Below are 57,671 nucleotides of genomic sequence, written 5' to 3' on the forward strand. Positions count from 1 at the left end.
TCTTTTTTTGTTTATATATTATTTTTTTTAGTTTAAATAAAACTCATATTTATTAAGAAGTTGGATTTCTTTAATCAAATCTCCAGTCAGGTCTACTGAATGTTTCATAGACTGTACTTCAATATGAGAATCATCTTCAATATTTTTAATAAAGAATTTCAGTTTTTGATTTCCTTTATTCCTATCAAGAACTGTTCTGAAAAAATCCAGATCTTCCGGTCTTACATCCATCACATCCATCACCAAAGATATACTCTTGGCAAATCGCTCAAATGCTTCCTGAAGCTCTATCACATCATTTACATTAACGAAGACTCTGCCGTCTTTCACCTGAGCAAATTTTATTTTGAAGATAACAAACCTCTGAACTTCCAGCTTTTCCTTCAGCCTCATATAATCACGATCTCCCAATCTGAATGAATATGACCCAGAATAATCTTCAAGCGTTACAAAGGCAACTTTCTCACCACTTCTGAAACCGTCTTTTACCACATATTCCGTAATCAAACCTGCAACGGTATATTCTTTTCCGCCACCTCCATTTTCTCTTTCTTTCTGCAAAGTTTTCCAGTCTTTTTTCTTTTCTTCAAAAAGCTCCTCCTGTTTATTTGCAAAAGCCTGTTCTTTATATGCATCAACTTCATCGAGATTCAAAAAATGAAAAACTCCTTTCGGCTCAGCTTTTTTTGTAACCTCTTCTATAATTTCTTCCTCTTCACCGGCAACAATGTCATCAGAAACAATTTCTACAAGATCTGCAACCTCATCAATAGAGTCTTTTTCGAGAATCGGAGCTTCGTCTGCTACTGTTTTTCCCTCATCATCTTTTTCTAAAACTGACTTTTGAGAAAGCCGTCCCTGCATAAACTGATATTGGTATTTAAATTCATCCAAAGGATGTGCAGAAAGGTAAAATCCAATGGTTTCTTTTTCTTTGTTAAGCTTATGCATGTTTGGCCATTCCGGACAGGGTGCCAATTTCGGCTGCTCAATCTGAACTTCTTCAGCAAAATCTGCAAAAAGAGAGTGTTCCATCTCATTTTTACTTTCCTGAAAGCTTTGTCCGTACCTAATCAGTCTTTCTATATTTGTTCTTCCAGCCATATCAATATCAAAATACTGACCTCTGTGGAAAGAACTCAATTCATCAAAACCTCCAGCCAAAACCAAACTTTCCGCTACTCTTTTATTCATTTGCGAAGGCAGAATTCTTTCAAAAAAATCATAAATATTTTTAAATCTTCCGTTCGCTCTTTCTCGTGTAATTCCTTCACTCGGACCTTCTCCAATACCTTTAATTGCTCCCAGACCAAAACGAATCTGCCCTTTCTCATTTACAGAGAATTTATATTGAGATTCATTCACATCAGGACCCAAAACATCAACTCCCATACTTTTACAATCTTCCATAAACATGGTAATAGCTTCTGTATTGTTGATGTTATTACTCATTACACTCGCCATATATTCAGCAGGATAATTGGCTTTTAAATAAGCCGTTTGATACGCGATAAATGCATAACACGTTGAGTGGGATTTATTGAAGGCATATTCTGCAAAGGCTTTCCAGTCGTTCCAGATTTTTTCTAATCTTTCCTCATTCAGGTTGTTTTTTCTACCTCCTTCAATGAATTTAGGGTACATTTTATTCAGAACATCGATTTGCTTTTTACCCATTGCTTTTCTCAGAGTATCGGCTTCACCTTTGGTAAAGTTGGCCAATTTCTGAGACAAAAGCATTACCTGTTCCTGGTAAACCGTAATTCCGTATGTTTCTTTTAAATATTCTTCAGTCTCCGGTAAGTCATAAACAATATCTTCAATCCCGTGTTTTCTGTTGATAAAGTTTGGAATATATTTAATCGGACCCGGACGGTACAGGGCATTCATGGCAATAAGATCGGCAAAAACTGTTGGCTTAAGCTCTCTCATGTATTTTTGCATCCCCGGACTTTCATACTGGAAAATACCAACTGTTCTTCCTTCTTTAAATAACTGATAGGTTTTCGTATCGTCAAGCGGAATAAGATCCGGATCAATATCCAAACCATATCTTGCCTTTACAAGCTTCAATGCATCCTTAATGATGGTCAAAGTTCTCAGCCCCAGGAAGTCCATTTTCAATAGACCTGCACTTTCCGCCACCGAGTTGTCAAACTGAGACACCAAAATATCGGCATCTTTTGCCGCAATCGTTACCGGAACCAGATTACTTACATCTTCAGGAGTAATAATCACCCCACAGGCATGAATACCTGTATTTCTGATACAGCCTTCCATCTTTTTTGCACTCGCAAGCACATCATGACGGTTATCACCCGGAGTGTTAAGAACATATCTCATTTCATCAACAAGCATCTGTTCTTCCGGTTTTAGTTTATCATATTTAGATAAAGCTTTTGCAATGTTCATCCCCGGGCTTGGCGGAATTAGTTTCGCGATATTATTGGTATCAGGAATCGGAACGTCCAAAACTCTTCCCGCATCTTTAATCGCCGATTTCCCTCCCAGAACCGAGTAGGTAATAATCTGTGCTACCTGATTTTTACCGTATTTTTCAACTACCCATTTGATAATTTTATCACGTCCTTCATCATCAAAATCGATATCAATATCGGGCATGGAAATCCTTTCAGGATTCAAAAAACGCTCAAAAAGCAAATCATATTTAATAGGATCTACGTTCGTAATTCCCGTGCAATAAGCTACGGCAGAACCTGCGGCAGAACCACGGCCGGGACCAACCCAAACGCCCATTTTCCTTGCTTCGTTACAAAAATCCTGTACAATCAGGAAATAACCGGGATAACCAGTGTTGGCGACAACTTCCAGTTCAAAATCTAAACGTTCTTTAATTTCGTCTGTGATTCCGGTTTCTACATATCTTTTTTTCGCTCCTTCATAGGTTAAATGGGTCAAATAGGCCATCTCCCCACGTTTCCCTCCGTCAATATCGTCTTCAGCATGAATAAACTCTTCAGGAATATCGAATTTAGGAAGTAAAACGTCTCTTTTTAAGGTATACGGTTTAAATTTTGCAGTGAATTCTTCATAGGTATCAAAAGCATCAGGATACGCCAAAAAAGCTTCTTTTATTTCGTCAGAATTTTTGATGTAATATTCTCCTGTAGCTAACCCTCTTCTCTTTCCAAAGCCTTTTCCAACAGGAGTTGTCAGCTTTTCTCCATCTTTGATACAGCTTACAATATCCTGAATATTAGAATCGTCTTTATTAGAATAAAAAGTTTCGTTCTGTGCTAAAATTTTAACATTATATTTATCTGCAAAATGCAGTAAGACATCATTCAAATGCTCTTCTTCAGGCAGTTTATGATTTTGAATCTGAACATAGAAATCATCTTCAAAGGTATCTTTCCACCATTTGAAAAGCTCCTCCCCTTTTTGTTCACCGGTATTTAAAATAGCATCGGGAATATCTCCCAGAATTCCTGAAGTCAGCGCTATCAAACCTTCTTTATATTCAGCTATCAATTCACGACTGATCCTTGGAACTCCAAAATAGAACCCTTTAAGGAAACCTATACTTGAAAGTTTTGCTAAATTTTTATAGCCTTCAAAATCTTTCGCCAACAAAACAACCTGCGTTCTTCTATCGGGATCATCTTTTGTAAATTGTTTCTGCTCGTAACGTTCTGAAATATAAAATTCGCAGCCCACAACGGGAATTAACGGTTCTGAAACTGGTTCTGCTTCATTAAATTCTTCTCCGTTTTCTTCTGCTTCCTGTTTTTTTGCTAAATATTCTTTATGCTTTTTTACTCTGTCACCATTCGTTCCTTCCACTGCTGAAACGAACTTAAAAGCGCCCATCATGTTCCCAAGATCTACCATTCCGACAGCAGGGAAATTTTCATCAGTAGCTTTTTTGATCAGATCATTGATGCTTGAAGTAGCCGTAAGTGTAGAAAAAACACTGTGATTATCAAAATTGAAATATTTCCCTAAATCAATTTCATCAATACTTCCAAAATCCTGCTGCTTTTTCTTGTTATGAAAATCTGCAACCTGCCTTCTGATAACGATATTAAAAGGCTTGATCGGATCTGGATAAAGACTCTTGAAATAAGCCAGCTGGTCTTCTGAGATCTTTAGTGTTTCAGCAGGAACCACCCCTATTCTTATCATTTCGAAGAAGGCACTGGCCGTAGCATTTACGTCAGCTGCTGCATTATGGGCTTCATCAAATTTATTCCCATAAAGCTTTTCATACAATTCTTCCAATTTCGGAGATTTGTATCGGCCCCCTCGTCCTCCGCCAAGCTGACAGAAGTCGGTCCCCAAAATCATCGTATCTGCTTTGGGTTTTTCCTGTAGATTATCATTCAGGTTTTTCCTGTAAAATTCTGCCCCTACAATATTGTAGTCGAACTCTACATTATGTCCGGAAACAACTCTTGTTCTTTCAAGGACTTTAGAAAACTCTTCAAGAATCTCCTGAAGGTCTCGTCCTTCTTCATTTGCAATTTTCGTTGTAATCCCGTGAATTCTTGCCGCGTTAAAGGGAATATCATACCCTTCAGGCTTTATTATATAATCCTGGTTTTCAATCAACTTCCCGTCATCGTCGTGCAACTGCCATGCGATCTGAACCATTCTTGGCCAGTTATCCGAATCTGAAAGCGGAGCGTTGAAATTTTTTGGTAAACCGGTTGTTTCTGTGTCAAAAATTAAATACATATAATTTTCTAACTTTTTTATAAAAAAGAGAATGTAAAGTTACTTCATTTTTTCTAAATATTGCTTTATAGCAGCCATATAAACAATCAATAATATTTACAAAACACAACAAAATAAGAGATTTTCAAAAAATCTTTTTAACAAATTAAAACATAAATTAAAATTACCTTAAAAAATTAGACTTATTTATTAAAACTTATTAATTATTAAAATTTTAGCATAATTTTGATTCACTATAGTTTTAACAATTTACTACCCAAAATGAAGAAACAACTACTTTTACTCAGTACTTTAGCCATAACGCTAATAAATGCACAAAACAATGAAGAATTAAATAGATTATTTGAACGTCAGAGAATAGACAACAACGAAAAGTTCGATGCCTATGTATCTAAAAGATATGGTTCTAATAAAGCCCCTGAAGTTTTAAAAGAAATTGAACTGCAAAGAACTAATCTTGCAGGCTTTTTACCAGACAATAAGCCTTATTTTTTTCAGGCTCACGATATGGATCAGATTAAAAATTCCAATTCTGATTTTTTGCAGGGAGGAAATATTACTGGCTTAACGGGATCTTTTAACGGAGACGGTATTAAGTTTACTATTTTTGATGGTAGTACTGCTTCCGGCGTAGCAAGAGTATTTGCAAACCACGTCTTCTTTAACAATCTTCCTAACAGAATTACCAATAAAGAAAGCAGCAGTGTCAATTATGGTGACCACGCAACAGCTGTTTCCAGTTTTATAGGTGCGAAAGATTATCCATATACAGTAACATTTACGAATGGGACAACAAGACAGGTTAATTTCAAAGGAATTGCACCCAACTCTACAATAGATGCTTATGCTTTTGGAACATCTGTTTTGGATGGTGAAACTGTACAAAGTACCGTTTTTCAAAAAATCGTAAAGGCACAGCCTAATGTTTCCAACCATTCTTATGGAAGTAATCAGGGATGGGCAGACCCTCAATTGGTTAACAATGAACCTGCATGGGTATGGAATGGTACTTTTGCCAGTCCAAACACCTCTTTTGATGCTCAGGGAACATATCTCACAAACGACCGTGATTATGACCAGATTGTATACAACAATCCTTCTTATATCATTGTAAAATCGGCAGGAAACTCATTTGGTGAAGGACCTAGTGCCGACACTAGTACTTATAAAAAATATTACAAAGATAACTCAGGGAATTTTGTAGAATTTGCTGCAACTGATACTCTACCTCCTAATAATTGCGCACAGGGATATGACTGTATAGGGATTGGTTCTCTTGGGAAAAATATTATTGTGGTAGGAGCCGCAGATAGAATAACGACTAACGATGGAAGATATACAGCTTCCTCGGATGTTATCCATTCCGTTTACAGCAGTGCTGGCCCAAGAGATGACGGAGGTATCAAACCGGATATTACAGCTGTGGGGACAAGTGTTGCCAGTGCATGGACTGATAATACCAGTACAGGAGGAAGTAAAATCAACATAGGGGATGGAACCTCTTATTCTGCTCCTGTAGTAACGGGTATTATTGGACTTTGGACACAGGTTAATAAGCAGCTATTTGGAGGCAGTTTATTAAATGCTGCATCAGCAAAAACCTTAATGGTGCATTCAGCGAAAGAAGCAGGCAACATAGGTCCTGATCCTCAATTTGGATGGGGCTTTATTGACGCCAAAAAAGGAGCTGAACTTCTTGTAGGAAAATCCAACAACAGTATTATTTTTAATGATGAAGTATTAAATAGCGGAGTTGCTAATGTAAAGACAGTTAAGGCGTCCGGGTCTGAACCGTTAAAAGTAACAATATCCTGGATTGATCCTGAATTCACAAACTTTACTAATCAATGGAGCAATATTTACAATAACAGAAGTTCTAAATTGATTAATGATCTGGATCTAAAGATTACTGATACTACTACAAACACTATTTATTATCCATGGAAACTAGATGCCAACAATCCAATGACTCCAGCTACAAAAGGAGATAATACGGTAGACAACGTAGAACAGGTAATAGTAGATGCTCCTGTTGCAGGAAGAACTTATAAAATAGAGATCACCAATAAAGGCATACTGAAAAATAATACAGGCGGAAATGCCCCTCAAAATTATTCTGTCATCGTAACAGGATTTACTGAGTTATTAGGAACTAAAGACATTACCAATCCTCTTAATAATCTCGCGATTTCCCCTACCATTACAAAGGATTTTACAAACATTTTAAAAGCACCTAAAAAGTCTACTTTCAATGTTTACGACCTTACAGGTAAAAAACTACAAAGCGGTACCATCAATAATGAGAAGGAACCAGTAGATTTATCTACTTACACAAAAGGAATTTACATCATTGAAGTAAAAACAGACAAAGATGTTATTTCCAAAAAAGTGATCAAGGAATAACCTATATAAACAAAGATTTTACACAAAATACTAACAGTTGTTAGTATTTTGTTTTTTTATGTATATTTGCTTCCTATGGAAAATGCACTTCACGAAAAAGTTTCTCAAGATATACTACTCAAGGCGTATAATCATATGATGCTGGCCAAAGCAATGGCTGATATTTACGAAGAAAACAGAAATGTATGTAAATATGTTCACAGTACTTCAAGGGGTCACGAAGCCATCCAGCTTGCAACAGCTTATCAGCTTAAGAAAGAAGACTGGGTTTCTCCTTATTATAGAGATGAAAGCATCCTTTTAGGTATAGGTTTTGAACCTTACCAATTAATGCTTCAATTATTAGCTAAAGCTGATGATCCTTTTTCAGGAGGAAGATCATACTACTCCCACCCTTCCAGCAGAGACGAAAACAAACCAAAAATTGTTCACCAGAGTTCTGCAACCGGAATGCAGACTATTCCTACTACAGGAGTAGCACAGGGAATCAAATATATTCAGGATTTTAATCTTCAGGAATTTGAAAACAATCCTGTAGTTGTATGCAGCCTTGGAGACAATTCTGTTACTGAAGGTGAGGTAAGTGAAGCTTTACAATTTGCTGCTTTGCATCAGCTTCCTATTATTTTCCTTGTACAGGATAATGAGTGGGGAATTTCCGTAACAAAAGATGAAGCAAGAACTTGTGATGCTTATGATTTTGTAGCTGGATTCACTGGTTTGAGCAGAATGAGAGTAGACGGAACTGATTTCGTGGAAAGTTTCGAGGCCATGAAAAAAGCCGTGGATTTTGTAAGAACAGAAAGAAAACCTTTGGTTGTCTGTGCAAAAACTGTACTGATCGGACACCATACTTCCGGAGTAAGAAGAGAATTCTATAGAGACGAAGAAGATTTAACAAAACATAGAGCTAAAGATCCGGGAGAAATCCTTAGAAAACATTTACTGGAAACAGGTACTGATGAAGATCTTTTAAAGCAAATCACGAAAAAGGCCCGTCTTGAAGCAGAAGAAGCTTTTGAAAAAGCTAAAAACGCTGAAGATCCGAAGCCTGAAACTGTAATGCAGCACGTTTTTGCTCCTACTCCTATTACAGAGGAAACAGGAACACGCGAGCCTGCCAACGGAGAAAAAATTGTAATGGTAGATGCTGCCATCCATGCGATACAGGAATTGATGTGGAAACACCCTGAAGCTCTTCTTTACGGACAAGATGTAGGAGAAAGAATTGGTGGAGTTTTCCGCGAAACGGTAACGTTAGGAAAAAAATTCGGAAGCAAGAGAGTATTCAATACCGCGATTCAGGAAGCGTATATTATTGGATCTACAGCCGGGATGAGTGCTGTAGGATTAAAACCAATCGTTGAAGTTCAATTTGCAGATTATATTTACCCGGGAATCAACCAGTTAATTACGGAGATATCAAAATCAAGTTATTTAAGTGGCGGAAAATTCCCTGTAAGCAACATCATCCGTGTTCCAATCGGAGCATACGGTGGTGGCGGTCCTTACCACAGTGGAAGTGTTGAAAGTATTTTAGCCAACATCAAAGGAATCAAAATAGCCTATCCAAGTAATGCAGCAGATTTTAAAGGTTTATTAAAAGCAGCGTATTACGATCCAAACCCAGTAGTGATGCTGGAGCACAAAGGATTATACTGGAGCAAAGTTCCGGGAACTGAAGATGCTAAAACAATAGAACCGGCTGAAGACTATGTTCTTCCGTTTGGAAAAGGTAAAGTAATCATCGAAGCTGACAAGGATGAAACTGAGAAAGGAAGAACCTTATTAGTTGTTACCTACGGAATGGGAGTTTACTGGGCTAAAGAAGCGGCCAAGAATTTCAATGGAAGAGTTGAAGTAATTGATTTAAGAACATTAATTCCTCTTGACGAAGAACTTGTTTTCGAAAGAGTGAAAGCTCATGGAAAATGTATCGTTCTTACAGAAGAACAGCTTAACAACTCTTTTGCAGAAGCTTTTGCACACCGTATTTCCAAAAACTGCTTCAAATATCTGGATGCCCCTGTAGAAACAATGGGATCACTTGATGTTCCTGCAGTTCCTATTAATCTGGTACTGGAAAAAGAAATGCTTCCAAATGCTGAAAAACTCAGCAATAAGATTGAAGAAATGCTGAAATATTAATTTTATATAAAATTAAAACCTCTAAAAATTTTTAGAGGTTTTTTTATGCAATTTTTTCATTACTTTTATTTAAGATTATCAATCTCAATTCTAGCCCATTATAAACCAAGAAAACCCAACGATCCATTATCTGAAAGGCATTACAAAATAAAATCAATTACAGTTTGGTATTTATTTTGTCTATACACGCAAAACACACCCATCTTTATGATCACAACCAAATACGTCAATTATAAACAGGTTCTCAATCTGGCCGGTGTACATCTTATCCTAATCTCTATCTGGTGTACATTAATTGCTGTTTTCTTTTATTTCTTCAACTGGCACTGGATGACGATTCCATGGGTTCCTGTTGCACTGATTGGTACAGCAGAAGCATTCCTTGTAGGTTTTAAAAACAACCAGGCCTATGACAGACTTTGGGAAGCCAGAAAAATATGGGGCGGAATTGTGAACTCAAGCCGTTCGTTTGCTTCCATGGTGTATGCTTTCGATACCAAAAATGAAGAAATTGGGGTGTTTGATCTTGAAGACCGTAAAAGAAGAATTGTTTACCGTCACATTGCGTGGTTGTATACTTTCCGCGAACAACTTCTTGTTCCTACAGAATGGGAGCATATCAGTACGGAAAATAATAAATTCGGAAATATCAACCTGAGAAGAAACAGATTGATCAAAGCAGGATTTCCGGATTACGGAAGAGCCCCTATTTTCCTGCACAAATATCTTTCGGAAGAAGAATATGATCTTAAAAATGATTATAAAAACTTTGCTACTTATCTTATTGCCCAACAGGCAAAAGACATCAATGAGCTCAAAAATATGAATGTCATCACAGATTTTAATCAAACTCAACTGCAGAACAGTTTGAATGAATTCTATAATTTTCAGGGACAGGCAGAAAGAATCAAAAAATTCCCTTCGCCAAGACAATTTGCCAGTACGGCTTTTGTTTTTAATATCCTTTTTATTATGCTTCTCCCATTAGGATTAGTGAATGAGTTTGCAAAACTGGGTGACTGGGGAATCTGGACCTCTATTCCGTTCTGTATCATTATCGGATGGATCTATATCATCATGGAACTGGTAGGAGATTATTCTGAAAACCCCTTTGCGGGATTGATGTTTGATGTCCCTATGCTTTCTATCTGCAGAACTATTGAAATTGACTTACTTCAGATGAGCGGAGAAACAGACCTTCCGGATCCTATTGTTTCTAAAAACGGAGTTTTGGTATAGTTTTCAATACATTGAAAGATTAAAAAGACACCCTAAAACTGAATGTCTGAACTCCTGGAAAAAATTAAAAATATTCGATAAAATATATTTTAAAATTTCATTGTTTTTCATAATTTAGAGGCATTGAAAGTATACGTTAAATCACTGAATTCTGGTTCGATTTAACGTATATTCTTATCAACTAATTATTTATCCCTCCTTTTTTAAACAATGAGATCCAAGCAAGTACTGCAGGTTTTGACAATGCTATGTCTTATCCTATTCTGCCCTAAAGTAAAATCACAGGCGGCTTTCAACAAGGAATTACCAAAAGAATTTGAAGACAAATTCACCAAGGAAATCAATGACAGCATTCCATCCTTGGGTTCTTTCATTGTTACCCAAAACGGCAGGCTTCTGTATGAACACTATTTTCACGGAGCCAATAAAGATACCACCTTCAGTGTAAAATCTGTTACCAAAAGTATCGTATCTGTTCTGGCAGGCATTGCAAAAGATAAAAATATACTTCCCAATCTCAATACTCCGGTTTTAAAAATCCTTCCGGAATACAATATTTCAAGAAGCAGATTCAAAAACATTTCCAATATCGAAGGGAAAGTTCTTCATGATTCTATCAGAAACACGTTAACACTAAAAAATCTGTTGACAATGCAGGGAGGTTTCGACTGGGTTGAAAATTCAAAAATTTCGACAGCCATGTCTTTCTCCGGTGATCCGGTAAGATTTGTTCTGGATTTACCTTTTGAAGAATATCCCGGAACTGTATTCAACTATAACAGTGGTGAAAGCCATCTTTTCGGGGCTGCCTTATCAAAAATAGTAAAAACCAGCTTGAAACAATTTGCCAATGAAAATCTGTTTAGACCTTTAAAAATGAATATCACCAGATGGGATACGGATTCAATGGATAGAAATTTTGCAGGCTCAGAGCTTTTTATGAAACCGGATGATATGCTGAAATTTGGAACAATGATCCTTAACAACGGAAAACTTAGCGGCAAACAGATTGTATCTCAAAAATGGATTCAGGAATCAACTTCTGAACAGGTAAAGCTGGATTCATGGGATGTAATGCCCAATGCAAACGGATACGGCTATTATTGGTGGCGAAGAAAAACCAATGGACATCAGGCTTTTGTAGCAACGGGCTACGGAGGTCAGCTGATCTGTGTCATTCCTGATCTGAAAATGGTGATTGTAACAACATGTTTCTTAAATGAAAGCAATAAAGGAAGAGCAGATATTAAAAGACTACATTATTTCATCGATAAAATCACCAAAGGAGATCAATAAGAACTAACAAAACCAATAACCAACCGAACAATACAATAAATATGAAATTCTATTTAGCCCTTATCCTACTCTTCTTTGTCAGCTTATCTTCTGCTCAATCTAACGAAAACAGTAAAAAAGTAAGAGAAAAACAGCTGAAAGCCCAAAATCAAAAAGAGAATCTCGATTTTAAAAGAGTGGAAGAAGAACTTAAAGTACCGGGTAAAGATTCAGGTCCTTTTACGTATGGTGTTTTTCCTTATCCAATTTATGACAGCATTCAGAAAGACGGTTTTAAAGGAGTGGGAACACTGGGTAATTTTTTCGGCTTAAAACTACAGGGTAAAAGGATTGTGTATACAAGCTTTGTAGAAAACAAATGGGGAACTTTAAATTCTCATAAAGTTAAGAATAAAGACAGAGTATTTTTCACCATTCTTGTTCTCACAGATTTTATTGATGATAAAGAATATACTTCAAGTAAAATGAATATCGTTTCAAGAAATTTCCCTGATGTAATCGGACAAGGATTTGTAAAGACTTCCAATAACAGAATTGACTTCTCAGCCTTTACTACCCTTGAAAAGGAAGATTTTGCCATTGTCAACATGAAACTTTACCATCTGAAATATGGAAACGTGATCCTGATTGCTCCACAGAAAGATGGAAGTCTGCGAAGCTTGCAGATCAACAATACAACAGATTTAACGTCTGAAACGTTGAAACCATATGTTGAGCAGCTTATACAACAACCGGAAACCGTTACTTTTTTTATTAACGAAAAAACAATCTGAGCCTACAGCTTAATGTCTACAATACGATCGCCGTCGTATTTTTCACTTCGGAAATCATAAATGAACTGTGCGTACTTGCAATGTGCTGAAGCGTTGTAAGTTTCGTCAGCATAAAATTGCGATAGTCTTCAATATCCTTCACTCCTATTTTAAGGATATAATCATAATCTCCGCTTACATGAAAGCATTCTGTAACTTCCTGAAGGTCCATTACCTCTTTTTCAAACTGCAGTACAAATTCTTTTTTATGCTGGCTTAATTTTACGTGACACAGAACGATAAAATTTTTCTTAACTTTACTCTTGTCCAGCAAGGCTACATATTTTGAAATAATTCCGGCATTTTCAAGCTTTTTTACACGCTCGTAGATTGCCGTAACAGACAATCCAAGTTTGCCAGACAGTTCTTTGGTTGTTTGTTTACAGTCTTCCTGTAAAAAAAGTAATAGTTTCTTATCCGTTTCGTCAAGTTCCATAGATATTTTTTTGGTAAAAGTTTAACAATCCCGAAGATACTAAATAATTTTTCTAAATAAACAATATTTTACAGTTTTATATTCTATAAATTCAAATTTATATTGTAATTATTAGGAAATTAATGCAAATTGGGACAATAAAATAAAAACAATACTTATGGAAAACTTTAACGCAGCCAATGAGATCCAGGATCTTCAGTATTTTGGTGAATTCGGAGGAGTGAATCCTTCTATCTCTGACAGCTCTACCTATACATTTCTTTCTGCAAAGACCATGTTTGATACTTTCGAAGGAAATGCTGAAGGATGCTATCTGTATTCCAGACACTCATCCCCGATGAATCTTTATCTGGCACAGGCTCTTGCCAAGATGGAAAACACGGAATCCGCCAACGTTACAGCATCCGGAATGGGAGCTATTACTTCTGTTTTGATGCAGGTATGCAAAAGTGGAGACCATATTATTTCAAGCAGAACCATCTACGGAGGAACGTATGCTTTTCTTAAAAATTTCCTTCCTCAGTTTAATGTAGCAACCACTTTTGTTGATATCAACAATTTTGAATCTATAGAGAAAGCAATCACTCCCAATACTAAAGTTATTTACTGTGAAAGTGTGAGCAATCCGCTTCTTGAAGTAGCAGACCTTAGAAAACTTTCCGAAATCTGTAAAAAACACAATCTGAAACTGATTGTAGACAATACCTTCTCCCCTCTTTCTATCTCTCCAACATTATTTGGGGCAGATGTTGTGATTCACAGTCTGACGAAATTCATCAACGGAAGCAGTGATACTGTAGGGGGTGTATATTGTGCAACACAATCATTCATCGATGATACCAAAAATGTAAATTCCGGGGCTTGTATGCTTCTTGGCCCAACTATGGACAGCCTAAGATCTTCAAGTATCTTAAAAAACCTGAGAACATTACATATCAGAATAAAACAACATAGCCACAACGCAATGTATCTTGCCGAAAGATTTGAAAAAGACGGCTTAAAAGTATCTTATCCGGGATTACCTTCTCATAAAAATCATGAATTAATGAAAAGCATGCTTCATGAAGAGTACGGATACGGAGGACTATTGACGCTGGATGCCGGAACCACAGAAAAAGCCAATGAACTGATGGAAATGATGCAGGCAGAAAACCTGGGTTATCTTGCCGTAAGCTTAGGGTTCTACAAAACCTTATTCTCATGCTCAGGTAGATCTACCTCATCTGAAATTCCAGAGGAGGAACGTGCTTCCATAGGTATTTCCGACGGATTGATCAGATTCTCTATCGGCCTTGACCACGACATTAAAAGAACTTATCATAAAATGAAAGAATGTATGCTGAAAGTAGGAGTTCTTAACCACCATGAAAACATTTCTATCATCTAAATTTATTGTAAAAAGGCTGTTTCAAATGAAACAGCCTTTTTTTATTCTTGTTTAAATCACAGACATCTTGTTTAGATTCCTTCGGAATGACAAACGCTGTGTATATTTTTTTACTTTTTAATAATAGAAATTCAATAGGAATGGGCTTTAGCCGAAACTTAAAATTATTTCTTATGATAATGATGGGGAAAAGCATCTTCCGGTTTCATTCTGAAAACATTCAGTAGGATCCAGGATTTTAAGAACCCGTACCCGTAAGAAAACATTTGAATATAAGTGGAAATAACTGCCATACCGGCAATACTGATATTTTTCGTCAGCAGCAAGGCATGAAATAGCACCAAAAAGGTGTATAATCCATAAAAAGCAAGGATTATCCCTCTTCCCATGATAAAATACTCCAGAAAGCCCATTATATACCCCAACATAAACAAAGTTGGAAAAGCAAAAGAGATTTTCACATAATTAGGATGTCTCTGATTAAGAATAGGTCTTGCACAGCCAAACTGATACACCTGTTTGGAGAATTTACCGAAATCTACCCTGCGTTTATGATATACCGCAATATCATCAAAAAAGGCGGTAGTAAAACCATTTTCCCAAAGAGTCATAGACAGATCCGGATCTTCCCCTATTCTCATTTCTGAAAATCCGCCAACCTTTTCAAAAACAGCCTTTTTCACCCCCATATTGAAACTTCTGGGTTGGAATTTGGAAACAGCTTTCTTACTTCCCCTGATTCCTCCGGTTGTAAAAACAGAAGTCATAGAATAAGAAATAGCTTTCTGCATCAGATTAAAACCTTTATGCGCCTTATCTGCCCCCCCAAATGCGTCACAAGGAATGGTCTGAATATCTTTTTTGATATGTTCAATATAATCTGCTTCAACAATGACATCACTGTCTACAAATACCAGCCATTCGTTCGCTGCTCTTGCCGCTCCATAATTTCTTGTTAATCCAGGTCCTGAATTATCTTTTCTGAAATATTTAATATCCAGAATTACTTCAAAATTCTTGATGGTAGGCTTCAGATCGATCAGAGAACCATCATCTACGATAATCATCTCGAACTCCCTGTCTGTCTGTTGGGTAAGAGAAGTCAGCAGCTCAAAAAGTTCATCTTTTCGGTTGTAAATGGCAACGACAATGGAAATAGTAGGCTTCAAATTGAAAATTTTTCAAAATTACTTATTCGCAGCACAACCTACAAACAGTTTAACAGCTTATTCAGAGAAATTAATTCAAATAGGATCTTACTCGTCTCCATGAATAGAATATAAAGGTGAAATTCTGAGCCAACACATTTGACATTTTAAACAAAATGAACACAAGGAATCCCTCCTAATTTTGCTATAGAAATTTAAAACAAAAAAAATGGAACCAATTATCAGCGCATTACAGCAACCTATTCAATCAGGCTTTAATGCCTATTCAACCGCTCAGGAAGTTATTAAAGGAGTTGATCTTACCGGAAAAACTGTCGTCATTACGGGCGGTTATGCAGGAATCGGGCTTGAAACCACAAAAGCACTTATTTCAGCCGGAGCACATGTCATTATTCCCGCAAGAGATATTGAAAAAGCTGGAAAAAATCTTTCAGGAATTGAAAATTTTGAACTTGAAAAAATGGATCTTATGGATCCTGCATCCATTGATGCCTTTGCAGAAAAATTTGTCTCGTCAGGAAGAAGTCTGGATCTTCTTATTAATAATGCAGGTATTATGTGGGTTCCCCTTCGCAGAGACAGCCGGGGTTTTGAATCCCAGCTGGCAACTAACTACCTTGGGCAGTTTCACCTTACATCAAAATTATGGCCGGCTCTGAAAAAATCACAGGCAGCGAGAGTCATCAACGTTTCTTCTTATGGACATCAGATGTCTCCGTTTAATTTTGAAGATCCAAATTTTGAGAAAAGAGACTACGATACTCTTTCAGGGTATGGACAATCAAAAACAGCCTGTAATTTATTTGCTGTAGAATTGGATGAAAGAGGAAAAGAATTCAATATCAGAGCGTATTCTCTTCATCCGGGTTCTGTGTATGGCACTGATCTCGGCAGAGAAGAACCTATTGAACTTTTTAAACAGCTTGGAACGCATGATGAAAACGGAAACATCAAACCGGAGGTTGAAGCACAACTAAAAACACTTCAGCAAGGGGCTGCAACTACAATCTGGTGCTCTGTAAGTCCTCAGCTTAATGAAATAGGAGGTGTTTATTGTGAAAACTGTGATATTGCGGAGACAGACAAAGGTCAAATTGAGCATCGGTTTGATGAGCCGGCTACCATCCGTGGGGTACAGCCCTATTCTATCGATAAAAAAAATGCAGAACGGTTGTGGAAGCTAAGTGAAGAGATGCTGGGGTTCCGTTTTGATACGAAATAGGTGTTTTTTAAATACATTTGTAATGAAAAACTTTTGACAATGGATTTCCAGATACAATACCTCACACCGGATATCAAGCTTTCCAGTTATGACGACAAACTGTTCAAAACGGAAACGGTTTTTGAATACCATATGCTGGTTTGGTTTATATCCGGAGAAACGAAAATTATTCAGGCAGACAAAACTTATGTTTTTAAAGCGGGAGATATTTTCCTCATCCCGAGAAATCATCTTGCCACGATCATCAATTATCCAAAAGATGGGCTTCCTCATAAAGCGGTGGTCATGCATCTTACGACCGAACGTCTGAAACAATTTTATGCTTCTATTGATCTTACACAGAAAGTAACTCCGCGGAAATCCTGTATTCACAGCTTTAGCAGTCATCCACTTCTGAACAGCTGTCTTGCATCTCTTATTCCTTATTTTGAAGTTGAAGGACCTTTTCCTGAAAATATTGCTCATTTAAAGATTACTGAGGCCATCAGTATTATAAGAGAAATTGATCAGAATATAGATGCTATACTGGCAGATTTTGATGAACCGGGAAAAGTAGATCTGATTAATTTCATGGAAAAGAATTATATGTTCAATATGCCTTTGGAACGGTTCGGATATCTTACCGGAAGAAGTTTATCAACTTTCAACCGGGATTTCAGAAGGATTTTCCTAACGACACCACAGCGCTGGCTCACTCAAAAGCGTCTTGAACTTGCTTATTATCATTTATCCGAAAAGAATAAAAAGCCGTCCGATGTTTTTCTGGAAGTGGGTTTTGAAGACTTGTCGCATTTTTCACATGCTTTTAAAAAACAATATGGTTTTGCCCCTTCCCTGGCACGATAAAATAAAATAGGCTGTATCACAATGAATACAGCCTATTTTTATTTTGATATAAAACTGAAGTCTGCTATATAAACAAACCTGATTTAAAATAGATATACATTACCACAGAAATAAAAAACGCGATCACTGAACAGCTGAAAAGAAGCAGTTTGAACAGCGTTTTAAAATAATAAAGTTCAAGTACATGCAGAACAAAAAACATTAAAAACGAAATGCTTACTCCTATTAAAGAAGCTACCACTAAAGTTTGTGTATAGTTTTGTTCCGGTAAAGGATCTTTAAAAACAATAAAAAAAGAAAATGCAGCCAATACTAAAGCTATTGCACTTACTTTTTCTGTGAAGTATTTTGATTTTTTTGATTCCTTCTTTTGAGGCTTTTCATCATAGTTCAAGCTCTTTCTGTCAGAATTTGAGCGTGATGATGAGCCAGAGCCGAAATTTAACAGCCCGGATATACAAAAAAGAGTGTCTAGCACTTCAAAAAAATCTCCAATCATATTATATTTTCTTAGTTCTATTACTCTTTAATAATTTTCGCTGATTTTGTTTTTCCGTCAGTTAAGATATAAACACCTTTAGACAAAGAAGATATATCTACATTTTGCAGTTTACCAGCTTTTAAATTGATATTTTGAATCTTTCTACCCGAAGTATCCATCAATAATAACAATTCATTTGTAAGAGATTGTAGGCTGAATTCATTTTTTGCAGGATTGGGATAAATAATCATCTCTTTATTTTTCATCAATTCCTTAGTAGAAAGGATGCTATTCATCATTATTTTACGAATTCTATTATTACCTGCATCTGCAATATATAAGTTTCCCTGATTGTCAATAGCTATTCCATTTGGACTATAAAACTTTGCGTTTCCCACATTCCCGTCTTCAAAACCTACTATACTTCCTGATAAAGTAGAAACCTGGTTTCCTGAGATTTTGCGAATTCTGTTATTCATTGTATCAGTGATAAATAGATCAAAAGATTTATTTGAAACCAATTTAAGTGGATTATAAAACTTAGCATTCGCCAATGTTCCATCTGCAAATCCATAGTTACTTCCCGAAATAGTAGAAACCTGTCCTGACGATATTTTGCGTATTTTATTATTCCAATTATCTACTACATATAGATCCTGCCCCACTACTTCTATGTCTGTAGGATAATCAAACCTGCTTGATAATGCATTGCCATCTATATATCCAGCTGCTCCATCACCTGCAATTGTTGTAACCTGGCCTCCTGTTATTCGCCTTATTCTGTTATTATTTTGATCAGCAACATATACAATTCCTTCCTTGTCGATTGCTAATCCAACGGGGTTTTTGAATTGTGCTGTTGCGTTGTTGCCATCAGCAAAACCGGCAATACCGCTCCCTGCAAAAGTAGAAACATCACCTGATGGACTTACTTTTCTGATTCTGTTATTATAAAAATCAGATGCATAAATATTCCCAAAATTATCTATAACAAGATCACCAATACCATTAAATTTAACATTGTTTGGGCTTCCGTCTGCAAACCCTTGTGTACCATCTCCAGCTAAAGTAGATACATCTCCTGATGGAGTTATTTTACGAAGTCGGTAATTTCCTGTATCAGCAACATAAACATTCCCTGTATCGTCTACTGCAACACCGGCAGGACGGTTAAACATTGCAGAATTTACATTTCCGTCCGCATATCCTTCCGTCCCATTTCCCGCTAATGTCGAAACGGTGATTACTTGCGAAAAAATTTGAGAATACAGTATGACTAATGCAATAACTGCGTATACTTTTTTCATGTATCAGTTTTAAAATTTGTGATTAAAATATAATAAATAGCCTAAAAAAATATCATAGATAATGATATTTAAAGGAGAATTGATATAAAAAGGCCTTCCTGATTCGAAAGGCCTGTATCTAATTTTTATTTATCTTCCAGTTTGTGTATCTTCTTCGTTCCTTCATACATCTCGTACTGTAAAAATCTCGTTTCCAGCTTTCCGTTGAAAAGTTTGATCTTTCTTGAAGGACGTAATCCGATTTTCTTCACTGCTTCCAGATCAGAAGAGATCAGCCATGCTAATGTATTCGGATAATGGGTTTTAAAGGTATCTCCGATTTTTTTATAGAAATCATCATCATTGATGGAAATTCTCTCATCGTATGGCGGATTGAATACCATCAATAAAGGGAAAAGTTCTTTTTTAGAATCAAAGAAATCCTGTTTTTTAATTTCGATAACATCTTCCATTTCAGCTGCTTCTACATTTATTCTTGCAGCATTCAGCATTCTTGAATCGATATCATATCCTACGATCTTTCCATCAAACTGTCTTACTCTGTTGATTCTGAATTCTTTAATTTTTGAAAACAAATCTGCATCATAATTTTTCCAGTTCTGGAATCCGAATCTCTTTCTGAAGATCTGAGCCGGGAGATCCATAGCGATCATCGCTGCTTCAATTAACAATGTACCGGAACCACACATCGGGTCAAGGAAATTTCCTTTTCCATCCCAACCTGCCAGCTGAAGCATTCCGCTTGCTAACACTTCATTGATCGGTGCTTCTCCCTGCTCTTTTCTGTATCCTCTTTTGAACAGAGCGTCTCCGGAAGAGTCCATTGAGATCATCACCAATTCTCTGTCGATATGAAGGTGAAATTTGATATCCGGTTCTCTGGTCTCCACATTCGGACGTCTTTTGAATTTGTCCTGGAAATAATCCACGATGGCATCCTTCATTTTTAACGTGACAAACTGAGAATGTTTGAATGTTTCAGAGTTCACTGTTGCATCAATAGAGAAAGACTGGTTAACGTCCATAAAGTTCTCCCATTCAAATTTGAACAATCTGTCATAGAACTGATGTTGATTAAAAGCCTTGAACTCGTGAATTGGCACTAAGATTTTCAATGCTGTTCTTGCAGAATAATTGATTTTATAAAGAAAACCAAGATCACCCTCACAATTTACTGCTCTGTTTTTAATTTCAACGTTTTTTCCACCCAGTTTTTTGATTTCTTCGGCAAGAATAGGCTCCAATCCGAAGAATGTCTTTATCTGTATTTTTATATTTTCTGTATCCATAAGTATGAATTAAAAGTTTTAAAGTTTTTAAAATCAAAAGATTAGCCATGTAACTTATTGTCCAATTGAATTTCTCAATCTCTTAATGTTGTAAAATACTTTGCTTTTAACCGCACAAATTTAGTTATTTTTGCATTATGGAATGGTTTGAATCTTGGTTTGATACCCCTTATTATCATTTGCTTTATAGCAACAGAGACTATACTGAAGCTGAAAACTTCATCACAAAGCTTACTGCGGACCTTCAGCTTCCGCCTCAGTCGAAAATCATAGATCTTGCCTGCGGAAAGGGAAGACACTCTGTTTTCCTCAACAAATTGGGGTATGATGTTTTGGGACTGGATCTTTCAAGACAAAGTATTGAATCTGATAAACAGTATGAAAATCAAACGTTGATTTTTGATGTTCATGATATGAGAAATCCAATTGATGCGGATCCTATGGATGCTGTATTCAACTTATTTACAAGTTTTGGATATTTCGACAATGAAAATGATGACAAAAAAGTATTCCAATCTGTTTACAATGTGCTAAAACCTGGAGGATATTTTGTACTGGATTACCTGAACGAGGAGTATGTAAGAAATATGTTAGTTCCTGAAACCGTTGTTACCCGTGGTGATATTGATTTTAAGATCCTGAAAAAGATTGAAGGGAGACATATCATCAAAGATATCAGGTTTGAAGCAGAGGGTAAGCCGCTTCATTTCTTTGAAAAAGTAAAACTTCACCCATTAGAAGCCATTCATGCGTATGCTTCCGAATGTGGTTTTGAAAGAATAAAAATCTGGGGAGATTATCAGCTGAATGAATTTAAGAAAGAAAATTCTCCACGATGCATCAATTTATTTAAGAAAAAATAATGACAACAGTACTTTTACTGATTTTAAGTGTAGTAACAGGAGTATTTCTGGGAAAACACTTTGGTAAAAAAGAAAAACTAGCCAAAAACCTATTGATATTAAGTGCCGGGTTTTTGATTACCATCTGTCTCAATGAAGTTTTTCCGCAGGTTTATACCTCTGCAGGAAGCAACAGCCTTGGGATATTTGTGATTGGAGGAGTTCTTCTGCAGATGATTCTGGAAGCCCTTACCAAAGGTTTTGAACACGGACATTTTCACCATCATAGTGAGCACAATATTCTTCCTGCTGCCTTAATGGTAGGATTATTCATCCATGCTTTTATTGAAGGGATTCCTCTTGCCAATGAAACACATGAGATGTCGCCTTATCTTTGGGGAATTGTATTTCACAATCTTCCTATTTCATTTATTCTGGGGGCATTTTTATTCAATAGAAAAGGAGAATCAAAGAGTTCTTCATCATATCCTTCTATCCTCATTGTAGCCTTATTTGCTTTGGCTTCTCCAATGGGAATGCTGTTAGGAAATTATTTCAATCCTGATCTACAGCCTTATTTTCTGGCTATTGTAGGGGGAATTTTCCTTCACATCTCATCCGTGATTATTTTTGAAAGCAATAAGAATCACAATATCGACTGGACGAAGATTGGCCTGGTTGTTTTAGGAGTTTCACTGGCATTGATGATGCATGTTTTCCATCAACATCCTGCTGCTCATTCTCATTAAAAATAAAGATAAAATAAAAAAGCTCCGAAGAAATCCGGAGCTTTTTTGTTGTTGTATAGCTTAATGTTTAAGCTTAGAATTTCCATCCTACCGTAAGGAAGAAATTGTTTCTGTTACTTTTTACATCACTTACTGCGTAAGAATCACTTTCGAAGATCTTATTTGCAGAATAGTAAGATGAATCAAAATTATCACCCATATATCCTCTCATAAAAGGATTGGCATATTTAGAAGAGATATTCTGATAAGACGCATCTACATAGAAAGATCTGAAATCATATCCGATACCGAATGAAAGTGTATTTCTGTCACTTAATATCAGGTTGCTGTAAGACTGATCCCCTACACTTCCCGCATCATTAAATCTGCTGATGGTAAGCGCATCAAAAGGACTAGACTGATAAGAATAACCTCCTCTCAATCTGAACTGCTGTACTCTGTACTCAGCTCCTACTCTTACTTCTGAAAGATTTTTGTAGTTATCCTTAAAGAAGCTATTCAACTCTCTTTCTGCACCGCCGTATACTTTATAGTCAGGTTTTGTAAGTCCAAGGGTATAATCTACGTTCAATGAGAAGTTTTTACTGGCTACAAATGCAGCACTCACAGTTGCTTTAAGCGGTGAAGTAAACTTTCTGTTTTCAGCCCCCATATCGTCTCCATAAGTAGGATCGTTGTAGAAATAGTAGTTTCTGTCTATCGTCCAGAATGTAGGCGTTTCAAGAGACGCTCCCACTCTGAAATTAGGACTTAGCTTTCCGATTACCCCTAATGAAGCAGAAAATCCTGAAGATCTTTCTGAATAAGGAGTATCCTGCTTACTGAATCCTTCTGTAGAATTGTTGGTAAGATTTCTGTAAAACAAGTTGTCATATTGATCAATTGAAGCATTGAAAAAATTGAAACCTGCTCCCAGATATAAATTATGATTATAATTTGCTCCTACCCCAAAACTCATTTTTGACAAATTACCGTATCTTTCATACATGTGTCCTGCCAATGCAGCATCTTTCGTTATATCAGCTTTATCAAAAGCGTACACAATATTATTATTTCCTGGCGACTGAATTACATTATCAAGTTGTTGATTGGAAAAATTAATACCAATATTAATAAACTTCCATCCAGTTTCTGTCATCAGCGGGAAAGCAATTATTCCTCCTGCATTTCCAAGATCACCTTTCGTTTTACTATAGTCTATAGTAGATCCCGCCCAAGAGCTGCTGTTTTTATTTCCTAAAATAGATAAAGTTCCTGAAACCTCTCCTGAAATAGCTACCCCTAAACCTGCCGGGTTGGTAAGCAAAGAGTTTGCATCACCACCTAGCGCACCATTAGATCCAGCCATTGCATTAAACTTAGCCGATCCCACCATAGGAGTACTTGAGTAAACATCCACAGTATTTCTTATTACAGAAACATCCTGAGCCTGCGCATAAAATGCAGCAGAAATACTCATTAATACTAAAGATTTTTTTAACATTATTTTTTAAATAGTTTATTAGTTTGAAAATTATCTGAAGCCACCTCTGCCTCCGCCGCCGGATCTCATTCCGCCTCCGCCGCCTGAAGAACCGCCTCTGAAGCCGCCTCCACTGGAACCGCCGCTAGATCTGAAACCTCCTGAATCATTGGATCTGAAGCCTCCATTATTATTGTTGTTATATCTTGGCTGTGGTTGCTGATAATTGTAATTAGGTCTTGTTTGTGGTGCAGAATTACGGAATCCACCGTTTCCATTGCTATTTCTGAAACCTCCGGAATTACCGTTTCTGAAGCCTCCTGAGTTACTATCTCTGAAGCCTCCATTGCTGTTTCTGAAACCACCACTTGAGTTCGAATCTCTGAAACCGCCATTATTGGTGTTTCTGAATCCGCCGTTTCCATTACTATTTCTGAAACCTGAATTATTTGTATTCGTTCTGTATACAGCGTTCGCTACCCCAGTATTCTGGAATCCTCCTCCGCTTACACCACTTCTTCTGTAAACAGGTCTGTTGTAGTTGCCACCACCCCAGTAACCGCCTCCGTATCCCCAGTAAGGGTTTCCGTAGCCGCCCCAGAATGGATCATAGTATCCACCATAACCATATCCCCAGTATGGGCTTCCCCATCCGTAAGAGCCTCCCCAGCCCCATCCGAATGATCCGCCCCAACCCCAGGACATGCTTCCACCCCAGCCCCAGCCGCGGTTCATGCCCCAATATGGGCTATAGCCACCATACATTCCCCAAGGAGATCCCCATCCCCATGAGTTATCATAGTAGTTCGTTTGAGAACCTGAATAAAGTCCCCAATCGGAATCTGTAGCATTGGTGTTCCAATTCGGATTGGTACCACTCCAGTCACTATATCTGTTTTGCTGTTCTCTGGAGTTCGTTTGTGCATTTTGAATCACATTAGAATCCTGATAGTAGTCATAGTATTCTCCTACCCTGTTTCCGCTATCATTAATGATAACTCCTTCAGGTAGCGTATCCTTATTGGGGTCGTAATACACCCCGTCTGTCTCGCTATACCCTCCCATCTGAGCACCACAAGACACAAGTAATAATCCGCCCGATATGGCCAAAATCCCTTTGGATCTTAGCAGACCAAGCAAATTTTTATGTATATTTCTTTTCATGATAACGTAAAAATTTTTAATTTAAATTATATTTGCAATCTGTACCAAAAATGTACCAAAGCACTGGTAGAAAAATCTATCAAAAATAGATTTTTATTTTTAGATAACAATAATGTACAAAAGTTAAAAAAATTTTAAAAAATAATGGCAAAATTAACCTCAAGAAGCGAAGATTACAGCAAATGGTATAATGAGCTGGTTGTAAAAGCTGATTTAGCTGAAAGCTCAGTCGTGCGTGGATGTATGGTAATCAAACCGTATGGCTATGCAATCTGGGAAAAAATGCGTGATGAAATGGATAAAAAATTCAAAGAAACAGGTCACGTTAACGCATACTTCCCGCTTTTTGTGCCCAAGAGCTTGTTTGAGGCAGAGGAAAAAAATGCAGAAGGTTTTGCAAAAGAATGTGCTGTTGTTACTCACTACAGATTAAAAACCGACCCGAACAATCCATCCAAACTGATTGTGGATCCGGATGCGAAACTGGAAGAAGAACTTATCGTTCGTCCTACTTCAGAAGCTATTATCTGGAATACATACAAAAACTGGATTCAATCTTACAGAGATTTACCAATATTGATCAACCAATGGGCGAATGTTGTTCGTTGGGAAATGAGAACACGTCTTTTCTTAAGAACAACAGAATTCTTATGGCAGGAAGGACACACTGCTCACGCTACAAAAGACGAAGCATTAGAGGAAGCAGAAAAAATGAATAAAGTGTATGCAGATTTTGCAGAAAACTTTATGGCAATACCAGTAGTTCAAGGATTAAAAACACCTTCTGAAAGATTTGCAGGAGCAGATGAAACGTATTGTATCGAAGCATTGATGCAGGATGGAAAAGCATTACAAGCAGGAACATCTCACTTCTTAGGTCAGAATTTCGCAAAAGCTTTTGACGTAAAATTCACCAACAAAGAAGGAAAGATTGAACATGCATGGGCTACATCATGGGGAACATCAACCCGTCTGATGGGAGCTTTGATCATGACCCATTCTGATGATTTCGGATTGGTATTACCTCCTACTTTAGCGCCGATTCAGGTAGTAATTGTTCCGATCTTTAAAGGAGAAGAGCAGTTGGAGCAGATCAGTGAAGTTGCTTTGGATATCCAGGCTAAACTTAAGGCAAAAGGAATTTCTGTAAAATTCGATAATGATACTCAGAACAAACCGGGTTGGAAATTTGCAGAATACGAATTGAAAGGAGTTCCTGTAAGAATCGCAATGGGACCAAGAGATTTGGAAAACAAATCTGTGGAAATTGCAAGAAGAGATAATCTTACCAAAGAAGTTCGTTCTATTGAAGGACTGGATTCTTACATCGAAGAGTTATTAAAAACTATCCAGCAGGACATTTACAATAAAGCTTTTGAATTCAGAGACAATAATATCACGAAAGTGGATACTTATGAAGAGTTCAAAAAAGTCCTTGAAGAGAAAGGTGGTTTCATCTATGCTCACTGGGATGGTACAGCTGAAGAAGAGGAACAAATCAAGGATGAAACAAAGGCAACGATCAGATGTATTCCTTTAGATAATGATGTAGAAGAAGGAATTTCACTTATCTCTGGAAAACCATCTAAGAGACGTGTGTTATTTGCAAAAGCGTATTAAAAATTTTAATAATTTTAAAAAAAATCGTTAATTTTTAAGAAATATTCAAAAAAAAATGACATTTGGACGGATTTTTGTTTAAATTTATATCAACATTAATCAAAAAAATTTATTATTATGTCTTTAAATGTCATTGATTTAATTAAAGGGCAATTAGGTCCCGCTTTGGTTTCACAGGCTGCATCGCAGTTTGGAGAAAGTGAATCCGGTATTTCTAAAGCAATTGGTGGATTATTACCTGCTGTGGTAGGTGGATTAGCCAATAATGCAGATAAACCTGGCGTTGTGGATGCTATTACACAAGCCTCATCAAGTGGAATTCTAGGAAATTTATTAGGCGGATCGTCTAGCAGTCCTATTATTTCTACCTTGTTATCTTCACTTTTTGGAGATAAAGTAGGTGGATTAGTCAATTCCATTGCAAGTTTTTCAGGAGTCAGCAACACAACTGCAGGTTCTTTGTTAAACCTGGTGACTGGAGCTACGGCAGGCACTGTCGGAAAATATGCAGCAGACAATAATTTGGGTGCTTCAGGTATTTCCAGCTTACTGAATGATCAGAAAGGCATTATTTCTTCTTTACTGCCGGCAGGTCTTTCTTTGGCATCCTTTGGACTAGGAGCTGAAAATTGGTTTGGCCAGGCAAAAGAAACGGTTTCTTCTGTTACTTCTACCGCTAAAGATAACATCGCAGAAGGTGTTGCTACAGCAAGAGAAAATGTTTCGGAAGGAGCAAGAGAAATAAGAGAACAATTTAATGATAATAACAATAATAATCAAGGCGGAGGCTCAATCTGGAAATGGTTGCTTCCGCTTTTATTATTAATAGCAGCCGCCTATTTCCTGTGGAAACAGTGTGAGAAAAAACAGACGACAACGACTACAACAGCGACGTCTGACTCTGCAACAACAGGGTCGGCTACAGATACAGCATCTGTAACAGCCACCCCTGCTCCGGCAACTGCTAAAACCGATGAAAACATTGACCTTAACGGGGTAATGTTAAAAGGTTACAAAGGCGGAATGGAAGATCAGATGATTACTTTCCTAAAATCCGGAGGATATAAGAATGCAGCTGATGATTCAGTATTGAAAGAGAAGTGGTACGATTTCGATCACGTTAATTTCAAAATGGGAAGTTCTACGGAACTGGAAGCTGGTTCACAAGGTCAATTGGATAACTTAGTAGCTATTCTTAAGGCTTTCCCTGAAGCAAAAATCAAAGTGGGAGGTTATACTGATAAAACAGGTAACGAGGCCAATAACCTAAAATTATCAAAAGCCAGAGCTGAATTTATCAAAGCAGCTGTAACAAAAGCTGGAGTTGGAGCTCAGGTTCTGGAAGCTGATGGCTATGGAAGCAAATTTGCAAAAGTAGATGCAAAAGCTTCTGACGCAGAAAGAGCTGCTGATAGAAAAATGTCTGTAAGATTTGCTAAATAATCTTTAGATTCAATAAAAATAAGATCCCGGGAAGTAATTTCCGGGATTTTTTCTTTCCATATTTTTGTGTTTACATTTATTTAATTAAATTTGTTAGTCATTTCTAACATTTATGAATTTCAATATAAAAGGCGCCTGGCGAAAAGATAAAACATCTCACTCCTTATCAGAGGTTTATTCATCTATCAAAGTCCCTAAAAATGCAAGTTTTTGGAGGAAGTATCTTGCGTTTGCAGGACCGGGACTGATGATTGCGGTAGGATATATGGACCCGGGAAACTGGGCTACGGATATTGCTGGGGGAGCTCAATTTGGATATACCTTACTTTCGGTTATTCTTATCTCTAATATTTTCGCAATGGTTTTACAGCATTTATCAGTAAAACTAGGCGTTGTTGCAGAAAGAGATCTTGCACAGGCCTGTAGGGATCACTTCAGCCCTACTACTAATTTTATTCTTTGGGTGTTCTGTGAAATAGCCATTGCCGCCTGTGATCTCGCCGAGGTCATTGGTTCTGCTATTGCCTTAAACCTATTATTTCATATTCCGCTGACTTGGGGAATTGTCATCACAACGGTTGATGTCTTAATTATCCTCTTGCTTCAGTCCAAAGGTTTCCGATGGATTGAAAGTATTGTAGGCGGGCTTATATTCATTATTCTTGCCTGCTTCATTTATGAAATTGTGATCTCCCAACCTGCTTTTAACGAAATTCTGGGAGGATTGGTACCTCAAAAGGAAATCATTACAAATCCTGCCATGCTTTATATTGCTATTGGGATTTTAGGAGCTACAGTCATGCCCCACAACCTTTATCTTCACAGCAGTATTGTACAGACAAGAGATTACACCCGAGATACTGAAGGGAAAAAAGAAGCAATTAAATTTGCTACTTTAGACAGTACTGTCTCGCTGATGCTGGCATTTTTCATCAATGCCGCAATACTTATTCTCGCAGCAGCTACATTTCATACAACGGGTAATGAACATGTTGCAGACATTCATGATGCTTATAAAATGCTGACTCCTATTTTGGGAGCTTCCATGGCAAGTATTGCGTTTGCAATTGCTTTATTAGCCTCCGGACAAAATTCAACATTGACAGGAACGCTTGCAGGACAGATTGTAATGGAAGGTTTTTTGAATATCAGATTAAAACCATGGCTGCGAAGACTTATTACAAGGCTTATAGCTGTAATTCCTGCACTTATTGTTGCCATTCTTTACGGAGAAAAGGGAACAACTGATCTATTGGTTTTAAGCCAGGTAATTCTTTCTATGCAGCTGAGTTTTGCTGTTGTTCCACTGGTAATGTTTACCAATGATAAGGCCAAAATGGGTGAATTTGTCAATAAGCCATTCCTTAAAATCTGTGTATGGGTTATTTCTATTATTATCATTATTTTGAACCTATATCTCTTATATCAGACGTTTGCGGGAGAACAATAACCTAAATCTGTCAATAGTAAATTTTTGTTCCCCAGAGTCAATAATCAAACGATAAACTCCTTTAATTTACAAGGGTGGCGAATTGATCCATTTAAGTTTCAAAATGCCCCTTACCTGCTCATTATTTTTCTGCCTTAATGTCCTGATTTTAGATTTGGCAGGCTCTTTGTGAAACAATCAGTAAATAAATATTGAATTATGGAAAACAAGGATATTAACGAAGAAAGCATCAATAATCAGGAAGAAAACAATGTTCAAAACGAGGCGGCATCTCAGGACAATGTGACAGTTACTCCTTCTCCAGAAGAACTTTTGGCAGAAGAAAAAGACCGTTACATCAGATTGTATGCTGAATTCGAAAACTATAAAAAAAGAACGAGTAAAGAGAAGATGGAATTCTTCCAGTACGCTAACCAGGAAATGATGGTTTCAATGTTAGGGGTTTTAGATGATTTCGAAAGAGCATTAAAGGAAATCGCTAAAAACGGAAATCCTGCTGACCTTCAAGGCGTAGAACTGATCTATCAGAAATTCAAAAATAAACTTACTGAAAAAGGCTTACAAACAATGGAAGTAAAGGCTGGTGACAGCTTTAATGTTGATTTCCATGAGGCGATTACTCAGATCCCTGCTCCATCGGAAGATTTGAAGGGAAAAATCGTAGATGTTATTGAAACAGGATACACTTTAGGTGATAAAGTAATCCGTTTTGCAAAAGTAGTAACAGGAAATTAAAATTAATAAATGATAAATGATGAGTGATAATAGATGAATATTTCACTTATTAGCTTTAAAATATCTTTTATCATTTATCAACAATCAATTATAAAATTGTCATGTCAAAAAGAGATTATTACGAGGTTCTTGAGATCAGCAAATCTGCATCGGCCGACGAAATAAAAAAAGCATACCGTAAAATGGCTATCAAATTTCACCCGGATAAAAATCCAGGTGATAAAGAGGCTGAAGAAAAATTTAAAGAAGCTGCTGAAGCTTATGAAGTTCTAAGCGACGATCAGAAACGTGCCAGATTCGACCAGTTCGGTCATGCCGGAGTAGGTGGAAACGGTGGTTACGGAGGCGGTGGCTTCGGAGGCGGAATGAACATGGAAGATATTTTCAGCCAGTTTGGAGATATTTTCGGTGGTGGTTTCGGAGGATTCGGAGGTGGCGGCGGTGGCCGTCAGCAGGTGAAAGGTTCCAATTTAAGAATCAGAATCAAGCTGAACCTTGAGGAAATGGTAAACGGAACTCAAAAAACCATTAAAGTAAAAAAAATGATGATGGCAGAAGGCGCCACATCAAAAATATGCCCTACCTGTAATGGTTCCGGTGTTCAGCTTAAAGTAATGAACACGATGTTTGGCCAAATGCAGACGCAAACCACTTGTGGTACCTGCCAGGGAATCGGAAAGGTTGCTGATAAAATTCCTGCAGGAGCCAATGCACAGGGTCTTATAAAAGAGGAAGAGGAAATCACCATCAACATTCCTGCCGGGGCTAGAGATGGTATTCAGCTTAATGTAAGAGGAAAAGGAAATGATGCTCCTTTTGGCGGAATTCCGGGTGACTTATTGGTGATTATTGAAGAAGAAGTAGATCAAACGATCAAAAGAGAGGGCGATAATCTACATCAGGAACTTTATGTTTCATTTGCTGAAGCTGCTTTAGGAACTAAAAAAGAGATTCCTACCGTAGGCGGAAAAGTAAAAATTACCGTTGATCCGGGAACTCAATCCGGAAAGATCCTAAGATTAGCTGGAAAAGGGCTTCCAAGTATCGACAGCTATGGAAAAGGAGATATGTTCATCCACATCAATGTATGGACGCCACAGAAGCTTACGAAAGAGCAGAAAGATTTCTTTGAAAAGCAGATGTCCAGCGGAGAAATGGTTGCAGAACCATCCGGAAAGGAAAAAACTTTTTTTGATAAAGTAAAAGATTTATTCAATTAATACATAAAAGAGACTTGTTTAAGTCTCTTTTTTTTTGCTCTTTTATTTTTTTATTTTTGCTCCTCAATTGGATTCCTTCAAAATATTATCAGAAACAAATGGATACAAGAACAATATTTTTAAATGCCTGCAATGAAATTGCCACTCAACTCAATGGTTTCAAAACACTTGAAAAAGGACAAAGGCTTAAAAAAGTTTCCCTTGATAAAGACATCTATTTTGAGATTTATTTTCAGTCCAGTTTTAGGAATGATTCTTCATCCGTTCAGTTCCTTCCTCATATTGCTATCTATTCTAAAATTTTAAAGAAATGGCAGACAGAGCAAATTAAAAATGAATATTCTCAGGGATTAATTTTTGGAAATCAGATAGGTTATTTAACTCCGTATAATAATTGGAAAGAATGGAATTTAGCAGGGTTATCTTATGAAAAATCAATTATTGAAATCACAGAAAATATAGAAAAATACATCCTCCCAATTTTCAAAATTTTTAATTCTAAGGAAATAGCTGTCGAATTTCTAAAAAACAATGGAACAAAGTTTAATCAATGGTCAGAGAATTCTATTTCTCCTTTAGACTTCCTTTTATGTTTTTCTGAAAAAGATACTGCTGAAGTTTTTCTAAATAATTTTGTAAACAACTGCCCTTATAAAGGGAATATTCTTAAACTTTACGAAAAACTAAAAACAGAAAATGAAATCGATCTCAATTCTTCTGAATTTCACGGAGCTAATACAATTAAATTAGCCTATGTAAATGGGTTGAAAATAAAATAAGCTTACAATAAATTAACCCAAGTCAATAGAAATATTCTTATCAACCATTTTTTCAATCATCTGTATGATAAAAAATAATATTCTGAAAATGATAAGAAAAACAACAACTCCTATTCTGAAAAGTATGTTCACCAATACATAACTTAATAAAGAATAAGAATCTCCTGGCAGTGCACATTACAAAAAATCCTGCATTCTTTCGAACACAGGATTTTTTTGGTTATTTAATTCTAATTCTGTTTTATTTTTCCGTAGCTAAAGAATAGATTCCCTTTCCTACAGTAAATACGGCAACCGCTACCAATCCGCCAACAACACCAAGCGTAAGCTCTTTCAAAACATCTGGCCAGGTTGGAAATATGCCATGGAAAAATTCAATCCTATGTAGAAAAATTCCACCAGCAACCATTATTAAAGCAATTGTTCCTACGACTCCTAATATTTTAATAACAATAGGTAAAGCCTTCACTAATAGATGTCCAAGCCTCCCGAAAAAACCTTTATCGTTACTTTTCTTTATTAATTTAAACCCTGCATCATCCATTCTCACGATCAAAGCTACAATTCCATAAACTCCAACAGTAGCGATAAATGCAACCAAGCTCGTTACTAAAATCTGCGTAATGAAAGGATGACTTTCTTCCAATACGGTTCCTAAAGCAATAATAACGATCTCGATTGACAAAATAAAATCAGTTGTAATTGCCGATTTTACTTTCTCTTTTTCAATCTGTTCAGAACTTTTTTTGTCTTCTTCAATTTCCTCTATAACTTCATGACCCTTTTTGTCACGGTGAAAAAGAAATTCTATTACTTTTTCAACGCCTTCAAAAGCCAGATAGAATCCTCCAAGGATCAATACATAATTAATAGCCGGAGCATACAACCAATTAAGTAAAAAAACGATAGGCAGAATGATCAGTTTGTTGATAAAAGAACCTTTTGTAATTGCCCATAAAACCGGAATTTCCCTTGAAGAAAGAAAGCCAGTGGCTTTTTCTGCATTTACAGCCAGATCATCTCCTAAAATACCTGCTGTCTTTTGGGTAGCAATCTTACTCGTAACCGCTACATCATCCATCAATGCGGCAATATCATCCAAAATTGCAAAAAAGCCTGATGCCATATTTTAATAATTTTTTAATCTTTGTTAAGTTCAGCAAAAATAAATATTTAATTCCGTTTTCTGATTCATAAGAGTACAATAATTTTAAGAATTATGAGAATAATAAAGGAATACTTCACTTTCAATATTTTATATCTTTGTTTAAAATCTAATCGATGGACGAAAACTGGGAAAGCCAATTGCAAAGTATATGGCTGAAGCTTGGAACAATAAGCAATGAAGAGTTTATTCGGCAAATTAAAAATCATGTCGAATTACTCCCAAATTCGCAAGCGATTGCTGATTTTGAAAGAGCCTGCGCTTTTGATTCCACAGGACATGAAAAAGAAGCGGAACCTTTGTACAGATCCGCATTAGATAAGGGACTCACCGGTTTGCGGAGAAGAAGAGCAAGAATCCAACTGGCAAGTACCTTAAGGAATAATGGAAAAATAGAAGAGAGCATTCGTATTTTAAGAGAAGAGAAAGCCAATTATTCGGATGAATTGAATGATGCAGTAGATTCTTTTTTAGCATTATCCCTTTCTTCAGCCGGAGAGCATAAAGAAGCGCTATCTATAGCTTTGAAAGCAATATCAAAACATTTGCCCAGATACAATAATTCTTTGAGCCGTTATGCTGAAAATCTATTATCAATATAAATAAAAATCTGCTTAATTTACCCGTTTTTTAAAACCTGATACGATGCGTCAATTTCATATTTTAACTTTAGGATGTTTGTTTTGTCTGTTCAGTACAATCTGCTCTACTTTAAAAGCTCAGACTCCAACGAATCTCAACAGCTTTGATCAGGAAAAGAAAAAAGAAGAAATAGACCGTATTATAAAAGCATTTGAGGGTATTAATAAATTTAACGGAACAGCTTTAATCCATTATCAGAATAAAAATATTTTTGAAAGATCATATGGCTGGCAAAATGCAGATAAAAAGATCTCCAATCAGGATAAAAGTATTTATCAGATTGCTTCTTTAACCAAGTCTTTCACTGCTCTGGTCATTGTAAAACTAAGTGAAGAAGGAAAACTTTCTTTTAAAGATCCTATTTCAAAGTATATTGAGGATTATCCAAGAGGAAATGAAATCACGATAGAACATCTCCTTACCCACACTTCGGGAATTTATGAAGCATTACGAAATAAGGAGTATTTCAGTCTGCTTCACACCGGGAAAATCATAACCAAAAATAAAGAACTTTCCTTTTTTAAGAACGAACCGCTGGATTTTGAGCCCGGCACTCAATTTTCGTATACCAATTCGGGGTATATTGTACTGGGACTCATCATTGAAAAAATAACGGGGCTTTCTTATGAAGATGCTGTAAGAAAAATCATCTTAAATCCTCTCAAGATGACTCATACCGGCTTTAACTACATGGCTCTGAAAAGTCCTTACAAAACGGTTCCTTATTCTTATATTTCAAAAACAAGACAGGAAAAAACAGAAGTCTGGAATTCTACATTAACCGGTCCTGCAGGACAGATCTACAGTACAGCGGAAGACCTTTACAATTATTATTTAGGATTGAGAGATTATAAAATTGTTTCCAAAGAAGCGTTTAAAAAAGCGACCACGCCTTATTTGAGCGGCTACGGCTATGGTTGGTTCATTGATGATCTTTACGGGAAAAAACTCATTAACCATGGCGGAAATATAGAGGGTTCCACAAGTTATTTTGCGATGCTTCCTGAGGATGATCTTTGTATTATCCTTTTGAACAATATCACAAGTAAAAAACTGGAGAAAGCGGGAAACACCATTTTGGCAGCACTTTTAGGACAAGCTTACACTCTTCCACAACCGAAAAAAGAAACAACGCTAAGTGCTGATATTCTTAAAAAATATGTTGGTGATTATGGACTTTCTGATGACAGTGTTATTCATATTCTGTACGAAAACGGTCAGCTTTTGATTCAGAACAATAAAGATCCCAAGGTAAGAATGCTGGCTGAAAAAGAAGATGTGTTTTTCCTTCAGGATGATGACACCGAAATTTCTTTCATTTTCAAAAAAGGAGAAAAGGACGTTATTACCATTAAAAAAGGACTTTCATCAAAGACAGCAGAAAGACTTTAATTAAGCCTTGAATGCGTCATAATCAATAGATTTTTTTGTAAATTTAATTAATGAAAAAGTTCATTCTCCGGTATCATTTTTTCGTCATGGGATGCATTGGTTTTCTCCTGCAGTCCTGCAATACGAAATTCAGAGTTTGGGTAGGTCCCGGAGGACAGCAGAAAATTTACAATTTAAAATATGGTGAGAACAAAAGACAGAAAATAGATGTCTTTCTTCCCAAGGATTACCCACAAGATGCTCCCGTAGTTCTTATTGTACATGGCGGAGCCTGGACTCTGGGTAAAAAAGAGCATATGATCCAGGTTCAGAAAATGCTTTTTAACAACAGGATTCCGAGCATCAGCATGAATTACCGATTGGTTTCCACCAAGAAAAAAATCACTTACAAACAACAGCTTGAGGATATTGGTCTGGTCATTGAGAAATTCAATTCTTTATCGGAAAAGGCAGAGCTTCAACCTAACAATTATATTCTTTTGGGAGAAAGTGCCGGTGCACATCTCGCTCTACTCTACGGATATCAGCATCCTGACCAGATCAAAAAGATTATTTCTCTAAGCGCACCTACCGATTTTTTCAGTTCTGAATATCTAAAATCCTTTTATTCAAAATATACTTCTCCTACTTTCCAAAAGGTGGTAGGGACAAAGTTTGACCGGAAAAATATCTCCGAAGCCTTTAAAGAAGCCAGCCCTATTGCCAATATCACCAATGTTCCTACCCTGCTATTTCAGGGAAACAATGATTTTCTCGTCAATCAGCATCAGGGAATTGCTATGGACTCTGCGCTTACCCACCTGAATGTTCCTCACAAATTTGTCTTTATGAAAGGCGCAGGACATGCACCAAGGTTCTTCAGTAAAAGAAAAAGAGACAGCATCATCTATCCTAATATTCTGGAATGGGTAAGAAAATAGAGACTTTATTTAATTATTCAACGCAAAGGATGAATAATCAATTGTTGAATCAATAAAAATTAATTCCCATTTTTGCCTCCGGAAACATAAAATATTAAGCTTTAATCTTTGCGTTAAAGAAAAAGCTCATGCAATAAGCAATAAAAAAGCCATCTCATATTTGAGACGGCTCTATATTTTGATTGAATTATTTCTTATTCAAGGTCTTTATCCTCATATTTAGAAAAATCATCTTTTTTTCCAAAAACAAACTTGAAGATTACCGGAAGTGTTGTTACCAATACGATTACAATAATGATGTACTCTAGTTTTTCTTTTAAATTGATTCCAAACTGCTCCATAAACAATTTGTCAAGATAATGTCCTGCAAAAATCAAGATAAATGACCATAATACGGCACCGATAACATTATCTCTTAAAAACTCTTTTTTATCCATCTTCACAATTCCTGCAACAATGGGTGTAAAAGTTCTCACAACAGGTAAGAATCTTGCCATAATAATAGCTAATGCCCCATGTTTTTCAAAGAAATCGTGAGCCTGGTAAAGATACTTTTTCTTGAAAAGCATTGAATCTGGTCTTTTATATAAAGCAGGTCCTGCTTTTCTTCCGAAATAATACCCTACTTCATTTCCTATAATAGCAGCAAGAGCTACCCCTGAAGCTAAAATAGTGGTATCTAAGAAATCGCTTCCTGTAGAACCAAAAGTCTCTTTAATAATTTCAACGGCATAAATCCCGGAAACGAATAAAAGTGAGTCTCCAGGCAGGAAAAACCCTACAAAAAGGCCTGTTTCAGCAAAAACAATGAATAAAATAAGCCAAAACCCTCCCATTTTAATATAAAACTCAGGGTTTAATAAATCCTTCCAGCTATTGAAATCTTCCATAAATATCGATGAACAACAAAAGTAAGCCTAAAATGTCTGAAACAAAAATTAATTATAAGATTTTAACTAAAATTCAAACATGATTGTTATAAGTTGAAATCATCATCGGAAACAGCCGTCCCATCGGCCATTAAGAATGCTTTTAAGAATGGAGTAAGATTCCCGTTCATTACGGCATCTACATCTGATGTTTCATGACCCGAACGTACATCTTTTACCAATTTGTAAGGATGCATAACGTAGTTTCTGATCTGGCTTCCCCACTCGATCTTCATTTTGTTGGCTTCTATCTCATTTCTTGCTTTCATACGCTCTTCCAATTCCATTTCGTAGAGTCTTGAACGAAGGAGCTGCATGGCTTTTTCTTTATTCTGAAGCTGGGAACGGGATTCGGAGTTTTCAATGATAATTCCGGTAGGTGCGTGACGAAGACGTACCGCAGTTTCTACCTTGTTTACGTTCTGTCCTCCTGCTCCTGAAGATCTCATGGTTTCAAAACTGATATCTGCAGGATTGATATTGATCTCGATGGTATCATCTACCAAAGGATAAACGTATACGGATACAAAACTTGTATGACGTTTTGCATTACTGTCAAAAGGGGAAATTCGTACCAGTCTATGTACTCCGTTCTCTCCTCTTAAATATCCAAAAGCAAATTCTCCTTCAATTTCCAGCGTTACGGTCTTCACTCCCGCTACTTCCCCTTCCTGGAAGTTCAGTTCACGGATTTTATAGCCTTGTTTTTCTGCCCACATGGTATACATTCTCATCAGCATAGCGGCCCAGTCACAACTTTCTGTTCCTCCTGCTCCGGCAGTAATCTGCAGCACTGCAGAAAGCTCATCCCCTTCATTGGAAAGCATATTTTTGAATTCCAGATCCTCAATTTTTTCAACCAATTGTGGAAACGTTTCATCCAATTCTTTTTCAGAATCCGGATCTTCTTTGGCGAACTCAAGTAAAACCTGCAGATCTTCAAACTGAGTCTGAATTTCGTCATAGCCTTCCACCCATTTTTTCTTGGAACGAAGCTGCTTTAGAAATGCTTCAGCAGTTTTTGGATTGTCCCAAAACTCAGGGGCAGCGGTTTTTTCATCATCATTGGCAATTTCAATCTTCTTTTTTTCAATCTGAAGATATCTGTGTAAGTCTTCAATTCTGGATTGAACTTCTTTTATATGGTCGTTGTTAATCACGAATTTTTCTTTTTGCAAAAATAAGGAATTCTTTTAGAGTGGAGCATTTTGAATTCTGAGTTTTCGGGGGTTCGGGTTACGAGTTCCCGGATTTGAGTTATGGGTTGTAACTGGTGGGAAGATAATTAACTAAAAAAGTAGTCTCTTCTCAGCATAAAAACAGTAAAAATGCATATAACATGTATTGCAATAATAACGGGAAAGGCTTTTTTTGTTTCAAATTTATCCATTAAAAAACCATAAACAGGTAATTGTATTATTCCTATAAGTACAGGTATTTCTTCATTAAAAAAAGTTCCCAGTAAACTAAACGGAAAGATAGCCAATAAAGGGAAATAAGTCCCGTGACCTCCACCTCCTGCAATGATTGCAAGAAAACCAAGAGGAATTGTTAATATAGAAAACCATACTGTATATTTATAACTGCTCATTCTGTTTTATTCCAGTTTATTCGCAAAATCTTAGATGAAGATCTCAATTTAGTTTATCATTTATCAAATCATTCCCGCTATCATTTCACCAATCTTTGGAGCTAAAGCAACTCCCATTCCTGAAAGTCTTACAGCGCAAAACTGTCTTTCCGAAAGGTGTTTTACAATAGGTGTTTTCTCATCCCCCATAGCCATAATTCCCGACCAGCGGAGAGCAATTTTAATATTTTGATGAGGCAGAATGACTTCTTTCAAAAAGTTTTCCAAATGATTCTGCAGGAATTCTGTAGTTTCAAAAGTAGTTGTTTCTTCAGTTTTAAAATCCTGATTTCTTCCGCCACCCACTAATACTCTGTTCCCTACATTTCTGAAATAATAATACCCTTCATCATAGTGAAAAGTTCCTTTCAGCTTCAGGCCTTCTATTGGTTCTGTGAGAAGAACCTGTCCACGGGCAGGAACGATATTTTCTTTTTCCAGAAACTTTGAAGTGAATGCATTGGTGCAATAGATCATTTGATCTGCTTTTACAGAAAGATCAGCAGAAAGATAAACTTCAATCTCATTTGCTGATTCTTCAATACTTCCGACCTCTGTTCCGAATAAAAATTCCACTTTCAGCTCATAACATTTTTCAAGAAGTTTATGTAACAGCTTTCCTGAATGCAGGCTTCCCTCACAGGGGTTTTCAATCAGAAATGATGATTTTCCAAGCCCGAACTCCTGTATTTTATTCTGTTTCAGAGCGTACGTTTTATCCAGTCCGGTAATGGGTTTCAGTTTTTCATTGACAGCATCAATATGGAATAAAGGTTCGTCATTATTTACAATTTCAAAACCTCCGTTAAGTTCAAAATTGATTTCATCATTCTTAAAATAATGTCTGATTTTCTGAAGTCCATCAAACCTCATTTTAACAAGCTCCAGTGTTTTTTCCCAGCCCATTTTCTGCGAATCCGCAATAACTTCGGTAAGACTTCCGAAACAGGCAAACCCCGCATTTCTCGTTGAAGCACCCAATGGAATGGCATTCCGTTCAATAATTAAAACAGATTTTTCAGGATATTTCTCTTTGATGGATATAGCAGTCCATAGCCCTGAAAATCCAGCACCAATAATGATAATATCTCTTTTTCTGTAGAAGGTGTCCAGTTCCCAGATGCTGTTCATGAGTAATGAGTAATGAGTAATGAATGATAAGTAATTTTTTGAAAAACACTAAACGTTGAACGATTTACCCTTTATCTTCCTCGCCATTATGCTGAAATCCTATTTCTCTTCGAGGTTCTTCAACAACCCTATAGGTTTCCAGTTCAATTTTCAATGCCTGAATTCTAAACTTAAAATCATCAAAATTATTGATGATGGCATCGGCAAGGAATCGGGCTACCTGATCAAGATATTCTTCGGTAAGCTTAGACCTGGCATCTCTTAAAGCTCCGTTCAAAAGATTCTGATCGATCTTCAGCTTTTCATTTCGGGTTTTTTGGTAAAGATTTTTAATTCTTTTCTTTAAACTCTGCGTAAAGTCTATCAGCATCGTATTGCTGAATGCCTTCATTTTTGATGATGACTCATGCCAGAAAGGAATTTTATCAGCTTTATTATTTTTAAGGATTTTATACAGTAAAGAATCTTCTTCAAGACCTCTGGTCATCGCATATAAAATAATTTCCGACCGTTCTGAGGCGTTGGGAGGAAAGACAGGAATCATCACATCAAATCTTCCCGGAGCAAGAATTTCTTCATCAATTTCCGAAACAGAATTGGCAGAACCTACCATTAAAACGCCTTCTTTTTCAAATTTGCTTATATAATGAAGAATAAGTTCCTGCGCTTCCAGGTTGCAGGATGCAATATCTGTTTCTGCTTTTCGCTGCATCATAATTTCATCGAAATCATCCATAAAAAGCAACATTTTGTTTTCTTTCATCATATTCATCAGGAAATCACTGAAATTAATTTCATTTCCGTCAACCAACGAAATTCCCAGATAGTGCTTTTTCACTTCCTTAAACTGATACCCAATGATCTCAGCAATCTTATTGGCCCAGAATATTTTACCACTTCCAGGAGGCCCGTATAGAATAATTCCTGCAGGTCTGTGGATTCCCCAATCTTTGATCTGCTGTGGATTCAGAAAGGGTTCCAAAACCGCTGATGTATAAAAAAACAGATCTCTGTATCCTATAAAATCTCTTTGCTGAAGGCTGGTTTTACTCCCGAAATAATCATACACAAACTTATAGTTTCCGCCCAGTTTATTATCAATTCCATAACTTGATATAGAGGATTTGAAGAATCCATTATCAAAAATATTCAGATTATTATCTTTGATTACCTTTTCAACCTTATCCTTAGGCTGATTGATCACCTCAGCAATCTGTTCCAGCGTTTTATTTTTGTCCAGGTCTTTCTCGTATAATTTTAAAAAGGCTATATTTTCGCGGGCAAATTTTTCAAAATCTTCTTTTACTTCAAAATTGGTACTGATGCAGTCTACCAACTCAATATCGAAATCCTGTATAAATTGTTTTATGGCCTCTGCAGAAACTTTCAATTCTTCTGCCAGTTCAATTAGCTTCATAACTGTTGATTAATTCTATCAAATTTAATCTATTTACAAATAAATCAACATTGATTTATGATAATTCTGTAACATTCTCTAATTCATATAGACTACTACTATGTAAAACAAATTACATGGAAAAGATTTTATCAGTAAAGAATTTGACAAAAAAATTCAAAAGAGTTGTGGTCAACAATATTTCTTTTGATGTCGAAAAAGGAAATGTTTATGGGCTTTTGGGTCCCAACGGAAGTGGGAAATCCACAACTTTCGGGATGCTGCTTTCTACCATCAATCCTACCAGTGGAGATTGGTTCTGGTTTGGTAAAAAAGGTACTGATCCTGCCACTTTGAAAAGAATCGGAGCCATTATCGAACAGCCTAATTTCTACCCTTATTTAAGTGCAGAAACCAACCTTAAAATTGTTGCGGAAATTAAAAATACTCCCTACTCAAGAATTGACGAAGTTCTGAAGACTGTAAATCTATACGAAAGAAGAAAAGATACTTTCAAAACTTTTTCATTGGGAATGAAGCAGCGGCTTGCTATTGCTTCAGCCATTTTGAACAATCCTGAGGTATTAATATTGGATGAACCTACCAACGGGCTCGACCCTGAAGGAATTATTCAGATCAGAGAAATCATCAGCGAAATTGCAAAACAAGGGATCACCATTATTATTGCAAGCCACCTTCTGGATGAAATTGAAAAAATATGCAGTCATGTAATTGTATTAAAAGAAGGAAATTCCATCTACTGCGGAAGAGTAGATGAAATGACTTCCAACAATGGTTTTTTCGAATTAAAAGCAGACAACAATACTTTGCTTTTGAATGCGTTGAATGAGCTTCAGTGGTTTTCTTCCATCAACCAGGAAGGTGATCTTATCAAAGCTCAGATCCGTGACGATGCTTCGATTTCTGCTTCAGCGATGAATCAGAAGCTCGCTGAAAAGGGAATTTTCCTTTCGCATCTAACCAAGAAAAAATTGTCTCTTGAATCTCAATTCCTTGAACTTGTAAAAAACACCAATTAATCATGATAAAATTATTAAAACTGGAATACTACAAAAACCTGAATTACAGACCATTCAAGGTTTTCACCATATTATATTTCGCCATTCTTATCGCACTGCTTTTCATCGGATTGGTTGATTTTGATCTTTTCGGAAGTACCATCAATTTGAAAGAACAAGGGATTTATAACTTTCCGGAAATCTGGAATTTCACCACATGGATTGTTGCTTTATTGAAAATTTTCCTTGGATTGATCATCGTTTTCTCCATTTCACAGGAATTCAGTAACCGAATGTTCAAGCAGAATACAATTGATGGATTGAGCAGAGAAGAATTCATCATGTCAAAACTTTTAACAATCAGTATTTTCACCCTTGTTTCTACTGTACTTGTATTCGGGATCACCATATTGCTTGGATATCAATATTCAAATACAACAGAGTCTACCAAGGTTTTTGCTGAGATTTTCTTTATCGGAAATTATCTTGTAAAGCTCTTCACTTTCTTCTGTTTCCTAATGTTCCTTTCCATTTTACTAAGAAAATCGGTTTTTGTATTTCTTGCCCTTTTTGTGTTCTGGATTGGGGAAGGAATCTTAACGACAATTGAAGTTTTTTCTAAAGTAAAAGGAATGCAGGGACCACAAAGAAATGAGATCCTTCAGAATGATTTTTTCATCACTCATCTTTTACCGTTGGAAAGTATGTCCAGCCTTATTCCTAATCCGATGATGAGGTTAAATATGGTCAAAATGATGGGCGTAAAATATGAGTTCCATTACCCTACAGAAAGCCTTATCGCCTGTTTGGTCTGGTCTGCCGTTTTCATATTCGGATCGTATTGGATTTTGAAAAAAAGAGATTGGTAGGTTTAACGATTTAAAAATTGAAAGATTAAATAAGTAAAGTGGTTCGTATTGAATCACTTTTTTTTGGCTTAAAATTTTCATTTGGTTTTGCTAAAAACCTATCCATGAAAAAAATATACTACGTTCCGGGATTGATCAGTGCCATACTGATCCCTGTTTTATTCTGGTATTATGGAAATCAAAAGTTTGAAGAAATCAATGTTTCTGTGATGGATATTGGACTTCCCGCCAAATTAAAGGAAGATAGAAGCAACGATATGTATTCTTTTGAATCTGTAAGAAACTGGAATTACAAAAAAATAAAAGTAGCTCCCAACACGGCTAAACAAAACTCAAAACTGTACGTTTCCGAACTGAAAAACCTCCCAAAAAGAAATGAGAAAGAGTCTGGTATTGAATTTATTTTAGATCAAAATAATACCTATGGTGATTTTGTCTCGGTTTTGAATGATTTGGCAATAGCCCAACAAGAACAGTATGCCATTGATCTCGAAAAAACTGGACATATTTTTGCTGTTTACAGCTATATTGACCCCAATCCTAAACCTCTCGAATATGAATGTTTGCTTTGTAATGACACTGTATATTGGGGACCAGAAGAAACTGTAGATACTTTTCAATCTACCCAGTATGGAAAAGTTTTTAATCTGTTTACAACCGCTTCTAAAAAAGCATCATATATTATTTTTGGATTTCTTATATTCCTGAATATCTCTATGCTCAGCATTAAAGAACGATTTCAATTACATCATTAATTCAAAATAAAAAGGCTGCCAGATGGCAACCTTTCTTTCAAATTACTTTTTATCTAACAACGGAAGATATTTTCCGTATCCTTTTGTTTCCATTTCAGCTTTTGGGACAAACTTCAAAGAAGCACTGTTGATACAGTAACGAAGTCCTCCTTTATCTTCCGGTCCGTCTGTGAAAACGTGCCCTAAGTGGGCATCACCGGTTTTGCTTCTCACTTCTACCCTATCCATTCCATGGGTACGATCCAGTTTTTCATCAATCAAGCTTTTCGTAATTGGTTTTGAGAAACTTGGCCATCCACAACCGGATTCAAATTTATCTGTAGAAACAAATAAAGGTTCTCCTGTGGTAATATCTACATAAATTCCTTCACGGGTTTCGTTCCAGTATTCGTTTTGGAAAGGTCTTTCAGTACCATTTTCCTGAGTGACATTATATTGTTCTGCAGTCAGTTTCCCTTTTAAAACTTTTTTATCCTGTTTATGATAGGCTGGCTTTGGAAGCGGGTTCGCTTTTTTTGCCATTTCAAAAAGTCCCGGTTCAATATGACAGTACCCTCCTGGATTTTTATCCAGATAATCCTGGTGATAATCTTCTGCTTTGTAGAAATTCTTCAACGGAATAGTTTCTACCAATAACGGCTTATTATAATTTTTTGCTAATTTTTGAACCTCATCTTTTACAACTGCTTCAGCTGTTTTGTCTGTATAATAAATTCCTGTTCTATATTGGTTTCCTCTGTCATTTCCCTGCTGATCTTTACTGGTAGGATCAATGGTCTTAAAATACAGATCAATCAGAAGTTTCAGATCTACCTGCTCAGGATCATACTTCACTTTTACGGTTTCCGCAAAACCTGTTGTATGACTTACCACTTCTTCATAAGTAGGATTATTGGTATTCCCGTTGGCATACCCCACTTCTGTTCCTACAACTCCACGAATTTGTTGGAAAAAATGTTCTGTTCCCCAAAAACATCCCCCTGCAAAATAAATCTCTTTTACATTTTTATTATCCATAATGTTCTCATTTTCTTTTTTTACTTCCACTTCATGGGGCTTTGTTTTTGTAAAAAGCCCGGACCCTGCAGCAAATACTGCTATACCCAGAACAATTCCGAGTACAATTAATATATTTTTCATATTTACCTTTTTATTCATTACTTATTATTTTGAACGATCATTAATCCAAATCCTAAAAGCATCAGATCTTTTAAAATAAAGAAATCAGTTACAGGAACTCCATCCACTACTTTCCAGATTCCCGGTGTTGTAAACAAGTAGCTTAATGTCACCAGAAAAGTTGCAATCATTCCTATTCCTGCATACTTTTTCAGTACAGCAAATTTCGCACTAAATATCAGGAGTAATGCAATGATAATTTCTATCACTCCGATAAGATTTGACACTGCCTGGACGCTTGTCAATTTATATACGAAAAAAGTTAAGAAATGGTTTTCTACCAAAGGCTTTATTGCCGCTGCTTCTGTAGGGGTAAATTTGAAAATACCAATCCACAGTAAAATAAGGGCTGCTCCGAAAAGTGAAATATAATACCCGATTCGGGATAATAAGTTTTTAGATTCCTGTACTGTTCCGACCATGTTTTTAAGATTTTAATTAATACTTTATTGTTTTCAAAAGTATAGTCGGAAGCTTTTTAAAATCCTGACAGAAATTTTCTTAGAAATTTAATTTATCGATCATTTTATTTTTAAAGTCCTGAATTTCAGAATCATTAATTTCAATTTCTTTTTCAGAAAAGGTCTTTTTAAAAACTTTATCCAGAAGGGCAAGTTTTTCATTGTACATCCTGCACCATTTGCAGATCATCAGGTGCATGCTAAGCATCCGGTTTTCTTTGGCAGAAATGGATTGGGCATTCCTTTTTTCCATCAGTAAAGTAGCTTCACTGCATGGTAAAAATAAGATATGTAGTATTCTTCTTATCATTGTCTCTTATGATTTTGAAAACCAGTTAAACTCCAGACATTCTCTGAGCTGCATCCGGCTTCTTTGCAAAATCTTCCAAAGATTAGTCGTAGAAACATTCAATTCCTGACTTACTTCCGGAGCTTTTTTTTCTTCTATATAATACATTTTAAGCAGTATCTTCCATCTGGAGGGCAATTCTTCGATACATTCCTCCAATGTTTTGTTAAAATCTGCGCTGTCTAAAAGTTCATCTCCTTCGCCTGAAACATTCCAGTCATTCAAAACGTCATTATTTTTCCATGATCCGGTTTCATCAAAAAAATGGTCAAGTCTGATATTGGGCTCAGATTTATATTTTTTCCGGTAAAAATCTGCCACTTTTCTGTTCAGAATTGCCATCAGCCAGGTCAGTGCCTGACTTTTCCCTTCAAAAGAATCATAAGCAGAATAAGCGGAGAGAAAAACTTCCTGAACAACATCCTGTGCATCTTCTTTATTTGAAAGTACATACAGCGCCCGTTTCAAAAGCGGTCCGGAATATTGTTCTATCCAGCTTTTCAGTTCTTCATCTTTTGTCATTGGAAGGATTTTTTGTCTTATTTCAGATCACAACGAAGGTAGTAAGTTAAACGGAAAATTGCAAGATTAGAAAGATTATTATTGATTACAGCCACGGCAAACCTTATAGGTTTTGAAAACCTATAAGGTTTCAGAAAAAGAAATTAAAAAATTCTGATCTGCCTCCCATATCAAAACCTGCCCCATTCAAAACATCTTTTTAAGATTTTAATTTTAATATAATTTTTTGAAAACGCAAGGGCGCAAAAAGACATCAACTAAAGAAGGTTTTTAAGTCGCAAAGATTTTATCTTCGATAAAATTGCATCCTGCTTTTATATTTATCACCAGTGCAATATTACCTTTATTATGAACATATTAATGACAATAAATAAAATTATAACCATTGAAAATTTTTGATTTTCTTTCACCTTTAAATAGGCCGGAGATGATTCAAAAAACCTTGTGCCTTTGCCTTAAAAAAATGATATCAGCATATTCATTATTAACGTTAAGAATTATTATGTCAGACATTTTATAAAACATCCTCGAAAATATTTAATATTAGAAATTAAATCGCTTAAAAATCTTAAATTTGCATCTTATCAAAAATTTGATACTTAAAAAAGCAAAAGCAATACTATGACATCACAAGAGATACGTCAAAAATTTTTAGATTATTTTAAAAGTAAGGAGCACTTGATCGTTCCTTCAGCTCCTATTGTGCTGAAAGACGACCCTACCCTTATGTTTTCCAACTCCGGAATGACGCAGTTCAAGGATTTCTTCCTTGGCTACAAAACACCTACCGCCCCTAGAATTGCCGATACACAAAAGTGTCTTAGAGTTTCAGGGAAGCACAATGACCTGGACGATGTAGGTAGAGATACTTACCACCACACCATGTTTGAGATGCTGGGAAACTGGTCTTTCGGGGATTACTTCAAAAAAGAGGCTATTGCTTTTGCCTGGGAATTACTGACTGAAGTATACGGAATTCCAAAAGAAAATTTATACGTAACGATTTTTGAAGGTGATGCTTCCGAAAATCTGGAAAGAGATCAGGCTGCTTATGACTACTGGAAAGCAGTAATTTCCGAAGACAGAATCATCAACGGAAATAAAAAAGATAACTTCTGGGAAATGGGGGCAAGCGGACCTTGCGGACCTTGTTCTGAAATCCATGTTGATTTGAGAACTCCGGAAGAAAAAGCTAAAGTTTCAGGACTTGAATTGGTGAACAACGATCATCCTCAAGTTGTGGAAGTCTGGAATCTCGTTTTCATGGAATTCAACAGAAAAGCTGACGGTTCTCTGGAAAAACTTCCTGCACAGCATGTAGATACAGGAATGGGCTTCGAACGTCTTTGTATGGCGCTTCAAGGGAAATCTTCCAACTATGATACAGACGTTTTCACACCTTTAATTGCTAAAGTTGAAGAACTTTCAGGTAAAAAATATACAGGGATTTTAGAAGACGAAAAAGATATTGCCATCCGTGTTGTGGTAGACCACATCAGAGCGGTTTCTTTTGCTATTGCAGACGGACAACTACCTTCAAACGGAGGAGCTGGGTATGTAATCAGAAGAATTTTGAGAAGAGGAATTTCCTATTCTTACAGATTCTTAGACATGAAAGAGCCTTTCCTTTACAAATTGGTTGCTGTTTTACAGGAACAAATGGGAACTTTCTTCCCTGAGCTGGAAAAACAGGGAACTTTGGTAACTGAAGTTATTAAAAGTGAAGAAGATTCATTCTTAAATACGATTGAAACAGGATTAATCCGAGTTGAAAAATTAATTCAACAAACCATTGCGGATAATCAAAAAGTTTTACCAACTCTTGAAGTTTTCGAATTATACGACACTTATGGATTCCCAGATGATTTGACAAGAATTATTGCAGAAGAAAAAGGGTTAACGATTGATGAGGAAGGATTCAAAGCTGAAAGAGAAAAGCAAAGAAAGCGTTCTCAGCAAGATTCTGCCCAGAAAGTGTATGATTGGGTAAATCTTGAAGATAAGCCTGAAACATTTGTAGGATACGACCAGACAGAATCTGAAACCTATATTACAAGATACAGAAAGGTAGAAAACAAAGACGGAGAATTTTATCAGGTGGTCCTAAGCAGCTCTCCCTTCTATCCGGAAGGAGGTGGACAGGTTGGAGACAAAGGTGTTCTTGAGAATGCTGTTGAAAGCTTTGAAGTACTGGAAACTAAAAAAGAGAACGGACTGATTATCTCGTTGATCAATGATCTACCTAAAGATGCAGGCGCTCTTTTCTATGCTAAAGTAAATACTTCTGAAAGAAAGAATTCCCAGGCTAACCACTCTGTGACTCACCTTCTGCATGAAGCGTTAAGAGAGGTTTTAGGAAATCACGTAGAGCAGAAAGGTTCTTATGTAGGTCCGGATTATCTGCGTTTCGACTTCTCTCATTTCAACAAAATGACTGAGGAAGAATTGGCATTAATTGAAGAAAAAGTAAACAAAAAGATCAAGGAAAGTATTGCTTTACAGGAATTCAGAAATATTCCGATCCAGGAAGCTCTGGAAAAAGGAGCAATGGCTTTATTTGGTGAGAAATATGGTGACAGTGTGAGAATGATCCAGTTCGGAAGTTCAAAGGAACTTTGCGGGGGAACTCACGTAAAAAACACCAGCGAAATCGGTCATTTCAAAATTACTTCCGAAGGTTCTGCAGCCGCAGGAATCAGAAGAATTGAGGCTATTTCAGGAGATAAGTCTGAGGAATATTTCAATAATCTTGAAAAGCAGATCATTGAACTTTCTCAACTGTTAAAGTCTAAAGATGTTGTAAGATCTATCGAAAAACTGATCGAAGAAAACACTTCACTGAAAGCTGAGGTAGATGCTCTTAAGAAAGAAAAAGCAAAAGGTGAAATTGGTGAATGGAAGAATGCTTATGAGCAGAAAGGCAACAAGCAGCTTTTGGTAAAGAAAACTTCTTTGGATGCAGGTTCTGTAAAAGACATCGTATTCCAGTTGAAGAAAGAAATCCCTGCTTCGGTGACGATTATTCTTTCTGACGCAGACGGAAAACCAATGATTACTGTTGGAGTTTCTGATGATCTGGCTGCAGATTATCAGGCTGGTGCTATCGTAAAAGATCTTGCTAAAGAGATCCAAGGCGGTGGTGGTGGAAACCCAGGATTTGCAACAGCTGGAGGTAAAAACCTTGAAGGTCTTGAAAATGCTTACCAGAAAGCTTTGACTGTCTAAAATAGAAACATCTATTATAAATTTTAATCCCGGCTGTCTCAGAATTGAGACAGCCGGGATTGTTTTTATCGTATATCATAGTTATTTTTTAACGCAAAGTTTAAAGCTTAATATTTTATATTTCAGGAGGCAAAGATGGGAATCAATTTCATTGATTCTTACTAAGCGTATGTGTAATATCCATACTCCTTACAGATTACACTGTTTTTTCCACAAGCATCTGCGTAATCTGTGAAATCAGTGGGAAATTAAAATAATTTTGGAAAGCTATATAATATTCAAATAACTTCATCAATGACACTGTCGCTTTATTATCTCACTCTGATAAACGATTTGAATCATAAAATCTTGGTTTAAAGAAAAAAATACGGAAATACAAGTAGATCATTTCTTATTTATATAAGTTCTAATTATTGATCTTATCGTAACAAACCACCATCTAATATTAAACTATTTGTTTTGTCTTATTAAAACTTAGTTAACACTATACCTTTAGTTTTGCCTTAATCGAAATTCAAAAAATATAATTATGAAAATTAACAAAACTATTGGAGTCCTGATCCTTGCAGCTATTGCTTTTCAAAGCTGTAATGATGACAATAACGGGGATGGAAATACTCCTGTCAATGACAAAATAAAGATTGAAAATTTTTCTAAAGAACCCGCTTTCGTTTTTGGAATGCCTGGTTTTGAAAATTTAAATATTACGACACTTATTTCCAGTTCTGACATTCTTTCAGGATCTCCTGATTTCGTTTTCGGAGGTCAGCCGGATGGGATGGGAATTATGAAAGATCCTAATTCTGATGGCTATCTGATGATTACCAATCATGAGATCAAACAGTCCGTATCAAGAGTATACTTAGATAAAACTTTTAAGCCTGTAAAAGGAGAATATATTTTAAATGGAACCGGAGGAATGACAAGATTGTGCTCCGCTACATTGGCAACACCAGAAATTCATGGTTTCAGTGCCTTCCTTACAGCGGGTGAATCGGGTGAAGAAAGTATGGTTCATGCTTTGAATCCACTGGCATCAGTATCTCAGGCATCAGATAAAACAAGAGTAAAGCCAGCTTTAGGAAAAGCTTCCATGGAAAATGCAGTTCCACTTCCTAAAGACGTTTCCAATGGAAAATCTTATATCATCATCGGAGAAGATCAGTCTTATTCTTCTTCTCACCAGTCAGCAGGACAGTTGATTATGTATGTAGCCGATACACAAGGAGATCTGGATAACGGTAAGTTGTATTCTTTAAAAAGAACCAACAGCAACTATACTGAAACCGATATGACGAAGGGAAGCAGCTACGATGTAGAGTTTGTTGAAATTCCTAACGCCAAAAACCTTACAGGAGCTCAGATTAACCAGAAAAACATTGATAATAATGCAATCCGTTTTTCAAGAGTAGAAGATGTAGATTACAGAAAAGGAGCAGGAAAAGGAAGAGAAATTTACTTTACCGCTACCGGAGAATCTTCAGACGGAATGAACCCAAAAGCAGGATTAACAATGTGGGGAAGAGTTTACAAACTGGTTCTTAACTCAAGTAATATGCTGACAGGAAAATTGGAAGTTGTTGCTGAAGGAGATTCTAACCCTGGAAACAATCTTATCAATCCTGATAACTTATGTGTTACTGAAAACTTTGTATACATTCAGGAAGACGGTGATTCTTATTACAAAAATGCCAACCACGATTCTTACATCTGGCAGCTGAATATTGCTACAAAACAATATAAACCATGGTTGAACATGAAGCACAATAGAAACGATTCTGCATGGCAGACGGCTTACAACCAATCCGGAGATCTTCAGAAGTTTGGTTCTTGGGAATTCGGGGCAATGGTTGATATTTCCGATATCATCGGGATTCCAAATACCTTTACGGTCAATATCCATTCTCATACTTGGCAGTTAGATAAATTTAAAAACCCTGACGGTTCCGGAATCAACACCAACAAAGAAGGTGGACAGATTGTAATCATCAGAAACGTAGAAAAATAGTTTTAATTCCTTCATATCAAATTAAAGTATCAATAGAAATTTTCTGTTGATACTTTTTCATACCTATGCATAAACTTTCAAAATACCCGATACTCCTTTTGTTATACTGTGCAGCCGCGCTTTTTACGCTCTATTACTGTAAAAATGATAAGCAGCAGCCAGTGTATGAAGATCTTGGTTCTGTAAAAAACAGGATTATCAAAACCAATGCTGATTTTGAAAAACAAATCAACGAACTGAAAGTCCTTGTTTCTAAAAACTCTGATGAAAAACTTCTTCAGGAGAAATTTCAGGATATCAGAAAAACCTACAAAAAAATGGAATGGGCGGTAGAGTACTTCCTGCCCCACTCTGCAAGATTTATCAATGGTCCTGCCCTTCCTGAAATAGAAATGGATGAGCATACCGAAATAGAACCGGAAGGACTGCAGGTTTTGGAAGAAATGTTTTATCCTTATGATAAAGGGAATAAAGATGAAGTGATCAGAATGCTTAATAAGCTTATCAACAAAAGCAATACCATAGCAACCAACTTTCAGGTCATTACTGTAAGTAAAGATCAGGTATTTGATGCGTTGAGACAGGAAGCTTTCAGGATTTCCAGCTTGGGAATTTCAGGTTTTGACACTCCTGCTTCGGGAGTTTTTTTACAAGAAATGCCTTCTTCTCTGGAAGGGATTAAAGAAACATTGGAACAAATCTCTACTGAACGATCGAAAGATAAAGCATTAAAAAACATTATTGCAGAAATCAATTCGGCGATCGAAGTGTTGAAAAAACACACGGACAAAAACACATTTGATTATGTCAATTTTATCCCTGATCATCTGAATAAGATCACTGCTTTGATGCTGGATTTTAAAAATCAGGAGAAAATTCCGGATGTTGAGGTAACTACTGCCTTAAACAAAAATGCAGCTACTTTTTTTGCTAAAAATGCCTTCAATCCCAATGCCTTCAATCCCGGGAAAGAATATGCATACTCTGAAGAAAAGGCAGCTCTTGGTCATCAGCTTTTTAATGATAAAATCCTGTCCAATAGTAATAACCGAAACTGTGCAACCTGTCATATCCCTGAGAAAGCATTTACTGATGGCCTTGCCAAATCGATGTCCCTTGAAAACTCAGAGCTTGCCAGAAATGCACCTTCTCTCAACTATGCAGGATATCAGCATGGCCAGTTTTGGGATATGCGGAAGGATGATCTGGAAGGACAGAGCTCAGATGTGATTTCCAACAAAGAAGAAATGCATGGTGACCTGAATGTCATTCTTGCCAAAATCAACCAGGATAAAAACTATCAGGCAGCTTTTAAAAAGATCTATCATTCTCAAAAAACGGAAGTATGGCAGCTTCAGAATGTACTGGCGAGCTACATCCGTTCTCTGGCAAAATTCAATTCAGATTTTGATGAATATATGAGAGGAAATAAGTCGGCAATGACAGAAAGCCAAAAACGCGGGTTTAATCTTTTTGTTGGAAAAGCTCAGTGTGCGATATGCCATTTTCTTCCTTTATTCAATGGTACCGTTCCTCCTAATTTCAAGAAAACAGAACAGGAAGTATTGGGAGCAGCTGTGAATGGAGAGAATAAAACGTTTGACCGTGATCTGGGAAGAGGAAAGTTTCATGAGACCGTTCCTTCATTACAGCATTCTTTTAAAACTCCAACGCTTAGAAACATTCATAAAACAGCTCCTTATATGCACAATGGAGGTTACAAAACCCTAAAAGAGGTGATGAATTTTTATAATAAAGGGGGTGGAAAAGCTTTTGGATTTAAAGTGGAAAACCAGACACTTTCTGATGCTCCGTTACAGCTTACCGATAAAGAAATAGATGATATTATTGAGTTTATGAAGGCTTTGGATGATCGGTAAAGTCTTTCAGAAACACAAAAACTACAATAAACAATTAAAATTCCTGAACCTCATCTGTTCAGGAGTTTTTTTATTGGAAATCTTCAGGAAATTCAGAAAGACTATCTGAGACAATCAGACATTCAGTTTTCTCAGGAAAAAGTACATACAAACATTAGATTAAATCAATGTTATACTCTGTTAAAAACTTTTCCAGAACAATAAATATCATTAATTTTGACATAGTTTTTATACATGAAAAGGGGCTTACTGTTATTATTTTTTCTGATCAGCTTTTTGGCGTACTCACAATCAAAGATTAAGGTTGTAGATGACGCCAGTCAAAGACCTGTCTTTAATGCTAAGGTATCCTGTGACAACACGCTTATTGGATATACCAATGAACAAGGTGTTCTGGAATTCAAAACGGGTTGCAAAAACATTGATATTGAAGCCGATACTTATCAGAAAGAAAGTGTTACGGTAGAGAGCAGTATAGAAGTTTCCCTGCTCAAAAAAACATCAAAAACTACCGACATTGAAGCTGTAGTGATTGAAGATAAAAGTGATCCCAGAGCACTGGAAATTCTTAGAAAAGTAAATAAATTATTCAATGAAAACTCCCCGAAAAGCTTAGGGTCCTATTCCTATAAATCCTACGAAAAAATATCTCTGGATATAGATGAGGACAGCATTTCCCAGTTTAATCAGTATTTCAATGATTTAAACATTTTTAAGAAAAAAAGGGAAAAAGACTCACTAAATAATATTTCCGCAAGAAAAGTATTTTCAAAAAGTAAACTCTTTCTTTGGGAAAGGGCTCAGGAATTTTTATATTCCAAAAAGTATGGTGAGAAGATTAACATTCTGGACAACAGAATTTCAGGTCTGAAGCAGCCTATTTACGAAATGATCGCTCTTCAGCAAAGCAACAGGGATGTCGTTCCGGAGCAGTTGAAGCCGGAAAACAGAGGACTTTACCGGTTCTTCCTTTCTGATACTGTTACCCTTGACGGAAGAAAAAACTTTGTGATCCGTTTTCGTGAAGTGAATTACAAAAAGCCGGACAGAAAGCGAAAGTATAATGGCACCATTTACATAGATACCGAGACCTACGGAATCAAAAAAATTGAAAATTTCAGTAAAAATAAAAACGACGGGATCATTACCAGTACCTGGATATTTTACAATAACAAATGGTTTCTTGCCCAAGAAAAAACCAAGCTTAAAATGGGTAAAATGGCTATGGATGACAAAGTACATGCTGATGATAAGAAAGATAAAAGAAGCTTTGGTACATACGCCTTCCTTACCTCAAAATATTTTGATTTCGAGGCTCCAATTGAAGAGAATGCCAAAGATTTCAAAGGCTATACTTTCTCTGTAAAAAACATTGACGGCCATTCTCTGGATCAATACAGAACGGACCCTCTTACGGACAGAGAACAGAATACCTATAAAACAATCGACAGTTTAGGTAAAAAATATAAAATCGACAGCAAAGCACAGATCTTATCCGGACTGCTGAACGGGCAGATCAGAATGGGTTCTGTAGACATCGCTGTGGATGAAATTGTCAATTACAACTCATATGAAGGTTTCAGATTAGGTTTAAAAGCCAAGCTGAATGAAAATTTCAATCCTTATTTTTCACCGGACTATTATTTTGCCTATGGTGTGAAAGACAGAAAATGGAAATACGGGATGGGGCTTGATATGAAAACTACACTGGAGAAAAATTCATTTTTCAGATTTGAGGTGTACGATGATGTAACAGCATCCGGAGAGTTTAACCGAAAGCTTTGGAATTTCAAAATGAGAACGATGAACTTCGGGAATAATCTAAACAATGACAAATATTTTCACTTTAAAGGAATGTCATTGTCTTACCTGAATGATGTCACAAACGGTCTTACCCTTGCCCTCGCTGTACGAAGAAATACAGAGGCCGCAGAATTTGATTATCAATTCAAAGACAGAGGAACTTCCTACAGGAACTTCAATACATTGTTTACCTTAAAATATTCTCCGAATTCTACCAATATTATGACTCCACAGGGAAAATCCCTGATCGATCAGAAATATCCTGAGCTGTATTTCAATTATGAACAGAGCTACAAAATGCTGGAAGGAGACTTCAGCTATTCCCGTTTTGATGCCCTTTTTGTTCATAATTTCAAAACACCTATCGGGACTACTGGTTTCAGATTGTATGGAGGTGCTGTTCTGGGTGGAGCGCCTATCTGGAAAAACTTTACGATGAACGGACTGGCTTCTCCGGGTAAAGACTTTAATTTTAACCTTACTTCTTACCTTGGGTTTGCAACACTGGAAGGTGGAAAATACTATAATGACAGATTCATAGCGTATTATTTCACGCACAAACTGCCTTGGTATTTCAAAAGTTTTGGACACAATGTTTCCAGTTTTGATTTTGTTTTAAGAGGAACTATCGGGGATATGAAGCACCCAGAATACCACCAGTTTAAGTTCAGAAAGCTGGACCACCTGTATCAGGAAGTCGGATTGGAATGGAACAATTTCCTTTCCAGTTATTTTAATCTGGGCTTATTCTACAGAGTGGGCTATTATGCAACGCCTCATTTTAAAGAAAATTTTGCCATCCAGTTTAAGCTGAAGTTTCTCGAGTTTTAATCGTCAGTGAAATACAAAATCTTTATTTTTGAATCAGAATTCAGAAATATTCAACGATACTATATAAAAAAAGAACATGCAGAAAATCGAAATCAAAGCAGAACAGTTTTTTGAATTATTAAAATTAAAAGACACTCCGATGTGGGATATTTTCTCACAGATGATCGATGGAAATGAAAAGGAAATTATCTTTTTAGACAATGAAGACAAGATCCTTTTTAATTATTTTTTGCCTTCTAACCTGGAAAAGCTGGAAGAAGACAGAAAGGAATTTTCAAAACAGTTTTCTGAGAAATTAACTAACTTCAATTAAGGTTCCCATGAATAAAAATTATGTTTTTTCTCTGCTGGGCCTTTTCTTATTTGCCTTTGGAAATGCTCAGAATTATAAAAAACCTTTGGTCTCTGCCATCAAAGAGTCTGATCTTCGTACCGATATGTATCAGCTTGCCGCAGACCAATTTTGGGGCCGTGAAGCCGGAACTCTGGACGAGCTAAAAGTTTCTATGTGGCTTGCTGACAAAGCAAAAGAAGCCGGAATGAAACCTGCTGGCGATAACGGAACTTTTTTCCAGTTTTTTGATATGTACAGACATCAGATTATCCCGCAAAGCAGTCTGAAAATTGGAGACAACAGCCTGAAACTATGGAAAGATTTCCTCGTTGCAGAGCCTGTAAATGCGTCTGTAGATGCTGAAATTGTGTATGCAGGAAATGCAGAACCTGAAGATCTTGCAAAATTAAATATCAAAGGGAAGGTTCTTGCCGTAAATGCTTCTGATAAAAACATTTCTAAAGACATGACCCTTTTTGTAAGGAGATATCCCGGATTTGTAAGGAATAAATATTACAATAAAGCTTCTGAACTGGGAGCTAAAGCCATTATTTTCATTACCGATGATATTTCTGAGCAAAGCTGGGTAGAAATACTCCCTCAAATGACCAGAGGAAGCTACGGAGTGGAAGGATTAAGAGAGAAAATCACCAATAATATTCCTGTTTTGTGGATCAAAAGAGAAAATTCCGGCTGGGTAAAAAACAATCCTAAAGCTTCTCTGAACCTGATCACTGAATCTTACAAATATCCATCAATTAATATCATTGGAAAGATAGAAGGGACAGATCCGGTTCTTAAAAACGAGTATGTTTTATTAAGCGGACACCAGGATCATGACGGCATCAGACATCCTGTGAAAAATGACACGATCTACAATGGTGCTGATGATAATGCAAGTACTTGTGTTGCGATGTTGGCAATGGCCAGGGCTTATAAGAAACAGCCGGGAAAAAGAAGTATTTTGTTTGTTTTCCATGGAGCTGAAGAGAGAGGTCTACTGGGTTCAAGATGGCATGCAGCCCACCCTGTTG

At 36.5% G+C, this 57,671-nt stretch carries 45 protein-coding genes (1 of these 45 cut by a window edge); 28 read left to right on the forward strand and 17 right to left on the reverse strand.

The genetic code is table 11. The annotated features are described in order from the left end of the window. Nucleotides 1-27: 27 nt before the first annotated feature. Entirely contained in the window at nucleotides 28-4,698 is a 4,671-nt protein-coding gene (dnaE, locus tag DBR39_RS00340; protein WP_124530352.1) for a DNA polymerase III subunit alpha, read from the reverse strand. Nucleotides 4,699-4,959: 261 nt separating this feature from the next. On the opposite strand from dnaE, the gene DBR39_RS00345 reads away from it, so the two are divergent. The 5 genes from DBR39_RS00345 (at nucleotide 4,960) to DBR39_RS00365 (ending at nucleotide 12,557) form a co-directional block, all read left to right on the forward strand. Then, complete coding sequence (locus tag DBR39_RS00345; protein WP_124530353.1) at nucleotides 4,960-7,101, forward strand: S8 family peptidase; 2,142 nt, start codon at nucleotides 4,960-4,962, stop codon at nucleotides 7,099-7,101. A 75-nt stretch (nucleotides 7,102-7,176) separates the two neighbouring features. Continuing rightward, nucleotides 7,177-9,249 carry a thiamine pyrophosphate-dependent enzyme gene (locus tag DBR39_RS00350; protein WP_124530354.1) on the forward strand — a complete coding sequence of 691 codons (2,073 nt, stop codon included), beginning with the start codon at nucleotides 7,177-7,179 and terminating at the stop codon, nucleotides 9,247-9,249. A gap of 207 nt (nucleotides 9,250-9,456) precedes the next feature. Next, nucleotides 9,457-10,488, forward strand: coding sequence for a bestrophin family protein (locus DBR39_RS00355; RefSeq protein ID WP_124530355.1), 1,032 nt, complete (start codon nucleotides 9,457-9,459; stop codon nucleotides 10,486-10,488). 210 nt (nucleotides 10,489-10,698) lie between these two features. Next, complete coding sequence (locus DBR39_RS00360; RefSeq protein ID WP_124530356.1) at nucleotides 10,699-11,784, forward strand: serine hydrolase domain-containing protein; 1,086 nt, start codon at nucleotides 10,699-10,701, stop codon at nucleotides 11,782-11,784. Nucleotides 11,785-11,825: 41 nt separating this feature from the next. Beyond that, nucleotides 11,826-12,557 carry a hypothetical protein gene (locus DBR39_RS00365; RefSeq protein WP_124530357.1) on the forward strand — a complete coding sequence of 244 codons (732 nt, stop codon included), beginning with the start codon at nucleotides 11,826-11,828 and terminating at the stop codon, nucleotides 12,555-12,557. Nucleotides 12,558-12,573: 16 nt separating this feature from the next. On the opposite strand, the gene DBR39_RS00370 is transcribed toward DBR39_RS00365, so the two are convergent. Next, nucleotides 12,574-13,032, reverse strand: a complete 459-nt coding sequence (locus DBR39_RS00370) for an Lrp/AsnC family transcriptional regulator (RefSeq protein WP_103232073.1) — start codon at nucleotides 13,030-13,032, stop codon at nucleotides 12,574-12,576. 157 nt (nucleotides 13,033-13,189) lie between these two features. On the opposite strand from DBR39_RS00370, the gene DBR39_RS00375 reads away from it, so the two are divergent. Then, nucleotides 13,190-14,419 carry an aminotransferase class I/II-fold pyridoxal phosphate-dependent enzyme gene (locus tag DBR39_RS00375; protein WP_124530358.1) on the forward strand — a complete coding sequence of 410 codons (1,230 nt, stop codon included), beginning with the start codon at nucleotides 13,190-13,192 and terminating at the stop codon, nucleotides 14,417-14,419. A gap of 164 nt (nucleotides 14,420-14,583) precedes the next feature. Here DBR39_RS00375 and DBR39_RS00380 read toward each other — a convergent pair whose 3' ends face one another. Then, on the reverse strand, nucleotides 14,584-15,588 hold the full coding sequence (locus DBR39_RS00380) for a glycosyltransferase (protein WP_124530359.1): 1,005 nt from the start codon (nucleotides 15,586-15,588) through the stop codon (nucleotides 14,584-14,586). A 208-nt stretch (nucleotides 15,589-15,796) separates the two neighbouring features. Between DBR39_RS00380 and DBR39_RS00385 the strand changes: the two genes are divergently transcribed. Together DBR39_RS00385 and DBR39_RS00390 are read left to right on the forward strand one after the other, a co-directional pair. Beyond that, nucleotides 15,797-16,810, forward strand: coding sequence for an SDR family NAD(P)-dependent oxidoreductase (locus DBR39_RS00385; RefSeq protein WP_124530360.1), 1,014 nt, complete (start codon nucleotides 15,797-15,799; stop codon nucleotides 16,808-16,810). Nucleotides 16,811-16,849: 39 nt separating this feature from the next. Then, nucleotides 16,850-17,656 (forward strand): AraC family transcriptional regulator, encoded by an 807-nt coding sequence (locus DBR39_RS00390; RefSeq protein WP_124530361.1) that lies wholly within the window; start codon nucleotides 16,850-16,852, stop codon nucleotides 17,654-17,656. Nucleotides 17,657-18,175: 519 nt separating this feature from the next. Here the strand turns inward: DBR39_RS00390 and DBR39_RS00400 are convergent. Together DBR39_RS00400 and DBR39_RS00405 are read right to left on the reverse strand one after the other, a co-directional pair. Further along, a complete protein-coding gene (locus tag DBR39_RS00400; protein ID WP_124530363.1) occupies nucleotides 18,176-19,444 on the reverse strand; it encodes a T9SS type A sorting domain-containing protein in 1,269 nt (422 codons plus the stop codon). A gap of 125 nt (nucleotides 19,445-19,569) precedes the next feature. Then, the gene (locus DBR39_RS00405) at nucleotides 19,570-20,733 is read right to left on the reverse strand and encodes a class I SAM-dependent RNA methyltransferase (protein ID WP_124530364.1); all 1,164 of its coding nucleotides are present in this window, start codon (nucleotides 20,731-20,733) and stop codon (nucleotides 19,570-19,572) included. Between the two features lie 137 nt (nucleotides 20,734-20,870). Here DBR39_RS00405 and DBR39_RS00410 point away from each other — a divergent pair, with 137 nt between their 5' ends. Beyond that, a complete protein-coding gene (locus DBR39_RS00410) occupies nucleotides 20,871-21,596 on the forward strand; it encodes a class I SAM-dependent DNA methyltransferase (RefSeq protein ID WP_124530365.1) in 726 nt (241 codons plus the stop codon). Continuing rightward, nucleotides 21,596-22,324 (forward strand): ZIP family metal transporter, encoded by a 729-nt coding sequence (locus DBR39_RS00415; protein WP_124530366.1) that lies wholly within the window; start codon nucleotides 21,596-21,598, stop codon nucleotides 22,322-22,324. The genes DBR39_RS00410 and DBR39_RS00415 overlap by 1 nt, the downstream gene beginning before the upstream one ends. Before the next feature lie 73 nt (nucleotides 22,325-22,397). On the opposite strand, the gene DBR39_RS00420 is transcribed toward DBR39_RS00415, so the two are convergent. Next, complete coding sequence (locus DBR39_RS00420; RefSeq protein ID WP_228410102.1) at nucleotides 22,398-23,783, reverse strand: OmpP1/FadL family transporter; 1,386 nt, start codon at nucleotides 23,781-23,783, stop codon at nucleotides 22,398-22,400. Nucleotides 23,784-23,837: 54 nt separating this feature from the next. Beyond that, nucleotides 23,838-24,950 (reverse strand): prolyl-tRNA synthetase, encoded by a 1,113-nt coding sequence (locus DBR39_RS00425; protein ID WP_124530367.1) that lies wholly within the window; start codon nucleotides 24,948-24,950, stop codon nucleotides 23,838-23,840. Between the two features lie 144 nt (nucleotides 24,951-25,094). Here DBR39_RS00425 and proS point away from each other — a divergent pair, with 144 nt between their 5' ends. The 6 genes from proS to DBR39_RS00455 all read left to right on the forward strand — a co-directional run bounded on the left by proS (nucleotide 25,095) and on the right by DBR39_RS00455 (nucleotide 32,197). Continuing rightward, on the forward strand, nucleotides 25,095-26,570 hold the full coding sequence (gene proS / locus DBR39_RS00430; protein WP_124530368.1) for a proline--tRNA ligase: 1,476 nt from the start codon (nucleotides 25,095-25,097) through the stop codon (nucleotides 26,568-26,570). A gap of 117 nt (nucleotides 26,571-26,687) precedes the next feature. Beyond that, nucleotides 26,688-28,013 (forward strand): OmpA family protein, encoded by a 1,326-nt coding sequence (locus tag DBR39_RS00435; RefSeq protein ID WP_124530369.1) that lies wholly within the window; start codon nucleotides 26,688-26,690, stop codon nucleotides 28,011-28,013. Nucleotides 28,014-28,125: 112 nt separating this feature from the next. After that, nucleotides 28,126-29,463, forward strand: coding sequence for an Nramp family divalent metal transporter (locus tag DBR39_RS00440; protein ID WP_103232060.1), 1,338 nt, complete (start codon nucleotides 28,126-28,128; stop codon nucleotides 29,461-29,463). 198 nt (nucleotides 29,464-29,661) lie between these two features. Beyond that, nucleotides 29,662-30,198 carry a nucleotide exchange factor GrpE gene (locus DBR39_RS00445; RefSeq protein ID WP_124530370.1) on the forward strand — a complete coding sequence of 179 codons (537 nt, stop codon included), beginning with the start codon at nucleotides 29,662-29,664 and terminating at the stop codon, nucleotides 30,196-30,198. 101 nt (nucleotides 30,199-30,299) lie between these two features. Next, nucleotides 30,300-31,418, forward strand: a complete 1,119-nt coding sequence (dnaJ, locus tag DBR39_RS00450) for a molecular chaperone DnaJ (RefSeq protein WP_103232058.1) — start codon at nucleotides 30,300-30,302, stop codon at nucleotides 31,416-31,418. Nucleotides 31,419-31,516: 98 nt separating this feature from the next. Then, nucleotides 31,517-32,197 (forward strand): DUF4304 domain-containing protein, encoded by a 681-nt coding sequence (locus tag DBR39_RS00455; RefSeq protein ID WP_124530371.1) that lies wholly within the window; start codon nucleotides 31,517-31,519, stop codon nucleotides 32,195-32,197. A gap of 241 nt (nucleotides 32,198-32,438) precedes the next feature. Here DBR39_RS00455 and DBR39_RS00460 read toward each other — a convergent pair whose 3' ends face one another. Further along, nucleotides 32,439-33,323: a DUF808 domain-containing protein gene (locus tag DBR39_RS00460; protein WP_124530372.1), complete on the reverse strand. Its 885-nt coding sequence runs from the start codon at nucleotides 33,321-33,323 to the stop codon at nucleotides 32,439-32,441. 155 nt (nucleotides 33,324-33,478) lie between these two features. Between DBR39_RS00460 and DBR39_RS00465 the strand changes: the two genes are divergently transcribed. The 3 genes from DBR39_RS00465 to DBR39_RS00475 are packed head-to-tail and all read left to right on the forward strand — an operon-like array spanning nucleotide 33,479 to nucleotide 36,316. After that, entirely contained in the window at nucleotides 33,479-33,964 is a 486-nt protein-coding gene (locus tag DBR39_RS00465; protein ID WP_124530373.1) for a tetratricopeptide repeat protein, read from the forward strand. Between the two features lie 43 nt (nucleotides 33,965-34,007). Continuing rightward, a complete protein-coding gene (locus DBR39_RS00470; RefSeq protein ID WP_124530374.1) occupies nucleotides 34,008-35,396 on the forward strand; it encodes a serine hydrolase domain-containing protein in 1,389 nt (462 codons plus the stop codon). A gap of 50 nt (nucleotides 35,397-35,446) precedes the next feature. Then, a complete protein-coding gene (locus tag DBR39_RS00475) occupies nucleotides 35,447-36,316 on the forward strand; it encodes an alpha/beta hydrolase (RefSeq protein WP_124530375.1) in 870 nt (289 codons plus the stop codon). Nucleotides 36,317-36,510: 194 nt separating this feature from the next. Here DBR39_RS00475 and DBR39_RS00480 read toward each other — a convergent pair whose 3' ends face one another. The 5 genes from DBR39_RS00480 to DBR39_RS00500 form a co-directional block, all read right to left on the reverse strand. After that, nucleotides 36,511-37,206 carry a DedA family protein gene (locus tag DBR39_RS00480; protein WP_124530376.1) on the reverse strand — a complete coding sequence of 232 codons (696 nt, stop codon included), beginning with the start codon at nucleotides 37,204-37,206 and terminating at the stop codon, nucleotides 36,511-36,513. An 86-nt stretch (nucleotides 37,207-37,292) separates the two neighbouring features. Continuing rightward, nucleotides 37,293-38,405, reverse strand: a complete 1,113-nt coding sequence (gene prfB, locus DBR39_RS00485; RefSeq protein ID WP_124530377.1) for a peptide chain release factor 2 — start codon at nucleotides 38,403-38,405, stop codon at nucleotides 37,293-37,295. 125 nt (nucleotides 38,406-38,530) lie between these two features. Next, entirely contained in the window at nucleotides 38,531-38,836 is a 306-nt protein-coding gene (locus DBR39_RS00490) for a hypothetical protein (RefSeq protein WP_124530378.1), read from the reverse strand. 63 nt (nucleotides 38,837-38,899) lie between these two features. Then, the gene (locus DBR39_RS00495; protein ID WP_124530379.1) at nucleotides 38,900-40,006 is read right to left on the reverse strand and encodes an NAD(P)/FAD-dependent oxidoreductase; all 1,107 of its coding nucleotides are present in this window, start codon (nucleotides 40,004-40,006) and stop codon (nucleotides 38,900-38,902) included. A gap of 64 nt (nucleotides 40,007-40,070) precedes the next feature. Further along, nucleotides 40,071-41,423 carry an AAA family ATPase gene (locus DBR39_RS00500; RefSeq protein WP_124530380.1) on the reverse strand — a complete coding sequence of 451 codons (1,353 nt, stop codon included), beginning with the start codon at nucleotides 41,421-41,423 and terminating at the stop codon, nucleotides 40,071-40,073. A 116-nt stretch (nucleotides 41,424-41,539) separates the two neighbouring features. Between DBR39_RS00500 and DBR39_RS00505 the strand changes: the two genes are divergently transcribed. The 3 genes from DBR39_RS00505 (at nucleotide 41,540) to DBR39_RS00515 (ending at nucleotide 44,045) form a co-directional block, all read left to right on the forward strand. Then, nucleotides 41,540-42,442 carry an ABC transporter ATP-binding protein gene (locus DBR39_RS00505; protein WP_124530381.1) on the forward strand — a complete coding sequence of 301 codons (903 nt, stop codon included), beginning with the start codon at nucleotides 41,540-41,542 and terminating at the stop codon, nucleotides 42,440-42,442. A 2-nt stretch (nucleotides 42,443-42,444) separates the two neighbouring features. After that, nucleotides 42,445-43,290, forward strand: coding sequence for an ABC transporter permease (locus tag DBR39_RS00510; protein WP_124530382.1), 846 nt, complete (start codon nucleotides 42,445-42,447; stop codon nucleotides 43,288-43,290). A gap of 104 nt (nucleotides 43,291-43,394) precedes the next feature. Next, on the forward strand, nucleotides 43,395-44,045 hold the full coding sequence (locus DBR39_RS00515) for a hypothetical protein (protein WP_124530383.1): 651 nt from the start codon (nucleotides 43,395-43,397) through the stop codon (nucleotides 44,043-44,045). 42 nt (nucleotides 44,046-44,087) lie between these two features. Here DBR39_RS00515 and msrB read toward each other — a convergent pair whose 3' ends face one another. From msrB to DBR39_RS00535, 4 genes are all read right to left on the reverse strand, one after another. Then, on the reverse strand, nucleotides 44,088-45,185 hold the full coding sequence (gene msrB, locus DBR39_RS00520; protein ID WP_124530384.1) for a peptide-methionine (R)-S-oxide reductase MsrB: 1,098 nt from the start codon (nucleotides 45,183-45,185) through the stop codon (nucleotides 44,088-44,090). A 17-nt stretch (nucleotides 45,186-45,202) separates the two neighbouring features. Continuing rightward, the gene (locus tag DBR39_RS00525; RefSeq protein ID WP_124530385.1) at nucleotides 45,203-45,646 is read right to left on the reverse strand and encodes a DUF417 family protein; all 444 of its coding nucleotides are present in this window, start codon (nucleotides 45,644-45,646) and stop codon (nucleotides 45,203-45,205) included. Between the two features lie 79 nt (nucleotides 45,647-45,725). Beyond that, nucleotides 45,726-45,995 (reverse strand): hypothetical protein, encoded by a 270-nt coding sequence (locus DBR39_RS00530; protein WP_124530386.1) that lies wholly within the window; start codon nucleotides 45,993-45,995, stop codon nucleotides 45,726-45,728. A 6-nt stretch (nucleotides 45,996-46,001) separates the two neighbouring features. Continuing rightward, a complete protein-coding gene (locus tag DBR39_RS00535; RefSeq protein ID WP_109738842.1) occupies nucleotides 46,002-46,556 on the reverse strand; it encodes a sigma-70 family RNA polymerase sigma factor in 555 nt (184 codons plus the stop codon). Between the two features lie 621 nt (nucleotides 46,557-47,177). Between DBR39_RS00535 and alaS the strand changes: the two genes are divergently transcribed. The 6 genes from alaS to DBR39_RS00565 form a co-directional block, all read left to right on the forward strand. Beyond that, nucleotides 47,178-49,781 carry an alanine--tRNA ligase gene (gene alaS, locus DBR39_RS00540; RefSeq protein WP_124530387.1) on the forward strand — a complete coding sequence of 868 codons (2,604 nt, stop codon included), beginning with the start codon at nucleotides 47,178-47,180 and terminating at the stop codon, nucleotides 49,779-49,781. 529 nt (nucleotides 49,782-50,310) lie between these two features. Then, entirely contained in the window at nucleotides 50,311-51,789 is a 1,479-nt protein-coding gene (locus DBR39_RS00545; RefSeq protein WP_124530388.1) for a hypothetical protein, read from the forward strand. A 65-nt stretch (nucleotides 51,790-51,854) separates the two neighbouring features. Beyond that, nucleotides 51,855-53,669, forward strand: a complete 1,815-nt coding sequence (locus tag DBR39_RS00550; RefSeq protein ID WP_124530389.1) for a cytochrome-c peroxidase — start codon at nucleotides 51,855-51,857, stop codon at nucleotides 53,667-53,669. A gap of 234 nt (nucleotides 53,670-53,903) precedes the next feature. After that, nucleotides 53,904-56,303: a DUF5686 family protein gene (locus tag DBR39_RS00555; protein ID WP_124530390.1), complete on the forward strand. Its 2,400-nt coding sequence runs from the start codon at nucleotides 53,904-53,906 to the stop codon at nucleotides 56,301-56,303. Nucleotides 56,304-56,379: 76 nt separating this feature from the next. Further along, nucleotides 56,380-56,616, forward strand: coding sequence for a hypothetical protein (locus DBR39_RS00560; protein WP_124530391.1), 237 nt, complete (start codon nucleotides 56,380-56,382; stop codon nucleotides 56,614-56,616). A gap of 7 nt (nucleotides 56,617-56,623) precedes the next feature. After that, nucleotides 56,624-57,671 carry the 5' portion of a M20/M25/M40 family metallo-hydrolase gene (locus DBR39_RS00565; RefSeq protein ID WP_124530392.1) on the forward strand. The gene runs 422 nt beyond the window's last position, so the window shows 1,048 of its 1,470 coding nt (coding positions 1-1,048); its start codon is at nucleotides 56,624-56,626; the stop codon falls past the right edge of the window.

The organism is Chryseobacterium sp. KBW03, assembly GCF_003852415.1.
GTDB classification, from domain to species: Bacteria; Bacteroidota; Bacteroidia; order Flavobacteriales; family Weeksellaceae; genus Chryseobacterium; species Chryseobacterium viscerum.

Bases quoted from the DNA above. Each gene is read 5' to 3' on its own strand.
- dnaE (WP_124530352.1), bottom strand. From the start codon at position 4,698: ATGTATTTAATTTTTGACACAGAAACAACCGGTTTACCAAAAAATTTC.
- DBR39_RS00345 (WP_124530353.1), top strand. From the start codon at position 4,960: ATGAAGAAACAACTACTTTTACTCAGTACTTTAGCCATAACGCTAATA.
- DBR39_RS00350 (WP_124530354.1), top strand. From the start codon at position 7,177: ATGGAAAATGCACTTCACGAAAAAGTTTCTCAAGATATACTACTCAAG.
- DBR39_RS00355 (WP_124530355.1), top strand. From the start codon at position 9,457: ATGATCACAACCAAATACGTCAATTATAAACAGGTTCTCAATCTGGCC.
- DBR39_RS00360 (WP_124530356.1), top strand. From the start codon at position 10,699: ATGAGATCCAAGCAAGTACTGCAGGTTTTGACAATGCTATGTCTTATC.
- DBR39_RS00365 (WP_124530357.1), top strand. From the start codon at position 11,826: ATGAAATTCTATTTAGCCCTTATCCTACTCTTCTTTGTCAGCTTATCT.
- DBR39_RS00370 (WP_103232073.1), bottom strand. From the start codon at position 13,032: ATGGAACTTGACGAAACGGATAAGAAACTATTACTTTTTTTACAGGAA.
- DBR39_RS00375 (WP_124530358.1), top strand. From the start codon at position 13,190: ATGGAAAACTTTAACGCAGCCAATGAGATCCAGGATCTTCAGTATTTT.
- DBR39_RS00385 (WP_124530360.1), top strand. From the start codon at position 15,797: ATGGAACCAATTATCAGCGCATTACAGCAACCTATTCAATCAGGCTTT.
- DBR39_RS00390 (WP_124530361.1), top strand. From the start codon at position 16,850: ATGGATTTCCAGATACAATACCTCACACCGGATATCAAGCTTTCCAGT.
- DBR39_RS00400 (WP_124530363.1), bottom strand. From the start codon at position 19,444: ATGAAAAAAGTATACGCAGTTATTGCATTAGTCATACTGTATTCTCAA.
- DBR39_RS00405 (WP_124530364.1), bottom strand. From the start codon at position 20,733: ATGGATACAGAAAATATAAAAATACAGATAAAGACATTCTTCGGATTG.
- DBR39_RS00410 (WP_124530365.1), top strand. From the start codon at position 20,871: ATGGAATGGTTTGAATCTTGGTTTGATACCCCTTATTATCATTTGCTT.
- DBR39_RS00415 (WP_124530366.1), top strand. From the start codon at position 21,596: ATGACAACAGTACTTTTACTGATTTTAAGTGTAGTAACAGGAGTATTT.
- DBR39_RS00420 (WP_228410102.1), bottom strand. From the start codon at position 23,783: ATGAGTATTTCTGCTGCATTTTATGCGCAGGCTCAGGATGTTTCTGTA.
- DBR39_RS00425 (WP_124530367.1), bottom strand. From the start codon at position 24,950: ATGAAAAGAAATATACATAAAAATTTGCTTGGTCTGCTAAGATCCAAA.
- proS (WP_124530368.1), top strand. From the start codon at position 25,095: ATGGCAAAATTAACCTCAAGAAGCGAAGATTACAGCAAATGGTATAAT.
- DBR39_RS00435 (WP_124530369.1), top strand. From the start codon at position 26,688: ATGTCTTTAAATGTCATTGATTTAATTAAAGGGCAATTAGGTCCCGCT.
- DBR39_RS00440 (WP_103232060.1), top strand. From the start codon at position 28,126: ATGAATTTCAATATAAAAGGCGCCTGGCGAAAAGATAAAACATCTCAC.
- DBR39_RS00445 (WP_124530370.1), top strand. From the start codon at position 29,662: ATGGAAAACAAGGATATTAACGAAGAAAGCATCAATAATCAGGAAGAA.
- dnaJ (WP_103232058.1), top strand. From the start codon at position 30,300: ATGTCAAAAAGAGATTATTACGAGGTTCTTGAGATCAGCAAATCTGCA.
- DBR39_RS00455 (WP_124530371.1), top strand. From the start codon at position 31,517: ATGGATACAAGAACAATATTTTTAAATGCCTGCAATGAAATTGCCACT.
- DBR39_RS00460 (WP_124530372.1), bottom strand. From the start codon at position 33,323: ATGGCATCAGGCTTTTTTGCAATTTTGGATGATATTGCCGCATTGATG.
- DBR39_RS00465 (WP_124530373.1), top strand. From the start codon at position 33,479: ATGGACGAAAACTGGGAAAGCCAATTGCAAAGTATATGGCTGAAGCTT.
- DBR39_RS00470 (WP_124530374.1), top strand. From the start codon at position 34,008: ATGCGTCAATTTCATATTTTAACTTTAGGATGTTTGTTTTGTCTGTTC.
- DBR39_RS00475 (WP_124530375.1), top strand. From the start codon at position 35,447: ATGAAAAAGTTCATTCTCCGGTATCATTTTTTCGTCATGGGATGCATT.
- DBR39_RS00480 (WP_124530376.1), bottom strand. From the start codon at position 37,206: ATGGAAGATTTCAATAGCTGGAAGGATTTATTAAACCCTGAGTTTTAT.
- DBR39_RS00490 (WP_124530378.1), bottom strand. From the start codon at position 38,836: ATGAGCAGTTATAAATATACAGTATGGTTTTCTATATTAACAATTCCT.
- DBR39_RS00495 (WP_124530379.1), bottom strand. From the start codon at position 40,006: ATGAACAGCATCTGGGAACTGGACACCTTCTACAGAAAAAGAGATATT.
- DBR39_RS00500 (WP_124530380.1), bottom strand. From the start codon at position 41,423: ATGAAGCTAATTGAACTGGCAGAAGAATTGAAAGTTTCTGCAGAGGCC.
- DBR39_RS00505 (WP_124530381.1), top strand. From the start codon at position 41,540: ATGGAAAAGATTTTATCAGTAAAGAATTTGACAAAAAAATTCAAAAGA.
- DBR39_RS00510 (WP_124530382.1), top strand. From the start codon at position 42,445: ATGATAAAATTATTAAAACTGGAATACTACAAAAACCTGAATTACAGA.
- DBR39_RS00515 (WP_124530383.1), top strand. From the start codon at position 43,395: ATGAAAAAAATATACTACGTTCCGGGATTGATCAGTGCCATACTGATC.
- msrB (WP_124530384.1), bottom strand. From the start codon at position 45,185: ATGAAAAATATATTAATTGTACTCGGAATTGTTCTGGGTATAGCAGTA.
- DBR39_RS00525 (WP_124530385.1), bottom strand. From the start codon at position 45,646: ATGGTCGGAACAGTACAGGAATCTAAAAACTTATTATCCCGAATCGGG.
- DBR39_RS00530 (WP_124530386.1), bottom strand. From the start codon at position 45,995: ATGATAAGAAGAATACTACATATCTTATTTTTACCATGCAGTGAAGCT.
- DBR39_RS00535 (WP_109738842.1), bottom strand. From the start codon at position 46,556: ATGACAAAAGATGAAGAACTGAAAAGCTGGATAGAACAATATTCCGGA.
- alaS (WP_124530387.1), top strand. From the start codon at position 47,178: ATGACATCACAAGAGATACGTCAAAAATTTTTAGATTATTTTAAAAGT.
- DBR39_RS00545 (WP_124530388.1), top strand. From the start codon at position 50,311: ATGAAAATTAACAAAACTATTGGAGTCCTGATCCTTGCAGCTATTGCT.
- DBR39_RS00550 (WP_124530389.1), top strand. From the start codon at position 51,855: ATGCATAAACTTTCAAAATACCCGATACTCCTTTTGTTATACTGTGCA.
- DBR39_RS00555 (WP_124530390.1), top strand. From the start codon at position 53,904: ATGAAAAGGGGCTTACTGTTATTATTTTTTCTGATCAGCTTTTTGGCG.
- DBR39_RS00560 (WP_124530391.1), top strand. From the start codon at position 56,380: ATGCAGAAAATCGAAATCAAAGCAGAACAGTTTTTTGAATTATTAAAA.